The following is a 56,261-nucleotide window of genomic DNA, read 5'->3' on the forward strand; positions in this document are numbered from 1 at the left end:
TGATCAGCGGGTGGCCGCCGCCGGGGTGGCGGTTCGCGATGTGCGACGTGGGGCAGGGGGACGCGACGGTGCTCGCGGCGGGGGACGGCAGCGGTGTGGTGGTGGATGCCGGGCCCGATCCGACGCTCGTCGACCACTGCCTGCGCACGCTTGGCATCACCAGGGTGCCGTTGATCGTGCTGACCCATTTCCACGCCGATCACGTGGCCGGGCTGCCCGGGGTACTGCGCGGGCGCACGGTGGGGGCGATCGAGACGACGGGCTTCGAAGAGCCCGCGGACCAGGTCGAGTTCGTGCGGAAGGAGGCGGCGGCGCGGCACATTCCGCTCACCCACGCCCTGGCCGGGGAGCAGCGGCGCACCGGATCGCTGTCCTGGCAGGTGCTGTGGCCCCCGCCGCGCCCGGCACCGGATCCGGACGGGCCGAACGACGCCAGCGTCACCCTGCTGGTCAGGTCGGGCGGGCTGCGGCTCCTGCTGCTCGGGGATCTCGAACCCCCGGCCCAGCAGGCGCTGTTGAGGTCGCCGGAAGGAGCGCTGCTGGGTGGCGTGGATGTGCTCAAGGTGGCCCATCACGGGTCGGCGTATCAGGACCCGGAGCTGATACGCAGGGTGGCGCCGCGGATCGCGCTCATCAGCTGCGGGGAGGACAACATGTACGGGCATCCCGCCCCCAGCACGGTCGCGGCACTGCGGGCCGAGGGCGCGGTGGTGCTGCGGACGGACCGGGACGGGGCGCTCGCGGTCACGGGGATGGGCGGGGAGCTGCGGGTGGCGCGAGACTGAGGGCATGCATACCGAACAGGTCGACGCCTACCTCCGCCGTCTGGGAATCGAGGCCGGGGGACCGCCCGTCGCGCCCACCGTCGAGGTGTTGCGCGAGCTGCATCTGCGCCACCTGCGGACCGTGCCTTTCGAGAACCTGTCGATCCACCTCGGCGAGGAGATCGTGCTGGAGGAGAAGCGGCTGCTGGACAAGGTGGTGGGGGCGCGGCGGGGCGGGTTCTGCTACGAACTCAACGGCGCCTTCGGGGCTTTGCTCGGCGCGCTGGGCTTCGACGTCTCACTGCTCGCGGCGCGGGTGCACACCGGCGAGGGGCGGCTCGGGATTCCGTACGACCATCTCGCGCTGCGGGTGCGGACGGCGGACGGGGGCGAGTGGCTGGCGGACGTGGGCTTCGGGGCGCACAGCCACTATCCGGTGGCGTTCGGGGAGAGGGGGGAGCAGGAGGATCCGGGCGGTACGTTCCGGATCGTCGAGGTGGGGCCGGACCTGGACGTCGTCGTGAACGGCAGGCCGCAGTACCGGCTGGAGCTGCGGCCCCGCGAGCTCGGCGACTTCGTGGCCGGGGCGTGGTGGCACAGCACCTCGCCCGCGTCGCACTTCGTGCAGTCGCTGGTGTGTTCAAGGGTGACCGAGGAGGGGGGAAGGATCACGCTCAGTGGGCGCACCTTCAAGGTGACGGGAGCCGACGGAGCCCGGGAGGAGCGGGAGTTGGGCACGGACGAGGAGGTGCTCGGGGTGTACCGGGAGCGGTTCGGGATCGATCTGGATCGTGTGCCGACTGTGCGCAGTCCCCTCCGGTCTCCTCAGTCCCATCGGAACGGCTGATTGGGGCACTTGGGGCCAGACGTTGCTACTCGTGCGTAGACAGTCCGTGTTGCCTCGAAAGCCTCAACAGTGATCGAATGTGTCTTCGGTAACAGAGACACAACACGTGATGTCGAGGCGCACAGGGGTGGCGTGGATGTTCGGCCGCTGGCTGGGAAACCGAACGAACAGGGTGCAACGGACGAGTCCCCTGGCGGCGGTGCAGACCCCGCCGAGTGCCGGGGTGCTGAGCTGCCGGGTGCTGGATCCGGTCAACGGGCCGTTGACACATGCTCAGTTCGCGGTCAGCGACGCCATGGGGCGCAAGGTGGTCAGCGGCGGGACGGATCCCTTCGGGTCGTTCGTGACGACGGTGCCCGCGGGCGAGTACCGGCTCGCGGTGTCGGCCGAGGGGTACACGCCGTACCGGGCGAGCGCGACCGTCGGGGAGAACGCGCTCGCCTCGCTGGGCGACGTGACGCTCCAGGTCGCGCGGCCGCCGCAGCTGCCGGCGCCGGGTGACTGGCAGATCGAGCCGACCCACTCCTCGATCGCGTTCACCGCGCGGCACATCGGGCTGGCCCGGATCCACGGCCGGTTCAACTCCTTCGCGGGGGCCGTACGGATCACGGAGCCGGTGGAGCAGTCGGCGATGCATGTGGTGATCGACGCGGCGTCCATCGACACGAACGTCAGGATGCGGGACGACCATCTGCGGTCCGGGGAGTTCCTGGACGTGGCGCGCTTTCCGACGCTGGAGTTCTACAGCGAGCGTTTCGTGCACAGGGGCGGGAACCGGTGGGCGGTCACGGGGGCGTTGTCGCTGCACGGAGTGACCCGTACGGTCACGCTCGACACCGAGTACCTCGGACTCGGCAACGGCATGGAGGGCGAGGTGCGGGCGGCCTGCCGGGCCACGACGGAGTTGCACCGGGACGACTTCACGGTCAGCTGGCAGACGATGCTGGCCCGGGGGATCGCGGTGGTGGGGCCGAGCATTCGCATCGACCTCGATGTGCAGGTCGTGCGCAAGGGGTGACCTGCGGGAGCCCGCGGCGGGTGACCGACAATGGCTGCCGTGAGCGATGTGAGACATGTGCTGGTGCTGCCCGACCGTGATGCCGCCGAGGAGGTGGCCGAGGCGCTCGGGGAGCGGTTCGGACTGCCCGAGGAACCGCAGCTCGTACGGGACGCGCTGGCCGGTGAGGACGACGCGGAGGACGCGCAGTGGCTGGTCGTCCTGCGGGACGAGGAGGGGCGGCTGGATCCGGGGGAGCTGGACGAGTTCGTGGGGGCGTGGGACGGCTGGCGGGAGGAGCCGTAGGCCCACTGCCGGACCCCGTTGTCAGTGGTGCGTGCGATGCTTGTCGCGATGGCCAGGAAGACTGCTGATGACGACCCTCTCGCCCCGGTGACGCTTGCCGTGGGCCAGGAGGACCTCCTGCTCGACCGTGCCGTGCAGGAGGTGGTGGCCGCCGCCAGGGCCACCGACGCCGACACGGACGTACGCGACCTCACCTCGGACCAGCTGCAGCCCGGCACCCTCGCCGAGCTGACCAGCCCCTCGCTCTTCGCGGAGCGCAAAGTCGTGGTCGTACGCAATGCGCAGGACCTCTCGGCCGACACGGTCAAGGACGTGAAGGCGTATCTCGGGGCGCCCGCCGAGGAGATCACCCTCGTGCTGGTGCACGCGGGCGGAGCCAAGGGCAAGGGGCTTCTCGACGCCGCGCGCAAGGTCGGGGCGCGGGAGGTGGCCTGTCCGAAGATGACCAAGCCGGCGGACCGGCTGGCCTTCGTGCGGGCTGAGTTCAGAGCGGTCGGCAGGTCGGCCACGCCCGAGGCCTGTCAGGCGCTCGTCGACTCCATCGGGAGTGATCTCCGGGAGCTGGCGTCCGCCGTCTCCCAGCTGGTCGCCGACGTGGAAGGGACCATCGACGAGGCCGTCGTCGGGCGGTACTACACCGGGCGGGCCGAGGCGTCGAGTTTCACGGTCGCCGACCGGGCCGTGGAAGGGCGGGCGGCCGAGGCCCTGGAGGCGCTCAGGTGGTCCCTGGCCACCGGGGTGGCACCGGTGCTGATCACCAGTGCGCTGGCGCAGGGTGTGCGGGCGATCGGGAAGCTGTCGTCCGCGCGCGGCGGGCGCCCGGCCGATCTGGCGCGGGAGCTGGGCATGCCTCCGTGGAAGATCGACCGGGTGCGGCAGCAGATGCGGGGGTGGACGCCGGACGGAGTCGCGTTCGCGCTGCGCGCCGTCGCCGAGGCGGACGCCGGGGTGAAGGGCGGCGGGGACGATCCCGAGTACGCCCTGGAGAAGGCCGTGGTCGCGATCGCCCGCGCGGCGCGCAGCCGGCGTTAGGCCCCCGCCCCGCCCTGCCCCGCGGCGGTGCGGTTACGCCGCCTCCTGCCAGCTGATCGGGTGGGCGTACGGCGAACGACGCCAGGGCGCGACCGGTGTGACGGGGGACGGCAGCGCCTCGGGAGTGTTCAGGGCCAGCAGGACCACGGCGAGGGCGGCGAGTTCGGACTCGGTGGCCTCGCCGCGGACCACGCGGAACAGCGGTTCTGAGGAGGTGGGGGACGACGGGGCGTCCGACGGGGATGAGGGCATGGGGGCTCCTTCGGGAGGGGCTACTGCGGCTGGTTGCCGTGTTTGCGGGCCGGCAGGTCGGCGTGCTTGGTGCGGAGCATCGACAGGGCCGAGGCCAGTACCCCGCGGGTTTCGGCGGGGTCGATCACGTCGTCGACCAGGCCGCGTTCGGCCGCGTAGTACGGGTGCATCAGTTCCGACCTGTACTCCTTGATCTTCTGGGCGCGGACCGCCTCCGGGTCGTCCGAGGCGGCGATCTGCCTGCGGAAGATGACGTTGGCGGCGCCCTCCGCGCCCATCACCGCTATCTCGTTCGTCGGCCAGGCCAGCGTCAGGTCCGCGCCGATGGACTGGCTGTCCATGACGATGTAGGCGCCGCCGTACGCCTTGCGCAGGATCAGGGAGATGCGCGGCACGGTCGCGTTGCAGTAGGCGTAGAGGAGCTTCGCGCCGTGGCGGATGATGCCGCCGTGTTCCTGGTCGACGCCGGGCAGGAAGCCGGGGACGTCGACCAGGGTGACGAGCGGGATGTTGAAGGCGTCGCAGAACTGCACGAAGCGGGCCGCCTTCTCGCTCGCTCCGATGTCCAACACCCCGGCCAGGGACTGGGGTTGGTTCGCGATCAGGCCGATGACGTGGCCGTCCAGGCGGGCCAGGGCGCACAGGACGTTGGTCGACCAGCGTTCGTGGATCTCCAGGTACTCGCCGTTGTCGACGATCTCCTCGATCACCCGGCGCATGTCGTAGGGGCGGTTGCCGTCCGCCGGGACCAGGTCGAGCAGGGCCTCGGTGCGGCGCATCGCAGGGTCGTTAGCCGGTGCGACGGGCGGGGCCTCGCGGTTGTTCTGGGGCAACAGGCTGAGCAGGTAGCGGACTTCGGCGATGCAGGTCTCTTCGTCGTCGTAGGCGAAGTGGCACACGCCGCTCGTCTCGGCGTGGACGTCGGCGCCGCCCAGGCCGTTCTGGCTGATCTCCTCGCCGGTGACCGCCTTGACGACGTCCGGACCGGTGATGAACATCTGCGAGGTCTCACGGACCATGAACACGAAGTCGGTCAGGGCGGGGCTGTAGGCCGCACCGCCCGCGCACGGACCGAGCATCACGCTGATCTGCGGGATCACCCCGGACGCCTTCGTGTTGCGCTGGAAGATGCCGCCGTAACCGGCCAGCGCCGAGACGCCCTCCTGGATCCGCGCGCCCGCGCCGTCGTTCAGCGACACCAGCGGGGCACCGGCCGCGATGGCCATGTCCATGATCTTGTGGATCTTCGTGGCATGGGCCTCACCCAGCGCCCCGCCGAAGATCCGGAAGTCATGGGCGTACACGAAGACCGTACGGCCCTCCACCGTGCCCCAGCCGGTGATCACACCGTCCGTGTACGGCTTCTTCGCCTCCAGCCCGAACCCGACCGCACGATGCCGACGCAGCTGCTCGACCTCACGGAAAGAGCCCGCGTCCAGCAGCAGCTCGATGCGCTCCCGGCCGGTCAGCTTGCCCTTGGCATGCTGAGCCTCCGTCGCCCTCTCACTCGGGCCGGCCAACGCCTGCACACGGATCTCGTGCAGCTCGGCCGTGCGGCCGGCGGCGCTCACTGTGGTGCTCATGTCTCTCCTGTCCCTCCCGTCGAGGTCATCGCCCGGTCGCTCGTGCCCGGACCGCGTCCAGCAGCGTGGCCTGCTCCAGGCACTCCGCCGCGGTCCGCGGGTCGGTGCCGGCCGAGCGGACCGCCCGTACGAAGGCCCGTACGGTCGCGGCGACCTGGTCGTGCGGTGCGAGGGTCAGCTCGCGGGGGCCGTGCGCGTCCGTGACCCACACCGTCGGTTTGTGCTCGGCGGGCGGGGTGAACGCGGTCTCGACCCGGATCCGGCCCTTACTGCCCCAGAGTTCGTACGCCGACTGGTAGGCGTGCTCCATGCCGAAGGCGAGCTGACCGAGCACACCGGCCGGGGACCGTACGAGCACCGCGCCCGCCGTCTCCACCGCCGAGCCGTCCGAGTGCTCCAGGGCCGCGCCGGCCACCTCCAGGCCCGTGCCGAGGAAGTACAGAGCGGCCCGCAGCGGGTAGTACCCGATGTCGAGCAGGGCGCCGCCGCCCAGTTCGGGCCGGTGGCGGATGTTGCCCGCGGGCAGCGGCGGGACGGTGAACGCGGCGGTGAAGGCGCGCAGTTCGCCGATCGCGCCGCCCGTCACCAGCTCTCGTACGACCGTGTGCTGTGGGTGATGGACGAACATCACGTTCTCCATCAGGGCCAGGCCCGAGGCGCGGGCCAGGTCCAGGAGCCCGGCCGTGGTGGGCGCGTGGGCGGTCAGCGGTTTCTCCGCGAGGACGTGCTTGCCCGCGTCGAGGGCACGGCGGGTCCACTCGGCGTGCAGGGAGACCGGCAGCGGGACGTAGACGGCGTCCACGTCGTCGCGGCCGAGGACGGCGTCGTACGACGTGACGGCCGCGCAGCCGTACCGGCCCGCCACCTCCCGTGCCCGGGCGCCGCTCCGGCTCGCCACCGCGGTCAGCTCGACGTCCGGGTCCTTCGCCAGGGCGGGCAGGACACGGCGGCGGGCGATGTCCGCGGTGCCGAGGACGGCGACGCGCAGCGGACGTTCAGTCATGTGCACGGGTTCCCATGGAGTTGGCGAAGGGGTCGGTCAGGGGGTCGCAGGACCGCACACCCATCGCGTTGAGGCAGGCGAGCAGGGTCCTGGCCTGCACGTTGACGTAGTGGCCGTGCTTGACCAGCTCCGAGAGCTGGCCGACCGTCACCCACTGGAAGCCGGCCGGCGGCAGCAGCGGTGCCTGCGCCTCGTCCGCCTCGATGACCAGGTAGCGGTTCTCGGCGTAGAGGAAGCGGCCGCCCTCCTCGGAGTGGATGGCGTCGTAGCGGATGCGGTCGGGGTCGGCGGACAGGACCAGGTCGAGGTAGGGCGGGCGGACCGACAGCCCGGCGAAGTTGTCGGGCGAGGCCTGGACGGTGGGCGCCAGTTCCACGGTGTCCAGGAAGCCGCCCTCGACCTTGGCGTTGGCCAGGACGTGCAGGACGCCGCCGAAGGAGCGGGTGAGGAAGGCCGCGACGCCCCGGCTGGACGGTTCGATCAGCGGCTGGGTCCAGCCGGTGACCTCCCGGTTGCCGGCCTGCACCTCGACCGCGACGACGTCGAACCAGCGGCCGTCGTCCTTGCCGATGCGTGCCTCGTCGCGGGTCCAGCCGGGGACGTCGACGAGCGGGATGCGCTCGGCCCGGACGTCGTAGCGGGAGCGCTCGGCGGTGAACCAGGACAGCAGGTCCACGTCGGTGAGCAGCGCGCCGGCCTCCGGATCGCGGGAGCGGGCCAGGGCGCCCGTGAAGCCGTCGGAGTGCGGCAGGGGGGAGCCGTGGGCGGGCAGACAGGCCAGTACCGTGCGCGAGTCCATGTTGACCAGGTTGTCCTGGTGCAGGAGGTCGTTGAGCTGGCCGAGGGTGAGCCAGCAGAAGTCCTCGTCGAGCGGGACGTCCTCGTCCACCTCGACGATCATGTTGCGGTTGCTCTTGTGGAAGAACCACGACCCGTGCTCGGACTGCAGTACGTCGGCGAGGATCCGGCCCCGGTCCGGGCCGGTGAAGTACTGGATGTACTTGACGTCCGTGCCCTTGTGGACCTTGGTGTAGTTGCTGCGGGTGGCCTGGACGGTGGGGGAGAGCTGGAGCAGGTTGCGGTTGCCCGGCTCCATCTTGGCCTGCATCAGGAAGTGCAGGACGCCGTCGAACTCCTTGACCAGGATGCCGAGGATGCCGACCTCGGGCTGCTTGATGATCGGCTGGTACCACTCCTTGTGGAGGCCGTCGTCGGCGGTGACGTGCAGGCCCTCCACGCTGAAGAAGCGGCCGCTGGAGTGCACCAGGTTGCCGGTGCCGGGTTCGAAGGACCAGCCGCGCAGCTTGGAGAACGGGATGCGTTCGACGCTGAACCGGCCGGCCTTCCCGCGTGCGGTGAACCAGTCGTGGAACGCGTCGGTGGTCAGGCGTCCGGCCGTGGCCGCCGCGGACGTCGCGATCCGGTCGGCCACCGAGTCGGGTTCGCGGGGCTGGACGACGGGCTGCGGACGCGTCAACTCCGTGAGTGTCGACGACATGTACGGTCTCTCCTTGTCAAGGGCGGTGCATCTCAGGGGAGTCGGGGCCCACGAAAGCAGTGGGCGGCGCGGGTCACCGGCCGGCGATGAACTCGCGGACGGAGGCGACCATGTAGTCGGTCATCTCGTCGGTGAGGCCGGGGTAGACGCCGATCCAGAAGGTCTGCTCGGTGATGACGTCCGAGTTGGTGAGGTCGCCGACGACCCGGTGCGGTACGTCCTGGTAGGCGGGCTGGCGGGTGAGGTTGCCGGCGAACAGGTTGCGGGTGCCGATCTTGCGGGACTCCAGGAAGTCCACCAGCTCCTTGCGGGAGAAGGGCGCGTCGGGCGCGACCGTGATGACGAACCCGAACCAGCTCGGCTCGCTGTTCAGCGTCGCCTCCGGCAGGATCAGGTGCGGGGCGCCGTCCAGGCCCTCGCGCAGCCGGGTCCAGTTGTGGCGGCGGGCCGCGGTGAAGGCGTCGACCTTGGCGAGCTGGGTCAGACCCAGCGCGGCCTGCAGGTCGGTGGCCTTCAGGTTGTAACCGACGTGCGAGTAGATGTACTTGTGGTCGTAGCCGGCCGGGAGGGTGCCCAGCTGGTACTCGAACCGCTTGAAGCAGCGGTTGTTCTCGCCCGGCTCGCACCAGCAGTCGCGGCCCCAGTCGCGCATCGACTCGACGATCCGGGCGAGCGCCAGGTTCGAGGTGAGGACGCAGCCGCCCTCGCCCATCGTGAGGTGGTGCGCCGGGTAGAAGCTGACGGTCGTCAAGTCGCCGAAGGTGCCGGTCAGTCGACCGTCGTAGAGAGAACCGACCGCGTCGCAGTTGTCCTCGATGAGGAAGAGGTCGTTCTCCTCGGCGATCCGGGCCACCTCGGCGACCTCGAAGGGGTTGCCGAGTGCGTGGGCGATCATGATGGCGCGGGTCTTGGGGCCGACCGCCGCCTTGATGCGTTCGGCGGTGGTGTTGTACGTCTTCAGCTCGACGTCGACGAAGACGGGGACGAGGCCGTTCTGGATGATCGGGTTGACGGTGGTGGGGAAGCCCGCGGCGACGGTGACGACCTCGTCGCCGGGCTTGAGGCGGCGGTCCTCCAGGTGCGGTGAGGTGAGGGCCGACAGGGCGAGCAGGTTCGCCGAGGAGCCGGAGTTCACCAGGTGCGCCTTGCGCCGCTTCATGTAGCGGGCGAACCGTGTCTCGAAGCGGCGCGAGTGCGTGCCGGCCGCGATCTTCATGTCGATGGCCGCCTCGACCAGGGCGACCCGGTCCTCGGGGCCGAGCACCGCGCCGGACGGCCAGATCTCGTCGACGCCCGGACGGAACGCGCCGGACGACTCCTTCTCCAGGTGGTAGTCCCGCACCTGCTCCAGGATCCGTGCCTTGGTGTCACTCATCTTGACCTGCCTCCATGGTGAGCCTGTGTCTGAACTCCGGCCGGATCAGCGCCCGTCGTCTGGTGCGTGCGATCGCAAGGCGCCGGAAGGTCCTCGTAGCGGAGCTACCAGGGCCTTTCGGCAACGTGGCGAGCGTGCGTGCCAGGCGGCAGGCGCCCGGCCGGGGTTCAGACACAGGCTCTGCGTTCCGGCACGTGGCCGTCAGCGATGGGCCGATGCGGACATCGTGGGCGCCGCTGCTCGAACGGCACTGGACAACAGGTCGCGCAGCGACTCCTCCAGGGAGCGCCGGGGCCGCCAGCCGAGCAGGGTGCGGGCGAGGGAGACGTCCATGCGCTGCCACTCGGCCTCCGGGGGCCGGCCGCCCGCCACCGGCGCCTGCACGATCCCGGCGCCGCGCCCGTCGAGCGCGACCAGCCGCGCCACCAGGTCACGCACCGAAGTCGCCTCCCCGCCACCGATGTTGACGACCCGTCCGGTCACCTCGGACGCGGCGGCGGCCACCACCGCGTCGGCGAGGTCACGCACGTCCACGAAGTCGCGGTGGGCGAGCAGCGGCGCCAGGCGCAGTGGCTCGGCGGAGCGGGCGGCGAGATGCGCGGCGACCATGCCGAGCAGACTGACGGCGGAGGTGCCGGGTCCCGACACGTTGGACACGCGCAGGACGAGACCGTTCGTGCCGGAGTCGAGCAGGGCCCGCGCCCCGGCCAGCTTGGAGCGCCCGTACGGCGTGACGGGCGCCGTCGGGGTGGCCTCGGTGATGGCGGTGCGCGGCACCGGACCGTACTCGTGCACGGAGCCCAGCTGGATCAGCCGGGGCGGGCCGGCCGCGATCAGGCGGTGCACCAAGTCCCGGTTGCCCAGGTCCATTTCCGCCTGGGTGACACCCCAGACCGCACCGGCCGCGTTCACCACCACGTCCGCGCGGTGGCGGCCGACCAGCTCCGCGACGCGGGCGGGCTCGGCGGCCACGAGGTCGAGTTCGTGGATCTCGTACGGTGTGCGGGCGCCCCGCACGGTGCGGGCCACGCCCGCCACCCGCCAGCCCGCCGCCGCGAAGGCGCGGCACACATGGCCGCCCACGAATCCGGTGGCGCCCAGCACCAGTACCGTACGCCCGCCGTCCGGTCGTCTCTCGATCGCCGACACCCGTCCCCGCCTCCCAAGTCGTCTGTGGTGGGGGCACTTTGGCGGGTCGTACTAGGGCACGGCTGGATCCGCCGCCCCGGCGCTACCGGGAATCGAGTCGAGGTGCCTACCGTCACGGGGCATGAGGATCGAAGAGACCGCTGTGCCGGACGCGTACCGCATCATGCCGAGACTGCTGCCGGACGCGCGCGGCAGCTTCCACGAGTCGTTCCGCTACGACCTTCTCGCCGCCGAGACCGGCCACTCCTTCCTGCCCCGCCAGGTCAACTACTCGGCGTCCGCCCGCAACACAGTGCGCGGGCTGCACGGGGTGGCGATCCCGCCGGGGCAGGCCAAACTGGTCAGCTGTGTGCGCGGGGTGCTGCTCGACGTGGTGGTCGACGTGCGGATCGGTTCGCCCACCTTCGGGCGGCACGACTGCACCGTCCTCGACGCGCGGGGCGGCCGGGCGGTGTTCGTCGCGGAGGGGCTCGCGCACGGGTTCGTCGCGCTCACCGACGACACCTGCATCAGCTACCTGTGCTCCACCGAGTACGTGCCGGGCACCCAGCTCGATCTGCGGGCCTTCGACCCGGAGTTGGAGCTGCCGTGGGCCAGGTGGCTCACCGGGGAACCCCTGTTGTCGGAGAAGGACGCGAACGCGCCGACGGTGGCCGAGGCCGCCGAGCGGGGCCTGCTGCCGACGTACGAACAGTGCCGGGAGCTGTACGGAAAGCGCGCCCGGGCGGCGGCTTGAGGAACGCCGAGCGATGAGACCCGCCGTGCGTTGAGGCCCGCTCCGAGAATCCGGGGCGGGCCTCAACTTGTGGGCCTCGAACCTGTAGTTGTGGGCCTCGAACCTGTAGGCCTCAACTCATCTACGGGTCATGCCACTTGGGTGACGCTCTCCAGTCGGACGCCCAGTTCCGCCAGCGCCGCCGACGGTGGCTGTCCGGCGTCCCCGCGGGCGGCCACATAGCCGTCCGGGCGGACCAGGAGCCAGTCGCCCGTGCGCAGGCCGAGGTCGGCGGCGACGGAGGCGTCGGTGAGGTGCAGGCTGCGCAGCCGCCGGCCGGTCGTACGGCCGTAGGTGAGCACGAACCAGTCCGGGCCGCGGAGCTCGGTCAGTATCTGCTGCCAGGCCGGGGAGGCGGCGGCGCGGGTGGCGTCGACGCGGGCGAGGCGTTCACCGGGGCGGACGGCGGAGCGGGCACCGGGGGCGGGGGCCGCGAGGGTGAGGGGGCTCGTGCCGTAGCCGAGGCCGAGTGCCGACATGCCGCCCATGATCTTGCGCTGGATGCGGCCCTTGAGGGGCGGCACGTTGCGCAGGAAGGTGAAGGCGGTGCGCAGGAACGCGGCCGCCTTGCGGCTGCGCAGCTGGACCAGCAGGGTGGCCATCCTGGTGGTGCGCAGCAACTCGGCCCCGACCGGCACCCGTTCGGCGCTGTAGGAGTCGAGGAGCGAGTGAGCCGCCTCGCCGCGCAGGACCGCCGCCAGCTTCCAGGAGAGGTTCACCGCGTCCTGGACGCCGGTGTTCATGCCCTGCCCGGAGGCCGGGCTGTGGACGTGGGCGGCGTCGCCCGCCAGCAGCACCCGGCCCGCGCGCATCTGCGGGATCATGCGCTGCTGGATGGTGAACACCGAGATCCAGGTGGGGAGTTGGACGCGCGCCGGCTTTCCGGTGCCGGCGGTGATCTTCTCGGCGAAGCGGTCGGCGACCATCCGGTCGTCGCCGCCGTACGAGGTCTCCGCCGTGTCGAGCAGGCGCCACTTGCCCTCGTCGGGGAACGGCACCATCATCACCGTGCCGCGCGGGGTGCGCATCCAGTGGATGCTGTCCTTGGGCAGGTCGCAGTCGACGACCGCGTCCGCGATCAGCCAGGTCTCGCTCGACTCGCCCTCCAGTTTCAGGCCGAGCTGCTTGCGGACGGCGCTGTGTCCGCCGTCGGCGCCGACCAGCCAGTTGGCCGTGACGGTCTCGGCGCCGCCGGGGCCGGTGAGGTGGGCGCGTACGCCGTCCTCGCCGAGGTCCTCGAAGCGGTCGAGCCGTACGCCCCACTCGACGGTGACGCCGAGGCGGGCCGCGGCGTCGCGCAGCACCTCCTCGGTGATCACCTGGTCGACCATGAGCGTGAACGGGAAACGGGTGGGCAGCCGGCTGTAGTCCGTGTCGAAGCGGATCAGCCGTCGGCCGTTCTGGTGCAGCGTGAAGTGCTCGACGCGCTGACCGCGCGCCAACAGCTCGTCCAGGACGCCCATTTGGTCGTACGTCTCCAGCGTGCGGGCGTGGGTGGCCAGCGCCCTGCTGGTGGTGGCCGGGCCGTGGGCCGCGTCCACCAGCCGGACCCGGACGCCGTGCCGGGCCAGCTCGTGGGCGGCGCTCAGCCCGACCGGGCCGGCGCCGACCACGAGCACCTCGGGGGCGGATGCCGTCACTGCTGCCCCTCCCCGGCGCCGTGCTTGACCGCCTTCCACCAGCCCGGGTTGTCCCGGTACCAGGCGACGGTGGCGGCCAGACCCTCCTCGAAGGAGACGCGGGGCGCGTAGCCCAGCTCCTCGCGGATCTTGGACTCGTCGAGCGAGTAGCGCAGGTCGTGGCCCTTGCGGTCGGCGACCCGGACCACGCTGGACCAGTCGTTGCCGGTCGACTCCAGGAGCCGTTCGGTGATCTGGCGGTTGGTCTGCTCGTTGCCGCCGCCCACGTTGTAGACCTCGCCGGCCCGGCCGCGGGTCAGCACCAGCTGGATCGCGCGGCAGTGGTCGTCGACGTGCAGCCACTCCCGGATGTTGGCGCCCTCGCCGTACAGCGGGACCGTCTCGCCCTCCAGCAGTTTGGTAACGAAGCGCGGGATGAGCTTCTCGGGGTGCTGGTAGGGCCCGTAGTTGTTGGAGCAGCGGGTGATCGAGACGTTCAGGCCGTGGGTGCGCCAGTAGGCGCGGGCGATCAGGTCGGAGCCCGCCTTGGACGCGGCGTAGGGGGAGTTGGGCAGCAGCGGCCACTCCTCGGTCCAGGAGCCCTCGTCGATGGTGCCGTACACCTCGTCGGTGGAGACGTGCACGACCCGTTCGACGCCCGTGCGCAGGGCGGCCTCCATGACGTTCTGGGTGCCGCCGACGTTGGTGGCGACGAACTCCGCGGCGGACTCGAGTGAGCGGTCGACGTGCGACTCGGCCGCGAAGTGCACCACCGCGTGGTGGCCCTCGAACAGGTCGAGCAGCAGCGGCAGATCGCAGATGTCGCCCTCGACGAAGGTCAGCCGTGGGTGTGCGGCGGGCAGGTTGTCGCGGTTGCCGGCGTAGGTCAGCTTGTCGAGGACGGTGACCTCGGCGTTCTCGTAGCCCTCGTAACCACCGTCGAGGAGCGTGCGGACGTAGTGCGAGCCGATGAAGCCCGCGCCGCCGGTGACCAGGATCTTCTTGTTCATGCCGCGACCTCCACGCGGGTGTGGTCGCCGACCACCAGACGGTGGTGGCGCTCTTCCAGTTGGGCGCCGGAGACGGCGGCGGAGCGGCCGAGCAGCGAGCCGCGCAGGCCGCGCACGCCGGAGACCGTCGCGCCGTCCAGGGCGATGGAGCGGTCCAGATGGGCGTCGGTCAGGACGCAGTCCCGCCCGATCGAGGTGTAGGGGCCGACGTGGCTGTCCTCCAGCACGGTGCCCGCGCCGATCACCACCGGGCCCACCACGAACGAGCGGACGATGCGGGCGCCGGGCTCGACGACGACGCTGCCGATCAGCACCGAGTCCTCGTCGACCTCGCCCTCGATGCCGCGGGACACGGCGTCGAGGAGCATCCGGTTGCACTCGAGTACGTCCTCGACCTTGCCGGTGTCCTTCCAGTAGCCGGCGTACTCCTGGGCCCGCACGGTCTGCCCGTCGGTCACCAGCCATTGGATGGCGTCGGTGATCTCCAACTCGCCCCGGGCGCTGGGGGAGATGGAGTCGACGGCCTGGTGGATCGCCGGGGTGAAGAAGTACACGCCGATCAGCGCCAGGTTGGAGCGCGGCACCGGCGGCTTCTCCACCAGCCGCTCCACGACGCCGCGCGCGTCGACCTCGGCGACCCCAAACGCACGCGGGTCCTCCACCTGCGCGACCAGGACCTGGGCGGCCGGCTTCAGGGCGCGGAACTCCGCGGCGGCCTCCTTGATGCCCTCCGGCAGCATGTTGTCGCCGAGGTACATCACGAAGTCGTCGTCGCCGAGGAAACCGCGGGCCAGCTGCACGGTCTGGGCGAGGCCGGCCGGGCGCTCCTGCGGGATGTACGTGATCTCGACGCCCAGGCGGGAGCCGTCGCCGAGGGCCTCCGCGATCTCGGTGGCGTGGTTGCCGACGATGATGCCGATCTCGGTGACGCCGATGTCCCGGATGTTGTCCAGCACGTGTTCCAGGACCGGCTTGTTGGCGATCGGGATGAGCTGTTTGGGCATGGAGTAGCTGAACGGGCGCAGCCGGGATCCCGTCCCGCCGGCCAGCACAAGAGCCTTCATGGGAGCCTCTTCCGGGGTGTTCGGTGTGAAGGTCGTGGGGTTCGGTGTGACAGTCATGGGGTTCGGTGTGACAGTCGTGGGTCAGGCGGCCGCGGGTGCCAGACGGCGTGCGGGCTGCTGCCGGTGCAGGGTTTCGACGAGATCGGCGAACCGGTCGGTGGCGCCGTCCAGTTGGGCGGCCATGGCCTCGGCCTGCTCGGCCTGCTCGGCGTGCACGAAGAAGCTCTCGGCGACGGCGGCCGGCTGCATCGACATCAGCACCGGGCGCAGGCCGTAGTCGAGGGCGAGTACGTGGGCGAGGGAGCCGCCGGTGGCCAGCGGGAGCACGACCTTGCCGGCCAGGGCGAACTGGGGGAGCAGGTCGAGAAAGGCCTTCAGCAGGCCCGAGTACGCCGCCTTGTAGACGGGGGTCGCGAGGACCACGGCGTCGGCCTCCGTGAACTGCCGTACGGCGGTGGCGATGTCGGGATGCGTGGTGTCGGCGGCGAGCAGTTCGGCGGCCGGCAGGGCGCGCACGGCCAGCACGTCCACCAAGTGCCCTCGTTCGCCGAGCCGTTCGGCGGTGTGGGTGAGCACGCGGTGGGTGAACGAGACCGGCGACGGGCTGCCGGAGACGGCGAGGATCGTCGGCATGGGGCGACCTCCTGGGTCAGCGGGCGCCGACGGGCCGGGCGGCCCGTGCGGCCTCGCGTCGTACGGAATCGAGCAGTTCGAGGGAGTCGAGCACCTGGGCCGGATCGGGGACGAAGTCGACCAGGCAGGCGATCTCGTCCACGCCGGCGGCGCGCACCCGGCGGGCGGTCTGCGTGCACTCCTCGACCGAGCCGATCAGGGAGTTGCCGGACAGATAGCGGTTGACGCCGAGGTCGGCCAGCTTGCGCTGGGCGCGGGCCGCGGACAGGACGTCCCGGCCCTCCTTGTTGCCGCTCATCCGGCCGCCCGCCTGCACGGCGCCCGCCTCCAGGTCGATGGCGGACAGCAGGTAGTCGCGCAGGGCGCCGCCGCCGATCTCGCGGGCCCTGGCCGGGTCCTCGGCGACGTAGGTGTGCATCATCACCGTCACCGTGCCGGGGCCGTCCCAGCCCGCCTCGGCGCGGGCCGCGCGGTAGAGCGCGACCTTGCCGGCGAGCGAGTCCACGTCCTGGTTCTCCAGGTGGGTGAGGATGTTGCAGCCGATCCGGCCCGCCTCGACGAAGGTGCCCTCGCTGCGGGACGCGGTCACCCACACGGGCAGCTCGGGCTGCACGGGGCGCGGGTACAGCGGCAGCGTGGCCTCGGTGCCGAGGGGAGTGCGGCCGGTCCAGCGGCCGGTGCGCCAGGCCTCGCGGATGTCGGTCACGTCCCTGGCCATCTGCTCGCGGCGCGTCTCGTACTTGTCGGGTGCGATGACGAAGTCGTTGACGTTCCAGCCGGAGCCCACCGAGATCGCGACCCGGCCGCCGGAGATGCCGTCCACCGTCGCGAAGTCCTCGACGATCCGGGACGCCGGGTGCAGCGGGGTGACCACGCTGCCCGCCCGGATCTGGATCCGCCGGGTCGTGGCGGCGATCGCGGCCGAGGTGACGGCGGGGTTGGGGAAGGCGCCGCCGAAGCGGTGGAAGTGGCGCTCGGGCGTCGACACGAAGCCGAAGCCGAGCTCGTCGGCGCGGCGGGCCGCGTCGAGCATCAGCCGGTACGTCTCCTCGGACCGGTCGCCGACCGCGGCGAAGAAGAAGACACCGAAGGCCGGCGAGCGCCCGCCGCCGGGGCCGGCCGGGTTACCGGACTGCCGGGATTCCGCGTTCATCCTGTGCTGCCTCCTTCCCCGTCGGACGTCGTCGCGGCGGGGTCGTCGTCTTCGTGGGCCTGTCCATGGGTCGTGCGCCATAGGTCCACGGGTCCATGGGTCATGGGCTGTTGGGGGCTTGCTGTCCGCGGACACCATCGGGGCGTCCCCTCGCAGGGGACTTGAGCCTGGGCAGGCTGGAGGGTGGCACCGGGGTCTGTCCGGTGGGCGGGGGACGGGGTCGCGGCCGCTGACGGGGCGGCGGATCGGCGTGGCGCTGCGCGTCTGTGGCGCGTGCTTCTGGAGGGGCCTGCGGCTCCGGTCGGCCGCCGTGAGCAGCTCGGCCGGGACGGGTCCGGCGGGTCGGTGGCGGTGCAGGGCCTGTCCGGCGGCGGCCTGGTGGCGCGGGCCTTGGCTGTCCGGCGGACCGGCCTCCGGCGTCTCGGGCCCGGGCGGGCGTCTTCTCCGGCGTCCTGTCGCCCGTTCGGCTTGGTCAAGGTCAGGTCGCGCAATCCGGATGGCCGTGCCGAGGCCTGTCCGGCGCATCAGCCCGGCGTTGCGCGCCCCTGACACGGCTCCCCAACAGGAGGGGACCCCTGCCGCCCCGCTCGGCTCCCTCAGAGCTTCAAGAGCTTCAAGAGGCTCACGGGGCCTCAAGTGGCGACTCCCTGCAACCGACCTGGTCCCCCGGGCAGCCGCCCAGGGCAGCCCCCCAGCCCTGCTCCACCGGCGGTCAAGGGCACGGCGTCAGGCTCGGCGGGACCGACTTTGTTCCGACGGACCGATTGCCCAAGAGGTTGCTGGATGACGACTCAGACACTCGTGGCCGCCGACACCGTCGACGGCCTGCTCGCCGCGGCGGTCGCCGCCCGGCCCGACGCCCCCGCCGTGCGGGACGCCTCGGGCAGCTGGACGTACGCGGAACTCGACGCCTGGTCACGGGCGTACGCCGACTGGCTCACCGCCCGTGGCGTGCGCCGCGGCGACCGGGTGCTGGCCCGGGTCGGCAACGTCCGTGAGTTCACCGCCCTGCTCTTCGGCGCGCTGCGCCGCGGCATCGTCTTCGTGCCGGTCAACCCGGCGATGAAGCGCTTCCATCTCTCCACCGTCGTACCGGACTGTGATCCGGCTCTGCTGATCGCGCAGGGGGCCGAAGACGTCGGTGTCCTACGGGAGTTGACCGACCGGCCCGTGGTTCCGCTCGCCCACGCGCGTGCGGGCGCCGAGCAGCAGTTGCACGCCGGCGTTCACGAGGACACCCCCGTACGCCCCGACGACCTCGGCCTGCTGATCTACACCTCCGGCTCCACCTCGGCCCCCAAGGCCGTGGCCGGCCCGCACGCCCCGATCGTCTTCGCGGCCCGCGCCATCCAGGCCCGGCTGAACTACCGCGAGGACGACGTCGTCCTCGCCGCGGTGCCGCTCTCCTTCGACTACGGGCTCTACCAGATCTTCCTCTCGGTGATCGCCGGCGCCCAGCTCGTGCTGACCGAACCCGACCGCCACGTACGCCTGTTGGGCACCCTGCACGAGTACGGCGTGACCGTCGTGCCGCTCGTGCCCTCGCTCGGCGAGATGCTGCTGACGCTGGCCCGCCGCGACCGTCGCGAGCCGCCGCCGGTACGGCTGTTCACCAACACGGGGGCCGCCCTGACCGCGCCGGTCATCGCGCAGCTTCGTGCCGCCTTCCCGAACGCCCGGGTGTCCCCGATGTTCGGCACCACCGAGTGCAAGCGGATCACCGTCCTCGAACCCGACGGCGACCTCGCCAGGCCCGGCTCGGTCGGCCGTGCCCTGGACGGCACCGAGGTGCTGGTCCTCGACGACGACGGCCACCCGCTGCCGCCCGGCACCGTCGGCGAGATCGCCGTACGCGGCCCGCACATCATGGACGGCTACTGGCGCGCCCCCGAACAGACCGCCCTGCGCTTCCGCCCCGACCCGGAAACCGGCGAAGTCACCCTGCACACCGGCGACTACGGCCACCTCGACGCCGACGGCCACCTCTACTTCGAGGGCCGCCGGGACGACCTGTTCAAGCGCAAGGGCGTCCGCATGGGCACCCTCGAGATCGAGACGGCTGCCCTGGACATCCCGGGCGTCACGGCCGCAGCCGCCCTCGCCCCCGCCGACGGCCACGACCTCACGCTGTACGCCGTCGCCGAACCGGCCCCCGACGTGGTGCTCGCGCAGCTGGCCGAGCGCCTGGAGGCCGCCAAGGTCCCCGCCGTCTGCCATCTGGTCGACGAGCTGCCCCTCACCCCGAACGGCAAGACCGACAAGCAGCGGCTGCGCCGCGAGCAGAACGCCGACGCGTAAGGAGTACGCACCATGACGACGACCCCGGACCTCCGGCCCGACTCCGGCTTCGAGCAGCTGCTGTGCTCGGTCCTGCCGCGCCTGGCCGGTGCGGGTCCGCTGGATCCCGCCCTCGACCTCAAGGAGGCCGGCCTCGACTCGATGGCGACCATCGAGCTCCTGGTCCGCCTGGAGGACACCTACGACGTGGAGTTCCCGGAGGAGACCCTCACCGCCGCGACCTTCGCCACCCCGGCGGCTCTGTGGGGCGTGCTCAACGCCCAGCGTGCCGTCGCCCACTGAAGCCATCCCGCACCAGCACAACCAACCCCTCACAAAGGAGAACCACCATGACCCACCTCTTCATCGGCCTCGGCGTCACCGTCGCCCTCATCCTCGCCGCCAAGTTCGTCGGTGACGCCATGAAGCGGAACCGCGGCTGATCCGACCGAAGGAACTGAAAGGGCCCCGACCGGGAATCCGGTCGGGGCCCTTCGCGTCGTGCTTTTCAGGCGGCCGCCAGCCGCTCCAGGTCCTCCACGACCCGTGCCGGGCTCGGCATCCCGGCCATGTCGTCGCGCAGCTCACGGGCGCCCTTCGCGAACCGTTCCTCGTCCAGCACCTCCTGTACGGCGGCCCGGACGCGAGCCGGGTCGTTCTGCGGCTCCGCCTCGCCGAGCACCCGGGCCGCGCCGGCCGCCGCGAGCAGTTCGGCCGACGCGAACTGGTCGACCAGCTGCGGCAGGACGACCTGCGGCAGCCCGAAGTGGCAGCCCGTCATGGTGGTGTTGGCGCCGCCGTGGTGGATCAGCGCGTCGCAGTCGCGGAGGAACAGGTTGAGGGGCACGGGCTCCACCACCCGTACGTTGTCGGGGAGTTGACCGAAGCCCTCGTGGTACTCGGGAGCTGCGGTGACGACCGCCTGCACGTCCGTCAGCCCCTCGAACGACTCGATGATCGTGCGGAACAACCCCGTGCCGTTGAGCACCAGCGTCTGGTTGCCCAGGCACACCGCCACCCGGCGCACCCCCTTCGGCGCCGGCTCGCGCAGCCACTCGGGCACCGTGCCCACGCCGTTGTAGGGGACGTATCCGATGGGCGCGCCCGGGGGCGCCGTCGGGTGGCGCAGGGCGGGCGGGCACGGGTCGAGGAGCAGGTCGGGGTCGGGCAGGCCGTCGAGGCCGAGGCGGGCGCAGGTGCCGTACAGGAAGTTGCGGGCGGAGGCGCGGGAGGGGCCGCTGAGCGGGTCGACGCCCCAGCGGACCTGCACGGACGGCACCCCGAGGACCGCCGCGACGATCTGGCCCGAGAGCTCCAGCTGTTCGGAGACGACGAGGTCGGGGCGCCAGTCGCGGGCGAACTCCAGGTAGGGGCCGAGCAGGTAGCGGGCGTGGGTCTCCCACAGTTTCGTGGTGCCCGCCATCTTCTCCGGCGGGGTCGGGCCCATCAGCTCCAACGGCCTTACACCGGCCGGGAGATGGCGTCGCAGGACGTCCAGGCCGTGGAAGCGGTCGCCGATGTCGACGGCCGCGAGGCCGGCCGCGCGAGCCGCGTCGGTGACGTCAGGCTGCGCTGCGACCGTCACCTCGTGGCCCGCCCCCTTCAGCGCCCACGCCAGGGGCACCAACGGAGTGAAGTGGGTGGGGAACGGGGTGCTCAGCATCAGTACGCGCATCGGTTCCTGCCTCCTCGGCAGCTCGGTTGATCTCGTTGACGTTGACGTCGCCCATCAGCAGCGCGGTGATCAGGGCGAGCAGCAGCAGGCCGGCGGCGGTCAGCAGGACCGTGCCGGTGGCGTGCGCGAAGGCGTCCATCACCAGCTGCCGGCGGGCCGGCGGGAGCCCGGCGAGCCGGGCCGCGGCCGCGTCGGGATCCGTCACGCCCGACGCCCTGGCCGCCGAGGCGAACCGTGCGCTGAGGACCGCGCCGAGCACGGTGCCGCCGATGGTGGTGCCCAGCATGGTGGCGAATCGCGAGGTCGTGGTGACCACACCGAGCTGCTCGGGGGCGGCCGCCGACTGGGTCATGAACAGGGCGATCTGCGTGACCCCGCCGAGGCCCGCGCCGAGCAGCACCAGCAGCCCGTCGAGCTGCCACAGCGGGGCGTCGGCCACGGTCACGGCGAGCCCGGCGGTCGCGGCGACCGCGGTGGCCGTGGTGACGAGCAGCACCGGCTTGCACCGGCCGGTGCGGGTGATCCAGCGGCCCCAGCCGAAGAAGACCACGACCACGCCGACGGCGAGCGGGATCAGATGCAGGCCGACCGCGTCCAGGCCCACGCCCCGCACGATGTTCAGGTAGTTGATGAGGAACACCGGCAGCGACAGCAGCGCGAACCCGCCCACGAACTGCAGGATCGCCGCCGGCCGGAACACCCGGTCCTTGAACAGGGTGAGCGGCATCAGCGGATCGGTCGCCTTCAGCTGCCGTACGGCGAAGAAGACGAACATCATCACGCCGCCGTAGAAGTACGGCACCACAGGACCCGAGAACGAATGCGTCTCCCCGTACGTCTTCACACCGAGCAGCAGCGCACAGGTCGCGGAGGCGATGAGGACCGAGCCGAAGAGGTCGACCGGCTGCCGGGTGCCCTTCACCGGGAGCCGCAGCGCCCAGGTGACGCCGGCCAGGGCGAGCCCGGCGAGCGGCACGTTGAGCAGGAAGATCCACCGCCAGGACAGTTCCTGGCTGAGCGGGCCGCCGATCATGGGTCCCGCGACGATGCCCGCCGCGATGAGCGCACCGCCCGCGTTGGAGCGCCCGGCGCGGGACTTGGGCGGGTACAGCGTGGCGATCACGATCAGCGTCATGCTCATCAGACCGCCGCCGCCCAGGCCCTGCACGGCCCGGAACAGGATCAGCTGGGTGAGGGACTGCGCGGTCGCGCACAGCGCCGAGCCCGCGAGGAACGTGGCGAGCGCGGTGAGGTAGATCCGGCGGGGCCCGAAACTGTCGCTGAGCCTGCCGTACAGGGGCTGCGCGGCCGTCGCGGCGAGCATGTACGCCGTGATCAGCCACGGGAAGCGGTCGATGCCGTGCGCCGGGTCGAGGTCGCGCACGATCGGCAGCACGGCCGAGGAGACGATCGACCCGTCGAGCAGGGCCAGCGTCATGGTCGCCATCGCGCACACGATGAAGACGAGGACCTGGATGTCGGTCATGCCGTGGGGGTTGGGCTTCTTCTCCTCGGTGTTCTCCTTGGCGCCTGCCGGGACGGGTGTCTGCGCGGTCATGCCGACACCGCCCGTCGCGTCGTCAACTGCTCCAGTTGCACGGCGACTTCGGCCGGAGACGGCATGCGGGCGATCTCCGCCCGCACGGCGTCCGCGTCCGCCCGGCGGGCGGGATCGTCGAGCAGCGCCCGTACGGCCTTCGCCAGCTGCCCCGGGTCGTTCTGGAGTTCCGCCGAGTCCAGCGCCAGTCCGGCCCCCGCGTCCGCGATCCGGTCGCCCGCGACGAAGGCGTCGCCGAGCTGCGGGAGCACCAGCTGCGGGATGCCGAGCGCCGCGGCGCCCAGCGTGGAGTTGGCGCCACCGTGGTGGATCACCAGATCGCTGCCGGTGAACAGCAGCCCGGGCGCGGTCAGTTCGGTGTACGACATGCCCTCGGGCAGGGCGCCGATCGCCTCGCGGTGCCGGGGCGGCGCGGACACGACCGCCTCGACGCCGCCGATCCCGGACAGGACGTCCACGATCCGCCGCAGCAGACCCGTGCCGTCCAGGTCGAGGGTGTGCCCGCCGAGCGCGACGGCCACCCGTCGGCCGGGCGGGGCGCGGTACGTCCACGGCGTTCCCGGCTCGGTGTGCGGGACCGGGCGGATGGGGCGGGCGGCCGGCGCCTCCCGGTCGGCGAGGGACGGCGGCGCGGGGTCGAGCAGCAGGTCGGGCACCGGCACGGAGTCCAGGCCGAGCCGCTCGCACACCGGGCCCTGGTAGAGGCGTACGAAATTGAGCATGGCCGGGGCGGTCGGGTGGACACCCCAGCGGTGCTGCACGTTCGGGATGCCGAGGACCGCGCCGATGATCGAGCCCGCGAACTCCATGTGCTCGGAGAGCACCAGCTCGGCCCCCCACTCGCGGGCCAGCTCCAGATAGTCGGGCAGGAAGTACGGCACGTGGTTGCGCCACACCTGGGCGACGCCGCCGATCTGCTGGCGGTCCGGGCGCCCGAACACCTCGATGGGCCGCAGGCCCGCGGGGCGTCGGCCGCCGCGCAGGTCCTCGGAGTGGAAGGCCTCGCCGAAGGTGACCGCTGGCAGTCCGGCCGCCTCGGCGACCCGGGTGACGTCCGGCTGGCCGGTCACCAGGATCTCGTGCCCGGCGTCGGTCAGGGCCCGGATCAGGGGCAGCAGCGGCAGGAAGTGGGTGTCGACGGGGGTGCTGATGACTAGGACGCGCATCGCAGGTTCTCCAGGTCGCGGACGACGGCGGCGGGGCTCGGCATGGCGGCGACGGAGCGCGCCAGTTCGGCGGCGCCCTTCCGGTGGCGTTCGTCGCCGAGCAGGGTGTTCAGGGCGTCGGCGACGGTCGCCGGGTCGTTCTGTTCGGCGGCGGTGCCGAGCGAGACGGCGGCGTCGGTGGCGGCGAGCAGGTCGCCGCCCGCGAACTGGTCGGCCAGCTGCGGCAGTACGAGCTGCGGCACGCCGGCCCCGGTAGCCGTCATCAGGGTGTTGGCGCCGCCGTGGTGCACGATGGCCGCGCAGGTGTCCAGGAACCCGCTCAGCGGCACCGGGGCGATCAGCCGCACATTGGCCGGGGTCGGACTCAGCGCCTCCAGGTACTCGTCCTGGACCGTGAACACGCCTTCCAGATGCGGGAGTTCGGCGAAGGCCTCGATGACCGTGCGGAACAGCGGCAGGCCGCCGAGGGCGATCGTCTGCCGGCCCATGGACACCACGACCCTCGGTTTGTCCCCGGGCTTGCGCAGCCACGGGGGGACCGGTCCGGTGCCGTTGAACGGGACGTGGCGGATCGGGGTCGCCTTCGGGGTCCCCGGGTAGAGCAGCTCCGGGGGCGCGGGGTCGAGCACCACGTCCGGCAGCGGCAGCCCGCCCTCGATTCCGTTGCGGTCGCAGGTGCCCTGCAGGAAGTCGACCGCGGTCTCCCGCATCAGCGGGCTGAGCGGGTCGACGCCCCAGCGGTGCGAGACCACGGGGATCTTCAGGACCCCGCCGACCAGCAGCGCCGCGTAGTCCATCTGCTCCGAGACCACCAGGTCGGGCCGGAACTGCCGGGCCACCTCCAGATAGCGCGGGAACAGGTAACGGGCGTGCAGCACCCACACCTTGGAGCCGATGGCGATCATCTTCGGCGTGGTCGGACCGGCCACCTCGATGGGGCGCCTGTCCGGCGGCAGCGGTGGGCTCAGCAGGTCCTTGGCGTTGAACGCGCGCCCCACGGTGACGGTGCTCAGGCCGGCCGACCGGGCCGCCGGAACGATGTCCGGCTGGCCCGCGACCAGCACCTCGTGCCCGGCCCCGCGCAGCGCCCAGGCCAGCGGGACCATCGTGGTGAAGTGGGTGGACTCGGGGGTGGACAGGATCAGTACGCGCATGAGAGGTCCTCGGGGTGGGCGGGGACGGCGGCGGTGGCCGGGCCGCGCCGTACCGCTTCGGTGAAGGCGGTCACGACGGCGTCCGCGACCTCGGCGGGCAGCCGGTCGGTACGGACCGTGGCGGTGACCCGGGCGCCCGTGCCGTCCGGGCGGATGTCGAGCTCCAGCTCGGTGGACATGACGGGACTGTCGACGCGGAGCAACTCGGCCTCGCACAGAGGCAGTTCGAGCAGCGGGTCCGGGTCGTCCTGCATCAGGAAGGTGGGCATCGAGGGCAGCGCCTCGCTGCCGCCGGACCACACGAGGATGTGGTCGAGGGCCGCGCCGCCGATCTCCTGGGCGGCGAGCGAGGCGTCGGCGCTCACGACGGCACGGCGCAGCGGGTCGGCGTCCGCGTCCCCCTCCGCGCCCGGCGGCCGGAAGCGGAGGTAGATCAGGTCGACGCGGCAGGTGATCGCCGTGGCGAGTACGCCGCTGCCCCGGCGGGCCACCGGAACCTTGACCGTGATGTCGTCCTGGTCGCTCAACTCGCCCAGTACGACGCCGAACTGGGCCGCGAGCAGGGCGAAGCGTGTGGTGCCGAGGGCCCGTGCCCGGGCGTCCCAGTGGGCCAGCCGGTCCTGGGAAAGGAGCTGCGAGCGGGCGTACTTGGGGCCCGCGGACAGTGCGCTGCCGGTCCGGCCGGGCAGCCGCAGCGGCTCCGGCTCGTCCAACAGGTCCTCCCAGAAGGCCCGTTGGGCAGCGAGGTCGACCCGGGACAGGCCGCGTCGGTGGTCGGCGGCGACCTCCGCCAGGGTGGCGGCGGGGGAGGGGAAGCGGGGCACGCGGTCCTTGGCGCGGGCCGTGTACGCGTACGACAGGTCCGCGGCGAGCACCGTCTCCGACGCGCCGTCGAAGGCGGTGTGGTGGACGACCAGGCCGAAGAGCGTGCGCCCGGTGTCCCGGCTGCGCAGCGCGGCGCACCGCCACATCCGGCCCTCGCCCACGGCGAGCGGGGTGAAGGCCGCCGCCAGCCACTGCCCGACCGCCGCCGACTCGTCGTCCGCGTCCGGCAGATGGAGGAACTCCGCCGGCAGCGGCCGGTCCGGCAGCACGGCCAGCGCGGTCTGCTCGCGCAGGACATACCGGGCGTGCAGGGCCTGGTGGCGCAACTGGACGTCACCGACGGCCAGTTCGAGCGCGGCCCGGTCCACCGGGCCCGACAGCCACCAGGTCAGCCGGCACAGTCCGCTGAGTCCGGTGCTGTCGTGGGCGGCCGCCCACAGGAAGCCGGCCTGCTGCGGCGGCAGGACGACTTCGGCGGAGTCGGTCTCGGGCGAGGGGGGCTCGGCGGCGCCGGGCGTGGTGGCGTCCAGCCAGTCGGCCAGCCCCCGCACCGTCGGCGTCCGGAAGATCTGCGAGAGCTGCACGGCCGCGCCCAGCGCCTCGTCCAGGTGCTGGCACAGCCGGGCGGCCTCCAGCGAGCTGCCGCCGAGCTCGAAGAACGACGCGTCCGGCGGTACAGGGCCGGCGTCGAGCACGGTCCGGAAAGCCTCGGCGACCACTCCCGCCGTGCCCTCGAGCACGGGCGTGTCCTCGGCCGGCGGCGCGTCGGAGTGCGTCCGTTCCGGCCTGGCGCGCGCCGCGAGTTCCCGTCGGTCCAGCTTGCCGTTGGCCAGCAGCGGAAAGCGGTCCAGGCGGTGCACGTGGCGGGGGACCAGGTACTCCGGGAGCAGCGAGGTCAGCCGTTCGCGGAGCTCCTCGGGCCCGACGCCCGTCTCGTCGACCCGTGTGTAGAACAGGGCGAGCCCGTGGTACGAGCCGTCCGGCTTGGGCAGCGGGACGACCGCCGCGCCGGTCACCGTGGCCACCCGCTCCACGGTCCGCTCCACCTCGGCGGGCTCGATCCGATGCCCCCGGATCTTGATCTGCCGGTCGCCGCGGCCGGTGTAATGCAGGACGCCCTCGGCGGTGCGGTGGCCCAAGTCGCCCGTACGGTAGAGGCGTTGGCTTGAGACGGTCACGAAGACCGACTCCGTCAGGTCCGGGTTGCCGAGGTAGCCGCGGGCCAACCCGGGGCCGCCCAGGCAGAGTTCGCCCGTCTCGCCGGGGGCGCAGACCCGGTCGCCGTCGAGGACCAGGATCTCGGTGTGGGCGAGTGCGCGGCCCAGCGGGATCCCCGCCGGGTCGTCGCAGTCCTCGGGGCGGATGTCGTGCGCGGTGACGATCGCGCCGCACTCGACGGGGCCGTACACATTGAGCAGCCGGATGGAGGGATGCTCGGCGAGGAAGCGGCGGATGCGGGTGGGGGCGGCGCGTTCGCCGCCGACGGCCAGCCACTTCATGCCGGCGAAGGCGCCCACGTCGGTGGTGACCAGCATGTTGAAGAGCTGGGTCGTCATGAACGCCGCGTTCACGCCGTCCTCGGCGACCAGCGCGCGCAGGGTGCGCGGCACGAGCACCGGCTCGTCGAGCAGCACCGTAGTGCCGCCGGTGAGCAGCATGCTCCAGCAGTCCAGGGTGAAGCCGTCCCAGGTCGGCGGCGCGGTCTGCGGCATCACGGTGCCGGGGCCGAGCTCGGCGAAGGTCTCCGCGTCGAAGAGACGTACGGCGTTCTCGTGGGTGGAGACCACACCCTTCGGGGTGCCGCTGGTGCCCGAGGTGAAGAACACCGCGCACGGGTCGCCGCCGGTCACCGTCACCGGCGTCGGACGCAGCCCGCGCGCGGCGGTGACCGTCAGGTCCTCGGCGGGCGGCGCCCACGCGGGCACCGACCAGGGGCCCGCCTGCGCGGTGACCAGCAGCGGCGCGTCGAGCTGACCGATCTGCGTCTCCAGACGATCGAGGGGCCAGCGGGTGTCCAGGACCGAGTAGGCGGCCCCGCACTTGAACAGCGCGACCAGCACCGCGATCAGCCGGGTGCCGCGCTCCATCAGCACCGGCACGAGGTCGCCCGGCCGTACCCCCTGCTCCTGCAGGAGGGCCGCCAACGTGTCGGAGGCCGCGTCCAGTTCGCGGTACGAGACCCGGACCGGGCCGTGGACCAGGGCGGTTGCCTCCGGGAAGCGGCGGGCCGCGTCCTGGAAGAGGGCGTGCATGGTCTCGCCCCGCGCGAAGCGGGGTGCCTCGCTCTGCGCGGCGGGCGCAAGGAGTTCTACGGTCATCGTCTTCCTGCCTCCGCGGGGGTGGGAACGTCGGTGTGACCGGCTCTCGCGCACTCTTCGAGAAAGCCCACGAGCCGGTCGGGCGTGGGCATCGCGTCGATCTCCTCCCGCAGCTCCCGGGAGCGCCGGCGGTAGGAGGGGCGGGCCAGCAGGTCCTGTACGGCCGCGCCGACCGCGCCCTCGGCGGCGTCGGCGGGCAGCGCGGTGCCGGCGCCGGAGGCGCGCACCAGGTGGGCCCAGTGCTCCTGGAAGGCGTTCTGTGGGAGCAGTAGCTGGGGCAGGCCGTGGGTGACGGCGATCAGGCCGCTGCCGACCCCGCCGTGGTGTACCAGCGCGTCGCAGTGCGCGAGCAGTACGTCGAGCGGGAAGGACTCCACTGCCCGTACGCCGTCGGGGAGTTGGGGCAGGTTTTCGGCCTGGGCGGCGGTGACCGCGAGGACCACGTCGGCGCCCAGCTCGCGCAGGCTCGCCACGACGTGGTCGCGGACCTCGTCGAGGGCCGTGGTGGTGACCCCGCCGGTGACGCACACCAGCGGGCGGTTGCCGTCGCGCCCGGTGCGCAGCCAGGCCGGCAGGGCGGCCGGTCCCGCGAAGGGGACGTATCGCATGTCGGCCCTGCGCACCCCGTGCGGCGGGCGCAGGCCCGGCGGACACGGGTCGATCCACACCGACGGGCCGACCACCGGGTCGAGGCCGAACCGCTCGAAGAGCCGTGCGTACGACGGCCTGAGCTCGGCCTCGCTCTCGCAGTGCACGCCGAGCGAGACGCCCCAGGTGTGGCCGACGGCCGGGACCTTGAGGGCGGCGGCGGCCACCGGGCCGGCCGCGGCGGCGGTGTCGTGGACGACGACGTCCGGTCGCCAGAAGCGGGCGAAGCCGACCAGGTCGTCGGTGAGGGTGTCGGCGACCGCGATCATCTTCTCGACGAGGGCCTCGGCGACATCGGCGTCCAGGGCGCCCGTCGCGGCTCCGGCGGCCTGCAACCGGCCCGGCCCGAGCGGCAGTTGGCGGGCCGCCACGGCACCGGCCGCGTTCTCGTCCCCGACGGGTACGGCGACCAGGCCGGCCCGGGTGACCGGCGCCACGCACTGCGGACGCACCGCCACCCGCACCTCGTGCCCCGCGAGCCGGGCGGCCCAGGCCAGCGGGATGATCCAGGGGATGTGGGCCGGGCCGTGGCCCACGAACAACACGCGCATCCAGATGCCTCACTCCGTCGCGTCCGGTCAGTGGCAGGGAAAGGGTGGGGTGGGCCACTCGAATGCGGCTCGCGTTGCGGGGGAACGCCGACGTGCCCGCAAGGGGTTTCAAACCCCTTGCGGGCACGGTGAGTTGAGGATTGTCAGGCGCGTCGGCCGCCCCTGCGGTAGGCGAACGCGGCGAAGCCCGCCAGGAGCGCCGTCCAGGCCGCGAGCACACCCACCCCGGCAAGGGTGGGCGCCGCGCTGTCGGCGGCGTTCCAGGACAGCTGGGCGTACCGGAAGACCGGGGTGGCCCTCGACAACTCCTGCGCCCAGGAAGGGAAGTTGTCGATCGGCAGGAGCAGCCCGCCGAGCAGGGTCAGCGACAGGTAGGCCACGGTGCCGGCGATCTGCGCGAGCTGGGCCTTGAAGAGGTAGCCGATGCCGATGCCGAGCATCGCGAGCGGGGCGATGCCCACCCACAGCAGGAAGAACACCGCGAGCCAGGTGCCGAGCCCCAGGTGGACGCCCCGGTAGAAGACGCCGATCAGCGAGATCACGGTGATCGGCAGGATCGCCAGGCAGGTGGCGACCGCACCGCGGGCCACCACCACCTGCACCGGGGACAGCGGGGTGAGCCGCAGTTGGCGCAGCCAGCCGAGCGCCCGGTCCTCGGCGATCCCGGTGCCGTTGGTGATCACCACGCCGAGCGCGCCGAAGGCCGCCGCGCCGACCATGGACTGGGCCAGGGACTTCTGGTCGGGGCCGCCGCCCGCGAAGGTCACGTACATGCCGACCGGCATGACGAGGCTCATCATCAGGTAGCCGCCGTTGCGGACGAGCCGCAGGATCTCGAGACGGATGTATCCGAGCATCAGGTGGTCCGTCCTTCCGGGGCGGTCTCGCGGTGGCGCGTGCGGTGGGTCAGCGCGATGAAGGCCTCCTCCAGGCCGACGCCCGACACCTCCAGATCGGTGAAGGCGTCCGCGCGCGCCAGGGCGTGCACGGTGCTGTCGGAGTCGCTGGTGCGCAGGTGCACCCGGCCGCCGTGGAACTCCACCGAGCCGACACCGGGCAGGAGTTCGTAGCCGTCCTGCCGGTTGTCGCGCGGCACGAAGCTGACCGTGCGGCCCTCGACCATGGACTTGATCTGCGAGGTCGTGCCGTCGGCCACCACCTGACCGGCGGCGATCACCACGACCCGGTCGGCGCTGTCGTCGGCCTCTTCGAGGTAGTGGGTGGAGAACAGCACCGTGTTGCCGCGCTGGGCGTAGCGCTGCATCGCGGCCCACAGTTCGCGCCGCGACTCCACGTCGAGGGCGGCCGTGGGCTCGTCGAGGACCACCAGATCAGGGTCGCCGGCCAGGGCCAGCGCGAACCGCACCCGCTGCGCCTGGCCGCCGGAGAGACGGTCCACCTTCCGGTCGGCGATCTTGGTGAGTTCGGCGAGCTCCAGGACCTCCTGCAGCGGCAGCGGCTTGCGGTAGGTCTGCCGAACGAAGTCGACCAGCTCGCGCACCGACACCCGGGGAATCATCTTCCCCTCCTGCAGCATGGCGCCCAAGTGCCCGGCGCGCATGGCGAGTTCGGGCTTCTTGCCGAATACCTCGATGGTGCCCTCGTCCGGCGGGAACAGGCCGAGGAGCATGTTGATGGTGGTGGACTTGCCGGCACCGTTGGGGCCGAGCAGCGCGACGGTCTCGCCGCGCCGGATCGTCAGATCGATCCCGTCGACGGCGCGGACGCTGCCGTACTCCTTGACGACGCCCTTGAAGACGACCGCGGGCGGCCCCTGCTGTTCTGCCATGGGGGGTGGCACCTGTTCCCTTTCCTGTACGTGCTGTGTGAGCGGACGCATGTCAGATCAGCCCCTCCAAGGTGCGGACCAGTTCGGCGGGGCCGGGGAGGCCCGCCATCTCCGCGCCGACCGCACGCGCGGCCTTGCGGTAGTGCTCTTCGGTGAGCAGCCCGGCCAGGGCCCGGCGGACCTCGCCGGCGTCGTGCTGCTCCTGTTCGGTGGCGAGGTTGCGTCCGGCGCCGGACTCCTCGACGAGCCGTCCCGTGGTCTGCAGGAACGGCTTGTCGCCGGGGATCACCAGTTGCGGTACGCCGGAGGCGAAGGACGTCATGCTGGTGCCGCTGCCGCCGTGGTGGACGGTGAACGCGGTGTGCCGCATCAGCGGGCCGATCGGGAAGCGGTCCACCACCTGCACCGTGTCCGGTACATCGCCGAGCAGCGGGTGGTACTGGGCGTCGATCGGGAACAGCACGTCCACGCCCAGCTCGGCGCAGCCGGACAGCACATGCCCGAAGCCCGGCGGGAGTTCACCGGTCTCGGCCAGGACCCGCCCGTGCCACATGCCGAGGCAGAGCAGGGCCCGGGGCCGCTGGGGCCGCCGCACGGCCCAGTCGGGCAGCTCGGCGGTGCCGCAGTAGGGGACGTAACGGGTCAGCAGGCCCGGGGTGTTGTCCCCGCCGGGCAGCAGGGAGGCGGGGCTCGGGTCGACGATCAGGGCCGGGTCCGGGAAGCCGTCGGCCCCGAACTCGGCGCACATCTCGTGGAGTTGGACCTTCGCCTTGCGCAGCAGCGGGCTGGTGAAGTCGTCGGGACCCCAGCGGTGCACGACCCCGGGCACGTCGAGCGCTGCGGCCGCGATCAGCCCGCCGAACTCCACCGGGTCGGTCACCACCAGGTCGGCCGCCCAGTCCCGGCCGAGGGCGACGAGTTCGTCGACGTAGCCTCCCAGCCGGGTCCGCCAGCGCTCGCCGGCCTCATCCCACTCGGCGTCCGCGCGCCGGTCCATCCCGGCCCGGTCGGGCATCCGCACGGCCCCGGGCCGCGTCAGCCGCTGCCGCACCTCGCCGCCGCCGACCGGCCGCGTGTCGAGCCCGGCCGCCGCCGCGAACTTCACGAGCTCACCGTCCCCGGCGACCAGCACCTCGTGCCCCGCGGCCCGCAACGCCCAGGTCAACGGCACGATCGGCACCAGGTGACTCGGCACCAGCGCCGTGATCAGTACGCGCACGGTTCCTCCTCGGTGGGGATGGCCTGGACTCCGGAGACGGTCGTCGCCGCCACCAGCTCCTCCAGGTCGGTGACCAGTTGTTCCACCGGCGGGCAGGCGAGGATCTCCCGCTGTACCGCGGCCGCCCTGCGCCGGTGGGCGGGGTCGGTGAGGAGGGCGGTGATCGCCTTGCTCACCGCCTGGGTGTCCGCGAGCGGGCCGGGGAGGTCGACGGCGCTGCCGAGGGCGGCGCAGCGGGCCGCCGAGTGGGGCTGGTCGTCGTACATGGCAGTGATGAGCATCGGTGTGCCCGAGCGCAGTCCCTCGCGGACCGAGCTGTGGCCGCCGTGGGTGACGAAGACGTCGGCCACCTCCAGGAGCACGTCCTGGGGGATCCACTCGGTGACCAGGCGGACATGGTCCGGTACCGGGCCGAAGGCCTCCGGGTCGCGGCCCACGCCGATCGACACGACGGCCGTGCAGTCGATGCCGGACAGGGCCTCGATCACCGCGCCGAGCACGGCGTCCGACTTCCAGGGCAGCGACGGCGCGATGGTGCCGATCGACGTGTAGACGACCGGCTTGTCCTCGGGCAGGTCGGCGAGCCACGGCAGGACCGGGTCGTCGGTGCGGAACGGGGCGGTCTGGCGGTAGTGGCGCAGGGTGCGCGCGTCGAGGCCGGTGCCGGTCCAGCTCGCCGGCAGCCAGCTCACCAGCAGATGGCGGTAGGCGGTGTTGTCGTCCGGGTCGGCGGGCAGGCCGAGTTCGGCGCGCAGGGCGTTCAGCGGGCCGTGCGTGACGGACGGCGGCAGCAGATGGGTGGAGCCGCCGGCCACCGCGACATGCGGGATGCCGAGCGCCTCCGCGGCGAGGTAGCCGCCCATCTCCTCGCCCTCGCGGACGATCAGGTCCGGCCGCCACTCGCGCCCGACGGCGATGATGTCGCGGGCCGCCCGCAGCGCCGGCGCGCCCAGGATGCAGTCGACGAGGCCGTCCTCGTACGCCTCCTGGTCGCCGCTGAACAGTCCGGGCGCGATCGCGGCGACGCAGTCGGGGTCGAGGGCCCAGTCGAAGCCGGCGGGGAAGAAGTCGAGGCCGTAGCTCTCGCTCTCGCCGCGCATCGACTCGTCGTCGGCGACGGCCACGGTGTGCCCGGCCCGGACAGCCGCCTGGGCCAGGGGGATCAGCAGCCGCAGATGCGACTTGCCCGCATGGGCGGTGAACAGGATGCGCACGGCGGAACTCCGAGGAATCGGTGGGGGGTTGCGGGTTCGGGCGGCAGGCGGAGTCCGCCCGCTCTCCGGTCGTGCACCACAGCGTGCAGACACCGTCTCGGACAGCGCTCGCGGTCCACTCGCGCACCACTCGAGGCCCGCTCGATCCCGCCCCCCGCCGCCTGCTCCGCCGGTTCCCCTCCCGGACTCCAGTGCGGTTCGAGAGACGCCGTCGACCTTGGGCGCATGCCGAAACGTCCGAGTGCCGACCCGGAGGAGTAGCTGGATGCGCTGGAGAGATGTCTATGTCGCCGGACTCGGCAGCTGGCTGCCCGACCCGGTCCCGGTCGCCGAGTGCGTCGCGGCCGGGGAGTGCGGCCAGGAGTGGATCGACGACTTCGGGTACGAGTCCGTCCGCATCGCCCGCGACAACACCGGGGCCTCAGACGGGAGTTGGACGGCCCCGCCGGACATGGCCGTCGCCGCCGGCCGCACCGCACACGAGCGCTCCCGGCTGCAGAAGTCCGCGTACTCCCTGCTGCTGCACGGCAGCACCTGGTTCCAGGGCCTGGACATCTGGCCGGCCGCCTCCTACGTGGCCAAGCGCACCGTGGGCACCGCCGTGCCGGGCCTCGACGTGCAGCAGCGCTGCAACATCGGCATCAGCGGCCTCGAACTGGCCGCCGCCCATCTCACGGCAGGCCTCGGCACCGGCAGCGCGGTCATGCTCACCACCGCCGACCGCTTCGGCGGCCCCGGCGCGAACCGCTGGCAGCTGCGGCACGGCAACGCCTACGCCGACGGCGCCACCGCCACCGTCCTCTCCACCGAGGGCGGCTTCGCCCGCCTCGTGGCCACCGCGACCGTCGCCGACAACTCCCTCGAACCGATGGCCCGCGGCGACGAGGAGTTCGCTCCCGTCTCGCGCGCCGCCGAACGGCAGATCGACCTCACCGCCCGCGGCGACGCCCATCGCGCCGTCAGTGACGAGACCTTCACCAACATCCGCTTCGGCAAGGTCATGCAGGAGGCCAAGCAGGCCGTCCTGGACGACGCCGGGATCGAGACCGACGACCTCGCGTACGTCGTCATCCCGTCCACCGGACGGATCCAGGGGCCCTTCCAGATCCACCACCTGCTCGGCGTCGACGAGGAACGCACCACCTGGGAGTTCGCCCGCCGCAGCGGCCACATCGGCGCCGGCGACTGGGCCGCCGGCCTCGAACACCTGCTGCTCACGGGCGCGTTGAACCCCGGCGACCACGTGATGCTCTACGGCGGCGGCGCGGGCTACACCATCACCACCGCCGTCCTGGAGATCCTCGCCGTCCCCGACTGGGCCGCCCCGTCGCGCCCGTGAACCACCCATCCACCCCAAGGAGTTGGCACACCCCATGGAGATCGTCGGCAGGGGATTCCTGGCCGGGCACCTGGCGGGCATCAGCGACCACCACCCCGACGTGGTGGCGCTCGCCGCCGGTGTCTCGGCCGCCGGTGACATCCCGCCCGAGCAGTACACGAGGGAGTCGGCCCGGCTCTACGAGACGCTGCGGTACTGCGAACGGCACGGCAAGCGGCTGGTGTTCTTCTCCACCGCGTCCGCCGGAATGTACTCCGTGCCCGACGCCTCACCCGGCCGCGAGGACGGGCCGGTCTATCCGGCCACTCCCTACGGCCGGCACAAACTCTCCCTCGAAGCGGTCGTCAAGTCCTCCGACGTGGAGTACCTGATCCTGCGCCTGTCCCACGTGGTCGGCTTCCACCAGCCGCCGCACCAGCTGCTGCCCGCCCTCGTACGGCAGTTGACGAGCGGTCACCTCCAGGTGCACCGCGGCGCCCAGCGCGACCTCATCGACGTCGAGGACGTCGTCAAGATCGTCCACACCCTGCTGGTCGACGGCCGTACCCGCGACGTCGTCAACGTCGCCTCCGGCCACGCTCCGCGCATCGAGGACGTCGTCGCGCACATGGAGGGCCTGCTCGGCACCGACGCCGAGAAGACCTACGTCCAGGCCTCCGGCGCCCAGCCCGTCTCCATCGCCAAGCTCTGCCGGCTCGTACCGACCGTGTACGGGCTCGGCTTCGGCCCCGACTACTACCGGGCCGTGCTCGACAAGTACGTGCACGCCTACGTGCAGCAGCCCGTCTGACGCTCCGTCAACCAGCTTCTCAGCTCCATCGATTCGCTCGATCCGCTGTCGATGCACACACCGAAAGGCACAGACACATGACCGACAACGCACCTGTCGTGGCCGTCGCCCACTTCGTGCTCAAGGACAAGCACAAGGCGAAGGGCGCCGAGTTCGAGAAGGCCTACCAGACCTACAAGGAGGCCGTCTCCCAGCGTGACGGTCTGCTGCGCACCGCCCTGCTGCGCGGCATCTCCGCGCCCGACTCCTTCGTCATCCTCACCTGGTGGCGGGACGCCGAGACGCACCGCACGGTCGTCGGCGACTGGCAGTTCTTCACCGCCGTCAGCAGCCGTTTCGTCTACCTCGCCGGCATCACGAGCGTGCACGGCCCGGTCTCGGCCGGCGAGAGCGGCGCGGACGGCGTGGGCCAGGGCGGGGCGCCGGCGGCCGACGCCGCGGTCGCGCTGACCACGTTCACCCTGCGCGAGGGCGCCGACCAGGAGGCCTTCGAGTCGGCCTTCCTCGGCCACGTCTCCTTCGTGAAGGGCAACGAGGGCTTCCTGACCCACCAGCTGGTCCACTCCGACCGTGAGTCCGGCTCCTACGTCAACATCGGCTGGTGGAGCGGGCCGCAGGCGTACGCGCCGGTCCTGAAGAGCCCCGAGATGGCCGCCGACGCCCGGCGCATGGCCGAGCACGCGGAGGTCCAGGGCGGCCTGTACAGCGTGGTCGTCGACACGGCCCGCGCCGAGGCGCTGGCCGCCTGAGACGCACGAAGGGGGCCGGGTCCCGACGGACCCGGCCCCCTTTCGTGTGCCCGGCTGCAACTGCCCCGGCTACAGGGCGAACAGCTCCTCCGCGACCCGGATCGACGGGTTGCCGTACGCGATGGTGCGCAGGATCTTCCGGTAGAGCGGGGTGCGCTGGACGACCGCGGCGAGCCGGGGCCGCACCTTGGTGGCGAACACGCCCGTCGAGAGCATCGCCTTGCTCTGGATGCCCTGCAGCCGCATCATCGCCGCGATGTCGGGCGCCCGCAGCTCCTCGAAGCGGGACAGGACGCCGGCCCCGGTGTCCCCGCCGCGCACCGCCTCGACCAGGACCGGGTGCAGCACCACGGCGTCCTGCACGGCCAGGTTGATGCCCTGCGCGCCGATCGGGCTGTGGGTGTGCGCCGCGTCCCCGATCAGCACCAGGCCGTCCACCGCCCAGCGTTCGGCCCGCCCGGAGAACACGTCGAGCAGGCTGAGGTCCCGCATCGAGGTGATCTGTTCGTCGATGAGAGCGGCGTACGCCGGGACGGCCTTGGCGAGCTGTGCCTTGATGTGTCCGAGGCCGCCGCGGGCGACCTCCTGGTACCCCTTGTGCGGCAGCGTCCAGCCCACCTGCACGTTGTCCGGCCACGACCCGTACACTAGGACCGGGCTGCTGCCCGCGTCCCGGAAGACCCGCACGTCGTGGCCGCCCGGGCGCTGCTCGCCGCGCAGCTTGAACCACAGCACGTCCTGGTCGAACGCCTCGCTGCGGCCCGCCTCGATCCCGGCCAGTCGCCGCACCTTGGAGAACCGCCCGTCGGCGCCGACCACGACCTTCGCGTGGAAGGCGTACCCGTCGCTGCTCACCCCCCGCACGCGCTCCTCCTCGTCGCGGATCAGCCCGCCGACCCGGCAGCCGTCCACGTAGCGGAAACCGGTGAACCGGGCGCAGTGCAGCAGGAGTTCGGTCAGCAGGTGGGACTGGGGGATGGACAGGAGGTGGTTGTACGGGGCGGGCAGCGAGCGGTAGTCGATGTCGAGCAGCAGCCGGTCCTGCTCCATCAGCTGGAACCGGGAGTGCTCGTGGCAGCCGCGCGCCCGAGCCTTCTCCAGCACGCCCAACTCGTCCAGGATCTTCATCGCGCCGGGCTGCAGGATCTCGCCGCGGAACTCCCGCTGGTGCGAGCGCGAACGCTCCACCACGCTCACCGACAGCCCCGACCTGAGCAGCAGCAGCGCCAGGGTGAGCCCCGCGGGCCCGGCCCCGACGATGCAGACGTCCGCCTCGACCTCCTCGATGTCCTCGGCCCCGCTCATCGCACACCCGCCACGGCCAGCGCGTCCCGAACCCCGGCCTGGGCGAGCCGGCGTACCCGCTCGTGCTCGTGCGTCGCCACGGCCAGCACATCGGCCGTCACCCGCACCCCGCCGGCCTCCTCGCCCAGCCGCCACCGCCGCCGGTACAGGTCCGCGGGCCCGGGCGGGGACAGCAGTTTCTGTACGAGGACGTGGTCGCCGTGTGCGATCTGCACCGTCGGCCCCTCGGACGTCTCACCGAACCAGGCGTCGCCGTCCCCGGCGGGCAGCGCGGCCAGCAGCCGGGCGCGCAGCCCGGCGAGCGAGCCGCCGCTCACCAGCACCTCCGACTTGGCGCGGATCACATCCGTGGTGAGCGAAGTGGCGCTCTCCGTCTGCGACTTGAGCGTACGCATCTGCAGTGCACCGTGCCGGTCCAGCTCCCGGGCCGTCTCGTCCGGGTCGGCGTCGGTGGTGAACCAGTGCCCGGACTCCACCCGGCAGCCGCCGTCGGGCCGGGGCACGAAGTCCCAGGTCCCGCCGAGCTGTTCGATCGGGCCGACCGAACCGCGCTGCTCGAACTCCATGCGCAGTGCCACCGGGTCCAGGGTGCGCTTCGACGTCCAGACCCGCAGGCCGCTGCCGTCGGGGCGCACCGCCCAGAACTTCACCTCGTCGTCCGCGCCCTCGCGGGCCAGCACCTCGGTGTGCGCGATCCAGGGGTAGAGCACCGGCCAGCCCGCGACACCGGTCAGCGCCCGGTGGACGGCCTCGGCCGGTGCGTCGATGTCGACGGTGGCGCGGGTGCGGTGGACCTGCCGTTCGCGGCCGGCGACCACAGTCTCTACAGCCATGACGGGACCTCTCAACTCACGGTCTTGGTAAGGGATTTGGCGCGCAGCATCCGGCTGAGGGTGAGCGCGGGGTCGCGGACCACGACCGGGGCGAGGGCCGCGTCGACGCGGTGCAGCAGCTCCGGGTCGAGGGCCGTGTCCAGGGCCGCGAGGTTGCGGCCGATCTGTTCGGGCGCGGACGCCCCGATGACGGCGGTGGCGACGGACTCGCCGCGCAGCACCCAGGCGAGGGCCAGTTGGGGAAGCGTGAGACCGGCCGCCTCGGCGAGTTCGCGGGCTCGGGAGACCGCGGTCAGCACCTGGTCCGACATGAAGTCGAACCGCCGGATGGAGACGTCGCCGCCCCGTGCGGCCACCGCGCGTGAACCGGCCGGCGGCGGCTGCCCCGGCCGGTACTTGCCGGTCAGGACACCACCGGCCAGCGGCGACCACACCATCTGCCCGATGCCGAGCGCGGTGCACGCGGGCACCACCTCGGCCTCGACGACCCGCCACAGCAGCGAGTACTGCGGCTGGTTGGCGACCAGCGGCACCCCCAGCTCGCGGGCGAGTGCGGCCGCGCGCCCGATCTCGTCGGCGGCCCACTCGGACACGCCGACGTGGCGGACCTTGCCCGCGCGCACGGCGTCGGCGAAGGCCCGCATGGTGTCCTCCAGCGGGGTCGAGTCGTCGTAGAGATGGGCCTGGTACAGGTCGATGTGCCCGGTGCCGAGCCGCCGCAGCGACGCGTCCAGGCCGGCGGCGATCCGGCCGGGGGAGAGCGCGCCGGGTCCGGGCCCGCCGCCCCGGCCCACCTTGGTGCAGACGACGACGGAGTCCCGGTCCACGCCGCGCAGCGCACGGCCCAGCAGCTCCTCCGCCCGGCCGTCCGCGTAGGCGTCGGCGGTGTCGAAGGTGGTGATGCCCGCGTCCAGCGCGGCGCGCACGCAGGCCAGGGCGTTCGGATCGGCGAGCTGGTTGCCCGCGGTCAGCGAGTTCCCGAACGCGATCCGGCTGACCACCGGCCCGTCCGCGCCGAGTCGGCGGTACTGCATACGGTCCTCCTGTTCAGGCCCCGGCCGGGGCGAGCTCGGCGCGGTTGCCTGCGATCGGGCGGGCGGGCACGGCGCGCTCCACGAAGGCGGCGCGGGCCGCGGCAGCCTGGTCGGCGGACCGCCAGCGGGTCAGGGCGGTGAAGCCGCCGGGGCGGGCGAACAGCGACTTGGCGACGTCGGCGGAGACGAAACCGTCGGCCTCGGCGTAACCGCGGTAGGCGCCCGGGTCGTTGTCGGCGAAGTACTCGACGGCCAGGTGGTCGCCCTCGCCGGCGGGTGCGCCGTCCAGCCGCAGCACGCCCATCGACGGGTCGGCGACCACGTCGACGATGCGGTGGAACTCCTCGGCGTGCTCCTTGAACGTGTCGCTCGCGAGCACCGCCTGGAAGTCCTCGGGCCGCTCCCACCAACCGAAGTTGACGTACACCTCGGGCTGTTCGGTGGCGCGCACCGCCTGGTGGGCGACGAACCCGGGACGGCTCCGCATCCACTCCACGTGGGTCAGGAAGCGCTCCTCGAAGTCCTCGGCGTCGGCCGGGTTCTTGAGCGTGAAGGTGTTGATGACGGTGAAGCTCATGTCCCCTCCGGGGTTCAGGCGGGCTGGTGGCTCTTCAACTGCTCGGCCAGCAGGCGCCGTTGGATCTTTCCGTTGCCGGAGCGCGGGACGGCCTCGAGCGTCATCGCGTCCCGGATGTGCTGGTAGTACGGCAGTTCGTCGTTGACGGCGGCGATCACGTCCCGCAGCGCCGACGGGTCGTCCAGGACGACCAGCGCTCCCGCGACCGCGCCGTGCGCGACGTCCGGCAGCTCGACCACGACGGCATCCGTGACGCCCGGCTGCCGCAGCAGGACCCGCTCCACGTCCGACGGCGCGACCAGGAAGTTGTCGCACTTGAAGACGTCCTTGAGCCGGTCCACCAGGAACAGCCGCCCGTCCTCGTCGACACGCCCCACGTCCCCGGTGCTCAGCCAGCCGTCCGGCTCGAGCCCCGTTCCGTCGGGCCCGCCGAGGTAGCCCTGCATGACCTGCGGGCCGCGCAGCTGCACCTCGCCCACCCCGCCGGCGGGCAGCACGGCCCGGCTGTCGATGTCCACGACCCGGCACTCGGTCCCCGCGACGGGCCGCCCGACCGAGCCGTGCACCGGCCGCTCGGGGTCGTCGCTGTGCGTCAGCGGAGAGGTCTCGGCGAGCCCGTACCCCTGGAACACGGGCAGGGAGAACCGCTTCGAGAGCCTGCGCGCCGCCGCCACCGGCAGCCCCGAGCCACCGGACGCGATCCGCTTCAGGGTGCGTACGGAGATGCTGTCCAGGTCCGGATCGCCCGCGAGCCGGGCCAGCCGCACCGGAAGGCTGTAGAGGATCGTCGCGCCGTGCCGGTTGGCGGTCATCAGCGCCGCGTACGGCTCGGGCGCGGCGCACAACACCTGCGTGGCGCCCGCCGCCATCGCCGAGTTGAGGTGCATCGGGTGGTACGTCGGCAGGTGGTTGAGGGCGACCGTGTCGCCGTCGACGCGGTGCGCGTCGGCGATCTGGGCGGCGTTGACGACGACGTTGCGGTGACTGAGCCGCACCGCCTTCGGCCGGCCGGTCGTACCGCTGGTGAACTGCAGTACGGCGGTGTCGCCGGGCCCGGTGCCGGGGTCGGCCGGGGCGCCGGCGCCCTCGGGCAGCGCGCCGATCCGGACCACCTCGCGCAGTGCGGGCAACCGGTCGCGCACGCCCGCCAGCCGGGCCTGGAGCCCCTCGTCCACCACGACGAGCGTGGCCCCGCTCAGCGTGAGGACGTGCAGCAGATCCTCCTCGCGCAGCAGCGGGTTGACCACGGCGACGGTCCGCCCGGCGCGCGCGGCGGCGTAGTAGGCGACGGCGAAGTCCGGGTGCAGCACGGACGCCACCGCCACCACCTCGCCCGCCCCGGTCAGACCCCGCAGCGCGGCCGCGACGGAGTCGACCCGCCGGTCCAGCCCGGCGTAGTCCAGCTCACCGGTGTCGGTGACGATCGCCCGCCGCTGCGGGTGGGCGGCCGCGGCCCGCGCGAGCAACTGGTCGATCCGGTCCGGCAGTTCGTACGGCAGCTCAGTCACGGAGCGCCTCCGCGTGGGCCTTCGCCAGCTTCAGGGTGTTGGTGCTGTTGGTGCTGAGCGCCCGGTGGACGTACTCCCGGGCGTCGGCGACCGTCTTGCCGGCGCCCAGGATCGGCTCCACGGCGGACGGCTTCAGCGTGACGGTGTGCCGGGAGGTGACCGCGACGCCGCCCTCGACCGGCCGGATCGTCCAGCAGCCGGTGTGGGCGGTCATCAGGCCCGGCACGGTGGTCTGCTTGTAGACGATGCGGTCGGGGCCGAACACGACCCGCACGGACTCGGTGGTGTGCGTGGAGCCGTCGCGGGCGCTGGTGTCCATCGCCATGACCTGCACGCCCGGCTCGTCCTCGGTCAGGTCCAGACGGGCCACGTGCGGCAGCCGCTCGGGCCACAGGTCGGCGCGGTTGAGGAAGTCGAAGACGTCGGCGCCGTCGGCGGCCATCTCCACGGTGTCGTCGAAGCTGAAGACGAGATCCGCCAACTCCCCGTGCCGCTCGGCGAGTTCCTTGATGTTGCCCAGCTCGGCCGCGCTGTTGCGGTCCACCGCCGCGGTGATCCACTCGACGCCGGCCGGGTCGTCGTCGACGGCGGCGAAGTCGTGGTGGAGTTCCAGCAGCGAGGAGTTCTCGTCGACGGGGGAGACCACCCAGGTGCCGCCCATCGCGGCCACCGGCGGCGCGGAGACCTCCTGGCGGAAGTCGACGCGCAGCCCGGCCGGGTCCAGGGTGCGGCGCGAGATCCAGTTCTTGACCGCGCCGTTCGCGAACGCCCAGATGCGGATCCGCTCGCTGCCCTCCTCCCGCTCCAGGTGCTCGACGTGCACATTGGGGGCGAAGTACTGGGGCCACTTGGTGACGTCGGCGACGATCCCGTACACGACCTCGGCGGGCGCGGCGACGGCGATGCTGTGCAGGGTGCGGTGCGGTGTGGTCACGGACACGGATGAACTTCCTTTGCACGAAGAGGAGTGGGGCGCTGTCGGCGGCTCTCAGAAGTTGCCGAGGCCGCCGCAGACGTTCAGGGCCTGCGAGGTGATCGAGGCGGCGGTGTCGGAGGCCAGGTAGCCGACCAGGCCGGCCACCTCCTCGGGCGTGGAGTAGCGGCCGAGCGGGATCTTGGCCTGGAACTTCTCGAGGATCTGCTCCTCGGAGGTGTCGTAGGCGGCGGCGTACCCGGCCCGCACGCGCTGGGCCATCGGCGTCTCGACGTAGCCGGGGCAGACGGCGTTGACGGTGATGCCGGTCGGGGCGAGTTCGTTGCCGAGTGCCTTGGTGAAGCCGACGACGCCGTGCTTGGAGGCCGAGTAGGGGGCGCCGAGCACCACGCCCTGCTTGCCCGCGGTGGAGGCGACGTTGACGATCCGGCCCCAGCCGCGCTCGCGCATGCCGCCCTGGTTCAGGACCTCGCGGGTGGCGAGGAACACCGAGGTGAGGTTGGTGGCGATGACGTCGTCCCACAGCTCGTCCGCGATGTCGGCGGTGACCCCGCCGCCGCTGCGGCCGGCGTTGTTGACCAGCACGTCGACCCGCCCGTAGGCGGCCACGGCGGCACCCACCAGCGCCCTGACCGACGCCGGGTCGCGCACGTCGGCGACGGTGCCGTCGGCCTCGTGACCCTCCTCGCGCAGCTGCTTCACGGTCAGCCGCACGGGCTCCTCGGTGCGGGCACAGATGAAGACGGCGTACCCGGCCTCGGCGAGGGTGCGGGCGGACGCCAGGCCGATGCCGCTGGTGGCGCCGGTGATCAGTGCGGCTTTCCGGCCCGCGGACTGCTCTGCCATGGGGTTTCTCCTCGGGTGTTCGGTGTCGGTGCGCCCCAAAATGCCGAGCCGTACTCGAACCGGTGTCGAGCACCGCTGGATGGCCGCCGCTCCAGAAACCCCCGACCGGACTTCGAGCCGTGACGGCGACCGTGGGGGCAACAGCAGGACCACCGCAGGAGAGGACCCGCATGACCGTCACCGAGCTGCCGCAGTCCGCAACGGCCGGGCTGTACCAGGAGATCCAGCAGTTCTACGCCCAGCAGATGCACCTGCTCGACGACGGCCGGGTCGAGGAGTGGGCCGAGACCTTCACCGAGGACGGCGTCTTCGCGGCGAACGCGCAGCCCGTGCCGGCCGTCGGCCGCGCCGCCATCACCGAGGCCGCCGCCAAGGCCACCGAGGCCTACGCACAGGCCGGTGTCCAGCGCCGGCACTGGCTCGGCATGGTCTCGGTCGAGTCCGCCACCGAGCAGGCCGTGACGGCCCGCTGCTACGCCCTGGTCATCGAGACCCCGCGCGGCGGCCGCCCCGAGATCAAGGCCAGCACCCTGTGCGAGGACCGCATCGTCCGCGTCGACGGCACCTGGCAGATCCAGGACCGCCGGATCACCCGCGACGACCTGATCTGACCACCCCCCCAACAGGGCCGACACCGGTCGGCCCTCCCCCGGACAGTGCCCGCACGCGAATCCCCCGGCGTGCGGGCACTGTCGTATGCGCGGGAGGAGTTCCGTCCGGGCAACGGCGAGGGCCCTAGTGCCGGGACGGCTCTTGCACGCGGGCAAGGCACCGAATCCCGCAGGGGCATGCCGAAGGCCGGCCGGGTGGAGCCACGGCCTGTCGCGGCCCGTCGCCGGAGGCGGACGCCGGGCCTCGGCGGCCGAGTACGCCGAGGGCCGCCGCACCCCGTAAGGGATGGGGCGGCCCGCGTGCGGGGGAGCCGTTGCCGGGGTCGGAGGCCTATGCGGCCTTGGCCACCGTGACCAGCTGCTCGTTGATGAACTCCAGCAGCAGTCGCGGCGTCGTCGCCTCGGCCACCGTGTCGTCGGAGAGCTGGATGCGGTGGTCGCGCTCGATGACGCCGGTCACCTGGAGGACGGCCAGCGAGTCGTAGCCGAGCTCGTCGAAGGGGACGTCGAGGACGTCACCGTCGAGGTCGACGCCCTCGTCGACGCCGGCGCACTCGCGCAGCAGGGTGGTCAGTTCTTTCAGTTCCATCGAAGTCACCTCTCTGGTAGGGGAATTCAGTCGTCGGCCGTCACCACGGCCGCGGCGTTGAAGCCGCCCCGGCCGCGCGCCAGCACGAGCGCCGTGCGGACCGGGCCGCGCCGGGCCGCGGTGACCAGGTCGAGGCCGTACGTGTCGACCGGCGCCGTGACGTTCACGGTCGGCGGGATCACCGCGTCCCGTACGGACAGCAGCGCGGCGGCGAGGTCGAGCGAGGCGCCGCCTCCCAGCAGCCGCCCCGTCATGGTCTTGGGGGCGGTCACCGGCACCCCGCGCGCGCCGAACAGCGCGGTGAGGGCGTCCGCCTCCTGCCGGTCGAGCTCGGGCACCCCGGCCGCGTCGGCGAACACGACGTCGATGGCGGAGGGCGCCAACGAGGCTTCGTCCAGGGCGAGTTCGGCGGCCCGGCGCAGTCCCGGCGCACCGCCCCTGCCCGGCCCCGGGTCGAAGGTCGCCGCGTACCCGGCGAGCCGCCCGTACACCCGCGCCCCACGCGCCCGAGCCGCCTCCGCGTCCTCCAGTACGAGGATCGCGCCGCCCTCACCGACGACGTACCCGGACGCCTCGGCGTCGAAGGGCACATACGCCCGCCCGGGGTCCGCGACCGTGCTCATCCGGCCGCCGGCGAGCTGCGCGGTCCACCCCCACGGGCAGATCGCGCCGTCCACCCCGCCCGTGACGATCAGCCTGCTGCCCTTGCGCAGCTGGCGGCGCGCCTGGGCGACCGCGTCGATCCCGCCGGCCTGCTCGGTGACCAGGACACCGCTGGGTCCGCGCAGCCCGTGCCGGATGGAGATCTGGCCGGTGTTGACCGCGTAGAACCAGGCGTACGACTGGTACGCGCTGACGTACTGACCGCCCTTGCTCCACAGCTCCTGCAACTCGCGCTGCCCGTACTCGAACCCACCCGCCGAGGCGGCGGTGACCACCCCGGCGGAGTACGGCGGCAGTTCGGCCGTGTCGACGCCGCTGTCCTCGACGGCCTCCTTGGCCGCGGTGAGCGCGAGACGGGTCATGTGGTCGGTGGCCGGGAGCAGCCGGCTCGGGACGTGCGCGGCGGGATCGAAGTCCGGTACCTCACCCGCCAGTCGGGCCGGGTAGCCCGAGGCGTCGAAGCGGGAGACCGGGCCGATGCCGCTCTCGCCGGCCAGGGTCGCCCGCCACCAGGCCTCGGTGCCGAGGCCGTTGGGGGCGGCGACGCCGATGCCGGTGAAGACGGCCGTCGCGGTGCGGGTGGCCAGTGCGGTGGTCATGCGGCCGTACCTTCCTGCGCGCGGCCCGGTCGGCCGGGCCTGGTGAGCACGATCGCGCTCTGGAAGCCGCCGAACCCGCTGCCCACGCTGAGCACCGTGTCGATCGCCTTCGCGCGCGCCGTGACCGGCGTGTAGTCGAGGTCGCACTTGGGGTCGGCCTCGTGCAGATTGGCGGTGGGCGGGACCATGCCGTGCTCGATGGCGAGCGCCGACGCGGCGATCTCCAGCGAGCCGATGGCGCCCAGCGAGTGCCCGATCATCGACTTGATCGAGGAGACGGGCGTGTCGTACGCGTGCTCCCCGAGGCTGCGCTTGAACGCGGCGGTCTCGTGCCGGTCGTTCTGCAGCGTGCCCGAGCCGTGCGCGTTGATGTAGTCGACGTCGGTGCCCGGAATGCCGGCCTCGGCGAGCGCGACCGTGATCGCCTCCGCCATCTCGGCGCCGTCGGCCCTCAGTCCGGTCATGTGGTACGCGTTGGAGCGCGAGGCGAACCCGGCGATCTCGGCGTAGATGTGCGCACCGCGGGCGACGGCCTGCTCGTACTCCTCCAGGACGAAGACGGCCGAACCCTCGCCCAGGACAAAGCCGTTGCGGGACTTGTCGAAGGGGCGGGAGGCGGTCTCCGGCTCGTCGTTGCGGTTGGAGGTCGCCTTGATGGCGTCGAAACAGGCCACGGAGATCGGCGAGATGGGAGCCTCGGTGGCCCCGGCGACCATCACGTCGGCGCTGCCCTCCCGGATCAGCTCGACGGCGTGCCCGACCGAGTCAAGGCCGGACGTGCAGCCGGTGGACACCACGGCCGTGGGGCCCTGCGCACCGAACTCCCAGGCCACCTCGGCCGCGAAGGAACTCGGCACGAAGTAGTCGTACAGATGCGGTACGGCCCGCTCGTGGTCGACCAGCCAGGCGGCGCCGTTGTCGCTGACGGCCGCGTACTCGTAGTCCAGGCCGGTGGTGGCGCCGACCGCGCTGCCGATGGTGACACCGGTGCGGAACGGGTCGGCGGACTCCAGGTCGAGGCCGCTGTCCGTGACCGCCTCACGGGCGGCGACCAGCGCGAACTGGGCGGCCCGGTCCAGGCGCCCGCCCTGCTCCTCGGTCAGCCCCTCGGCCACCGGGTCGAAGTCGACCTCGGCGGCGATCCGCGACCGGAACGCCGAGGCGTCGAAGAGCGTGACCGCCCGGGTCGCGGTGCGGCCCTCGGTCAGCAGGGACCAGTACTCCTTGGTGCCGACGCCGCCGGGGGCGACCACACCGATTCCGGTAATGACGACGCGTCGGCTCATCGGGCCTCCTCGGTTCGCGGGTCGCGGGGGATCGCCCCGGGAGAATGCAGCACGGCTGCGTCACCTCTCTGATCGGTCAGCTGTTGCGACGAGTCTCGACGGGGTGTCTTGATCCGCACTCGACTCGTCTTGGAACGGCTCCCGCAGCTCCTCGGCCACCTCACGCAGCAGCCGCGGCACGGACCGCTCCCGTACGAAGAAGTGGCCGCCCGGCAGGGTCTGCAGCCGGAACTCGGCGTCCGTGTAGTCCGCCCACTCGGCCATGTCCGCCAGCGGGGAGATCGGGTCGTCCCGCCCGGCGAGCGCGATCAGCGGGGTGCGCAGCCGGGTCCCCGCGCCCGTCCGGCACAGCGACTCGCCGAGCCGCAGGTCGTCGCGGAGCGCCGGCACCACCCGCCGCCGCCACAGGGACACGTCCCGCCCCGCGGCCTCCGCCGGCACCGCGTCCAAGTCGACGAGCAGTTCGAGGAGTTGATGGTCCGACAGGCCGATGCTGCGCAGCAGCAGATTGCGCAGATGCGGCGGCGGCACGGCCCCGATCACCACCCGCGCCGGCGGATGCAGCCCGTCCTCCTCCAGGGCGAGGGTCAGCGCGTGCGCGACGAGCCCGCCCAGGCTGTGCCCGTAGAGCAGATACGGGCGGTCCAGCAGCGGCAGGATCAACTCCCGTAGCTCGCCCATGAGTTCGGCGGCGTCGGTGATGCGCGCCTCCCGGGACCGCGGCCCCCGTCCCGGCAGCAGGACCGGCACCACCTCGGCCGCGTCGCCGAGGTCCCGCTGCCAGCGGGCGAAGGAGGAGATGCCGGCGCCCGCGTGGTGGAAGCAGAACAGCCAGGGTGCCGCCATCTCCGTACTCGTACGGAGTCTCATTCCTCGATCAGGGCCACGGCCCGGGTCCAGCCCGCTCCCGCACCGGCGATCTTCACGGGGAAGCAGGACACCTGGAAGCCGTGCGCGGGCAGGGTGTCGAGCTGCGCGAGCCGCTCCACCTGGCAGTACTCCCGGCGCCGTCCGGCGAAGTGGGCCGGCCACAGCACCGAGCGGTCACCGGTCTCCTGGTAGGCGCGGATCATGTGCCCGAAGGGGGCGTCCAGACTCCAGGCGTCGGTGCCGATGACGCGGACCCCGAGGTCGAGGAGGTGGTCGGTGGCCGGGCCGTCGAGCCCGGCGAAGTCGGTGAAGTACCGCGGTGTACCGGCGTGTTGGGAGGCGCCGGTGTGCAGCAGCACGATGTCGAGCGGCCGCGGCTCGTACCCGGCGTTGGCGATCGCCTTCTCGATCCGCTCCACCCCGATGACACCGGTGCCGACGTCGGAGACGTCCAGCACCACCGCCGGGCGCAGGAACCAGTCGAGCGGCATCTCGTCGATGTTGCGCGGCCGGCCGTAGTCGCCGACCGAGCCGTAGTGCGAGGGCGCGTCCACATGGGTGCCGGTGTGGCTGGTCAGGGTGAGCGTGTCCAGTGAGAGCAGTTCACCGCCGGGCAGGTCGGCGGGGTCGAAGTCGAGGCCGAAGTGTTCCTTCATCTCCGCCGCCATGTGCCGGGCACCCTCGGCGGGCGTCATGATCTCGTGGACGATCGGGTCCGGTTCCCACCCGGCCGCGTCCACGGCGGACGACAGGTCGATGACTCGCAAGGTGATCCCCCCAGGTTCGACAGAAGAGTTGCGGGGCACCGTGCGACCGCCCGCTAGAGCCCCGATCGAGCACCGCACGCGCCGGACCCCGCCCCCCTCGGCAGGGGCGGGGTCCGGCGCGTGCGTGGACGTACGGGTTCAGGCTGCGAACAGGTCGAGCGTCCGGCGCCCCGTGGAGGTCGCCGAGTCCAGGGAAGGGTCCCCGGCGAGCACCGCGTGGTGCAGGTGCTGCAGCCGCACCGAAGGGTCGAGGCCCAGCTCCTCGGCGAGGCCGCGGCGCAGGTTCTGGTAGACGTCCAGCGCCTGCCACTGCCGCCCCGAGCGGTACAGCGCCACCATGCACTGGGCGTGCAGCCCCTCGTGCAGCGGGTGACGGGCCGTCAAAGAGGTGAGTTCGGCGAGCAGTTGCATGTGCCGGCCGAGCCGCAGGTCGCAGTCGATGCGCTGCTCGAGCACCTCCAGACGGCTCTCCTCGAGACGCACCAGCTCGATCTCCAGGAGCGGGCCGAGGCGTACGTCCACCAGGGCCGGTCCGCGCCACATGCCGAGCGCGTCCCGGTACAGGGCGGCCGCCGTGGTGTCGTCGCCGCGGTCGGCCTCGGCCCGGGCGGTCGCCACCAGCCGGTCGTACTCGTGCACGTCCACCGAGCCGGGCTGCACCTCCAGCAGGTACCCGCCGTGCCGTGTGGCGAGCACGTCCCGGGCGCCGTACGGGCTGTCGGGTCCGAGCGCCTTCCCGATCAGGCGGCGCAGCTGGAGGATGTAGGTCTGCAGCGTGGTCAGCGCGCTGCGGGGCATGTCGCCGCCCCAGATCTCCTCCATCAGCGTCGGTACGGGCACGACCTGGTTCGCGTACACGGACAGCAGGGCCAGGATCTGCCGGGGCTTGCCGGCGCTGGGGACGATCGATGAGCCACCCGTTTCGGCCATGAGTGGGCCGAGCACCTTGATCTCCATCGTGGGTTCCTCCGGGGTTGGATCCGCCGGACCTCCCCGTCGTATCGGGCCCGGCTGCAACACCCTCAGAAGCTCTCATCGGGCGGTGTTTCCGGCCAGTGCCGTCCTCCTGAACCGGGCATGCGGCTGTCCCGGCGACGGGTGTGAAAGTTTCATGTGCATCCCGTGACCGTGGCACTGGGGAGGGGCGGGTTCCGGCGGCAGGGTTCTCCATGTCGGCACGACCGAACAGCGAGTGCCACGGGGGACCCCCCATCAACGTCAGCCCACTGACCAAGGGATGGATTGCCATGCAGCTGAACACTTTTGTCGCGACGGTTGGCCAGGACGACCTGGTGATCGAGGAGTTCGGGCGGAACGCCACCGCTCAGCAGGCTCCGCTGATGACGCACATCTGCGGTGTGACGCAGCTGCCGGCCTCCGCCGACGTCGTGGCCCACCGCGCCTGATGGGCGCTGCCGAGAGCGCCGCCCCGCTGCTGGGGTTCAAGCCGCACCTGCGGGTCGAGCAGGTGCCCGGTGAAGCGGTGTACCTGATCTCCGACCAGCGGGTGACCGCCCTGCACGGCGAGCAGATCGCCCGCCTGGCCCCGCTCCTGGACGGCACCCGGCCCCTGGACCGGATCGCTCGCGACGCCGCGGACACCCTCCCGGCCGTCCAGACCGCCCACCTGGTGGACCGCCTCGACGGTGCCGGCCTGCTGGCCGCCCGCGACCACGCGGCGGCACCGGAGGAGGAGGCCGAGCAGGCCTACTGGGAGGCAGCCGGCCTCAACGGTTCCGCGGCGGCGGAGGGCCGCGGAACCGGCACGGTACGCGCCCTCTCGGTAGGCAACACCGACGCCCGCGAACTGGCCGCCGCGTTGCGGGCAGTGGGCTTGACGGTGCTGGATCCCGACGCGGAGACGCGAGGGGTCGGGGCGGATGGCCTGCAGGGGTGTTGTGCGGGGAAGCGGGGCGCGCGTACGGACGGTGCGCGGTCCGGTGGTTCGCAGACGCGGGCCGCCGGCGCGGACGGTGCCGAGGCGCGTGGCGCGCAGACACCGGCCGTGCGGCCGGGCGGTGTGCAGGCGTGCGGCGCGGAGACGTGTGCCGCGTCGACGGCGGACCCGCAGGCCCCCGGCGGCGCCCTCACCATCGTCGCCTGTGACGACTACCTCGATCCCGCCCTCGCCGTCGTCGACGCCGAGCACCGGGCCGCCGGGCGGCGTTGGCTGCCGGTGCGGACCGAGGGGACCGAGCAGTGGGTGGGGCCGTTCCTCGGGGACCCGGACGGGCCGTGCTGGGCCTGTCTGGCCGAACGGCTGTGGCGTACACGGCCGGTGGAGGCGCACGTCCAGCGCATGCTGGGCCGCTCCGGCCCCGTGCCGCGCCCCTCCTGCGCGCTGCGCGCCGCCCGCCTCGCCGCCCTCCAGACGGCCGCCCTGGAGGCCACCAAGTGGCTCTCCGGCTTCCGTCACCCGAGCCAGCTCGCCCTGCGCACGCTCGACGGCCTCGCGCTCACCGCCGGACTGCACCCCGTACGCCGCCGCCCCCAGTGCCCCACCTGCGGCGAACCCGGCATGACGGCCGCCCAGGTGCAGGCCCCCGTGGAGCTGCGCTCCCGCATCAAGCACGACACCGAGGGCGGCGGCCACCGCAGCCTCACCCCACGCCAGTTGCTGGAGCGCTTCGGCCACCACATCGACCCGGTGACCGGCCTGGTCCGGGAGATCCGCCGCGACGCCCGCGGCCCCGAGTTCTTCCACTCCTACTGCGCCGGCACCAACCCGGCGGCCGGCCACGGCCTCGGCGCCCTGCGGGCCGGCCTGCGCAGCAGCTGCGGCGGCAAGGGCACCACCGCCCTGCAGGCCGAGGTCGGCGCGTTCGCCGAGGCCCTCGAACGGCACTGCGGCCACTACGAGGGCGGCGAGTCGGTCGTGACCGGCAGCTACCGCGAACTCGCCCCGGCCGCCGTGCACCCGGACGCCGTGCAGCTCTACGACCCGCGCCAGTTCACTGGCCGGGCCGCCTGGAACGCCGGCCACAGCTCCTTCCAGTACGTCGGCGACCCCTTCGACGAGGACGCCGAGACCGGCTGGACCCCCCTGTGGTCGCTGACCGAGAACCGCCAGAAGCTGCTGCCCACCTCGCTCCTGTACTACGGCGTCCCGCAGCCCCCCGGCCACGTGTGCTGCCTCGCCAACTCCAACGGCACGGCGGCCGGCGGCACCCTGGAGGACGCCGTGCTGCAGGGCTTCCTCGAACTCGTCGAACGTGACGCGCTCGCCCTGTGGTGGTACAACCGCACCCACCACCCCGCCGTCGACCTGGACGCCTTCGACGACCCCTGGACCACCGAACTGCGCCGCGTGCACGCCTCGTTGGACCGCGAGGTGTGGGTCCTCGACCTCACCGCCGACCTCGGCATCCCCGTACTGGCGGCGGTCTCCCGGCGCACCGACCGGGCCCCCGGCGAGAGCGAGGAGATCATGTTCGGCTTCGGCGCCCACTTCGACGTACGCGTCGCCCTGCGCCGCGCCCTGACCGAGCTCAACCAGATGATGCCGCACGTCGTCGAGGGCGTCGCCGACCGCGGCTCCGCCGCCGACGACCCGGACGTCGGCCACTGGCTGCGCACGGCCACCACGGCCGCCCACCCCTACCTGCTCCCCGACGGCTCGACCCCCACCGGGCCGCACACCCACCCGTACACACCCCGCGACGACCTGCGCGACGACATCGAGGCGGCCGTCGACCTGCTGCGCGCACACGGCATGGAGCTGCTCGTCCTCGACCAGAGCAGACCCGACGTCGGCCTCCCGGTGGTCCGCGTCGTGGTGCCGGGCCTGCGCCCGCACTGGGCACGCTTCGCCCCGGGCCGGCTGTTCGACGTACCGGTGAAACTGGGCAGACTCGCCAGACCGACCCCGTACGACGACCTCAACCCCGTACCGCTGTTCCTGTAGCGGCAGTTGTCTCCACCCGCTCCCCCCACACCCATCCCCGGAAGGACCCTCATGCGCATCGACCGGCTCGCGGCCCCCGAACTCTCGGAGCTGTGGTCGCTGCGCGAGGACGTCACGGTCCGGTTCGACGGCGACGGCGCCCTGCTGCGCACGCCGTGGGGCCGACGCTTCGTCCCGCGGCCCACCCCCGCCGTCCGAGAGGCACTGCGCCGGATGCTGCTCGGCCCCGTCTCCCTCGCCAACGTGGTCCCCGGCTTCCCCGGCTACGAGGTGCCCGAGGAGCACTGGGACGACGCGTCCCGGGAACTCCTCGCCTTCCTCGGCGCACACCAGGACGTCGTCGTACGGCACCTGGCGGCCGGCGCGGCCCTCTGCCTGAGTGTGGTGCCCGTGGCACCCGAGGCCGGCTTCCACCCGACGCCCGCCGAACCGGGCCCCGGAGCACACCTGCGCAACGACGTCGTCATACGGCGCGACGGGCGCACCACGGTCCTGCACTCCCGGCGCCTGCAGCACCGCCTCGAACTGCACGGCCCCGAGGCCGACCGCCTCCTGGACCGGCTGCGCGGCCGCGACGGCGGCGCCGCCCGGGCACACCCCCCGCCCGCCGTCGCACGCGCCGCACGCTGCTACGCGGCCGCCGCCGGACTGCTCGCCGAAGGCGCCGCACCCGGTGGCGGAGCTACGAGGACTGCACAAGTGCTACTGATCAGGGACGATGATTCTTTATGATTCCGGGCCGGGAACGTGCTTTGACCGAGCACCGTGAACCATGGGGGAATTTTGAGCACAATCACAGTCGGCCGTGCGGGCGGGGAACCCGTCCCGGCCGGCAGTCAGGAACTACCACCGCGCAAAGCGGTGGCCATCACGGCGGTCGTCCTCGTCGGCTTCTTCGTCATCGACGGCTCGTACGTCTGGGCCGAACACCCGCCCGCCTGGGAGCTCGCCGGCGCGCTGCTCGGCTTCGCCGCGATCCTGGTGCTGCAACTCGGGCACTCCTTCCCGCGGCTCTTTCCGGCCATGACCCGGCTCAGATACGCGTCCTGGGGCCTGCAGGGCCTGCTCGCCTATCTGCCGCTCACGGTGTTCGGGGTGGCGTGGGGCGGGATGACCGCCTTCCTCACGGCCTCCGCGGTGCTGGTGTTCCCCGCGGTGACCGGCTGGCTGCTGTTCGCGCTGGGCGCGGTCGGGGAGTCGGCGGTCTTCTACCACTTCAGGACCGACTGGGCCGGCTTCGCGTACGCCGCCGTCGAGGCCGTGCTGATCCCGCTGATCGTGATCGGCCTGTCCCGGATGTCCGACATGATCGTGCAGCTGCACCGCTCGCGCGCCGAACTGTCCCGGCTCGCGGTGGCCGGTGAGCGGCTGCGCTTCGCCCGCGACCTGCACGACGTGCTCGGCTTCAGCCTCTCGGCGGTCTCCCTCAAGTGTGAACTGGCCTACCGCCTCATCGCTGACGCGCCGTCCAAGGCGGAGCGGGAGCTCACCGAGATACTCGACACCTCCCGCAAGGCCCTCGCCGACGTCCGCTCGGTCAGCCGGGGCTACCGCGAGATGTCGCTGTCCGGCGAAGCCGACGCGGCCGTCTCCATGCTGGCCGCGGCCGGCATCCGCACCCATCTGCACTACGACTGCGGGCAGTTGCCGGGCCCCGTGGACAGCGCCCTCGCCGCCGCGCTGCGCGAGGGACTGACCAACATGCTCCGGCACAGCAAGGCCGAGCAGTGCGTCATCAGGGCCGAGCAGGAGGGCTGCTCCGTGCGGCTCAGCCTCGCCAACGACGGGGTCGGCCGCACGGCACGCGCCGCGCGCTCGGTCCCCGACGGCGGACTCGTCGCACTGCAGCGCCGGATCTCGGTGCTCGGCGGTTCGCTCGCGCACGCCCCCGGCGACGACGGCTGGTTCCGCCTCGACGCCGTGCTGCCGCTGAGCGAGCCGGCCGCGCCGGAGCGGCGCTCCCGCCTGGCCCGGCACGACGTGCAGGAACCCGACGCCCCGCCGGCCGCGACACGCGAGGCCGGCCACGCGGACATGGTGCCCCTGGCCGCCGCCGCGATCACCCTCGCGGTCCTCGCCGGCTACTTCCTCGTCCTCACGGTGGTCACGCTCTCCTACGAGGCGGGCGCCCCCGAGATGGTGGGCGCGGAGCTCTGCCTCCTGGCCCTGCTCGGCCTCCAGCTGGCCCAGTCGTTCCACTGGCGGCTGCCCTGGTCCGCCCGGTGGACCGGACTGCCGCAGTACGTCGCGCTGGGTCTGCAGACGGTCTTCCAGTTCGTGCCGTTCCTGCTGTTCGGCCAGTACTGGGTGGGCGTGCCCGGCTTCCTCGCCGGCTCCGCCCTGCTGGTGCTGCCCACGGCCGCCGCCTGGCCGGTCTGCGCCGGCGTCATCATCAGCAGCAACGTCGCGCTGTACGCCGTGGGCACCGCCGTACAGGACGTCGTCTACGAGTCCGCGTACGACGTGATCTGCGCCCTCGTGGTCTTCGGACTGTCCCGCATGGCCCAGCTCGCCTCCGAACTGCACTGGTCCCGCGCCGAGATCGCCCGCCTCGCCGTGATCAACGAACGGCTCCGCTTCGCCCGCGACCTGCACGACCTGCTGGGCTTCAGCCTCTCCGCGATCACCCTCAAGTGCGAACTGGTGCGCAGGCTCGCGCCGGTGAAGCCGGTACGGGCCCAGGCCGAACTGACCGAGGTGCTGCAGATAGCCCGGCAGGCGCTGGCCGACGTGCGGATCGTGGCGGGCGGCAACCACCGCATGAGCCTGAGCAGGGAGGCCGAGAACGCTACCGCCATGCTGGGCGGTGTCGGCATCCGGGCGCAGGTCCGCCTCGACTGCGGCGAACTCCCCTGCGACGTGGACACGGTCCTGGCGACCCTGCTCCGCGAGGGCCTGACCAACGTGCTGCGGCACAGCCAGGCCAGACAGTGCCGGATCACCGCCGAGCGGGTGGCGGGCGCGGTACGGCTCTCCCTGGTCAACGACGGGGTGGACGGCCCCGGAAAGCCCGTGCTCGACTCCCGCGGGGGCGGCAGCGGCATCGGCAACCTGTCGACGCGCGTGACGGCGGTCGGCGGCCACCTCACGGCGGGAGCCCGCACCGACGGCTGGTTCGAACTGGCGGCAGAGGTCACGCTGGAGCCGGTGGGTTAGACACGAGGAGGGCGCCGGTCGACCCCGGCGCCCTCCGCGGGGCCCCGTTCCGAGGGCGCTCCAGTGCCGGGCGCCTACAGCGCCTGCAGCCAGCCCGCCTCGCGGGCTATGCGGATCGCGTCCAGCCTGTTGCGGGCGTTGAGCTTGCTGACGGCCGACGTCAGATAGTTGCGCACCGTGCCGGAGGAGAGGTGGAGCCGGGAGGCGATGTGCGACGGCTCGTGGCCCTCCGCCGCCAGTTGCAGCACCTCCCGCTCCCGGTCGGTGAGCGGCGACGGCCCGGAGTCCAGGGTGGCGAGGGCGAGTTCGGGGTCGATGACGCGCTCACCCGCGGCGACCTTGCGGATCGCCTCGCACAGCGCGTCCGGGTCGGAGTCCTTCGGCAGGAAGCCGGAGACATGGGCGGCCAGCGCCCGCCGCAGGTTCCCGGGCCGGCCGAGGCTGGTG

General features: G+C 72.5%; 51 protein-coding genes (2 of these 51 running past the window's edge). 16 read left to right on the plus strand and 35 right to left on the minus strand.

Annotation, left to right across the window (positions count from 1 at the left end):
- The 5 genes from OG303_RS32410 to holA all read left to right on the plus strand — a co-directional run.
- Positions 1–785, plus strand: the final stretch of a protein-coding gene (locus OG303_RS32410; protein WP_405872852.1) for a ComEC/Rec2 family competence protein. The gene continues 1,900 nt to the left of window position 1, outside the view; the window shows 785 of its 2,685 coding nt (coding positions 1,901–2,685); its start codon lies off the left edge, out of view; it ends in the stop codon at positions 783–785.
- Positions 786–789: 4 nt separating this feature from the next.
- Positions 790–1,611 carry an arylamine N-acetyltransferase gene (locus OG303_RS32415; protein WP_405872853.1) on the plus strand — a complete coding sequence of 274 codons (822 nt, stop codon included), beginning with the start codon at positions 790–792 and terminating at the stop codon, positions 1,609–1,611.
- A gap of 136 nt (positions 1,612–1,747) precedes the next feature.
- On the plus strand, positions 1,748–2,629 hold the full coding sequence (locus OG303_RS32420) for a YceI family protein (RefSeq protein ID WP_405877606.1): 882 nt from the start codon (positions 1,748–1,750) through the stop codon (positions 2,627–2,629).
- A gap of 39 nt (positions 2,630–2,668) precedes the next feature.
- Entirely contained in the window at positions 2,669–2,914 is a 246-nt protein-coding gene (locus tag OG303_RS32425) for a hypothetical protein (RefSeq protein WP_405872854.1), read from the plus strand.
- 48 nt (positions 2,915–2,962) lie between these two features.
- A complete protein-coding gene (holA, locus tag OG303_RS32430) occupies positions 2,963–3,946 on the plus strand; it encodes a DNA polymerase III subunit delta (RefSeq protein ID WP_405872856.1) in 984 nt (327 codons plus the stop codon).
- A 33-nt stretch (positions 3,947–3,979) separates the two neighbouring features.
- Here the strand turns inward: holA and OG303_RS32435 are convergent, their stop codons facing one another.
- The 6 genes from OG303_RS32435 to OG303_RS32460 all read right to left on the minus strand — a co-directional run bounded on the left by OG303_RS32435 (position 3,980) and on the right by OG303_RS32460 (position 10,806).
- Entirely contained in the window at positions 3,980–4,198 is a 219-nt protein-coding gene (locus OG303_RS32435) for an acyl-CoA carboxylase epsilon subunit (protein ID WP_405872858.1), read from the minus strand.
- Positions 4,199–4,218: 20 nt separating this feature from the next.
- On the minus strand, positions 4,219–5,781 hold the full coding sequence (locus OG303_RS32440; protein ID WP_405872859.1) for an acyl-CoA carboxylase subunit beta: 1,563 nt from the start codon (positions 5,779–5,781) through the stop codon (positions 4,219–4,221).
- Positions 5,782–5,806: 25 nt separating this feature from the next.
- Positions 5,807–6,784 (minus strand): Gfo/Idh/MocA family protein, encoded by a 978-nt coding sequence (locus tag OG303_RS32445; RefSeq protein WP_405872861.1) that lies wholly within the window; start codon positions 6,782–6,784, stop codon positions 5,807–5,809.
- On the minus strand, positions 6,777–8,282 hold the full coding sequence (locus OG303_RS32450) for an NDP-hexose 2,3-dehydratase family protein (RefSeq protein WP_405872862.1): 1,506 nt from the start codon (positions 8,280–8,282) through the stop codon (positions 6,777–6,779). Before OG303_RS32450 ends, OG303_RS32445 begins: the two co-directional genes overlap by 8 nt.
- A gap of 73 nt (positions 8,283–8,355) precedes the next feature.
- On the minus strand, positions 8,356–9,657 hold the full coding sequence (gene rfbH / locus OG303_RS32455; RefSeq protein WP_405872863.1) for a lipopolysaccharide biosynthesis protein RfbH: 1,302 nt from the start codon (positions 9,655–9,657) through the stop codon (positions 8,356–8,358).
- A gap of 201 nt (positions 9,658–9,858) precedes the next feature.
- Entirely contained in the window at positions 9,859–10,806 is a 948-nt protein-coding gene (locus OG303_RS32460) for an NAD-dependent epimerase/dehydratase family protein (RefSeq protein ID WP_405872864.1), read from the minus strand.
- A gap of 121 nt (positions 10,807–10,927) precedes the next feature.
- Between OG303_RS32460 and OG303_RS32465 the strand changes: the two genes are divergently transcribed.
- On the plus strand, positions 10,928–11,542 hold the full coding sequence (locus OG303_RS32465) for a dTDP-4-dehydrorhamnose 3,5-epimerase family protein (RefSeq protein WP_405872865.1): 615 nt from the start codon (positions 10,928–10,930) through the stop codon (positions 11,540–11,542).
- Between the two features lie 128 nt (positions 11,543–11,670).
- Here the strand turns inward: OG303_RS32465 and OG303_RS32470 are convergent, their stop codons facing one another.
- From OG303_RS32470 to OG303_RS32490, 5 genes are all read right to left on the minus strand, one after another.
- Positions 11,671–13,221 (minus strand): FAD-dependent oxidoreductase, encoded by a 1,551-nt coding sequence (locus OG303_RS32470; RefSeq protein ID WP_405872867.1) that lies wholly within the window; start codon positions 13,219–13,221, stop codon positions 11,671–11,673.
- Entirely contained in the window at positions 13,218–14,210 is a 993-nt protein-coding gene (rfbB, locus tag OG303_RS32475; protein WP_405872868.1) for a dTDP-glucose 4,6-dehydratase, read from the minus strand. The genes OG303_RS32470 and rfbB overlap by 4 nt, the downstream gene beginning before the upstream one ends.
- The gene (locus tag OG303_RS32480) at positions 14,207–15,274 is read right to left on the minus strand and encodes a glucose-1-phosphate thymidylyltransferase (protein WP_405872869.1); all 1,068 of its coding nucleotides are present in this window, start codon (positions 15,272–15,274) and stop codon (positions 14,207–14,209) included. Before OG303_RS32480 ends, rfbB begins: the two co-directional genes overlap by 4 nt.
- An 81-nt stretch (positions 15,275–15,355) precedes the next feature.
- Entirely contained in the window at positions 15,356–15,907 is a 552-nt protein-coding gene (gene ssuE, locus OG303_RS32485; RefSeq protein WP_405872870.1) for an NADPH-dependent FMN reductase, read from the minus strand.
- A gap of 16 nt (positions 15,908–15,923) precedes the next feature.
- On the minus strand, positions 15,924–17,060 hold the full coding sequence (locus tag OG303_RS32490) for a MupA/Atu3671 family FMN-dependent luciferase-like monooxygenase (RefSeq protein ID WP_405872871.1): 1,137 nt from the start codon (positions 17,058–17,060) through the stop codon (positions 15,924–15,926).
- Positions 17,061–17,843: 783 nt separating this feature from the next.
- Here OG303_RS32490 and OG303_RS32495 point away from each other — a divergent pair.
- Together OG303_RS32495 and OG303_RS32500 are read left to right on the plus strand one after the other, a co-directional pair.
- Positions 17,844–19,358 (plus strand): class I adenylate-forming enzyme family protein, encoded by a 1,515-nt coding sequence (locus OG303_RS32495; protein WP_405872872.1) that lies wholly within the window; start codon positions 17,844–17,846, stop codon positions 19,356–19,358.
- A gap of 12 nt (positions 19,359–19,370) precedes the next feature.
- The gene (locus tag OG303_RS32500; protein WP_405872873.1) at positions 19,371–19,640 is read left to right on the plus strand and encodes a phosphopantetheine-binding protein; all 270 of its coding nucleotides are present in this window, start codon (positions 19,371–19,373) and stop codon (positions 19,638–19,640) included.
- A 205-nt stretch (positions 19,641–19,845) separates the two neighbouring features.
- Here OG303_RS32500 and OG303_RS32505 read toward each other — a convergent pair whose 3' ends face one another.
- The 10 genes from OG303_RS32505 to OG303_RS32550 form a co-directional block, all read right to left on the minus strand.
- Positions 19,846–21,012, minus strand: coding sequence for a nucleotide disphospho-sugar-binding domain-containing protein (locus OG303_RS32505; RefSeq protein ID WP_405872874.1), 1,167 nt, complete (start codon positions 21,010–21,012; stop codon positions 19,846–19,848).
- On the minus strand, positions 20,900–22,570 hold the full coding sequence (locus tag OG303_RS32510) for an MFS transporter (RefSeq protein WP_405872875.1): 1,671 nt from the start codon (positions 22,568–22,570) through the stop codon (positions 20,900–20,902). Before OG303_RS32510 ends, OG303_RS32505 begins: the two co-directional genes overlap by 113 nt.
- On the minus strand, positions 22,567–23,736 hold the full coding sequence (locus tag OG303_RS32515; protein WP_405872877.1) for a nucleotide disphospho-sugar-binding domain-containing protein: 1,170 nt from the start codon (positions 23,734–23,736) through the stop codon (positions 22,567–22,569). The genes OG303_RS32510 and OG303_RS32515 overlap by 4 nt, the downstream gene beginning before the upstream one ends.
- Positions 23,724–24,890 carry a nucleotide disphospho-sugar-binding domain-containing protein gene (locus tag OG303_RS32520; RefSeq protein WP_405872881.1) on the minus strand — a complete coding sequence of 389 codons (1,167 nt, stop codon included), beginning with the start codon at positions 24,888–24,890 and terminating at the stop codon, positions 23,724–23,726. The genes OG303_RS32515 and OG303_RS32520 overlap by 13 nt, the downstream gene beginning before the upstream one ends.
- Positions 24,878–28,033, minus strand: a complete 3,156-nt coding sequence (locus OG303_RS32525; protein WP_405872882.1) for an amino acid adenylation domain-containing protein — start codon at positions 28,031–28,033, stop codon at positions 24,878–24,880. Before OG303_RS32525 ends, OG303_RS32520 begins: the two co-directional genes overlap by 13 nt.
- A complete protein-coding gene (locus tag OG303_RS32530) occupies positions 28,030–29,232 on the minus strand; it encodes a nucleotide disphospho-sugar-binding domain-containing protein (protein WP_405872884.1) in 1,203 nt (400 codons plus the stop codon). The genes OG303_RS32525 and OG303_RS32530 overlap by 4 nt, the downstream gene beginning before the upstream one ends.
- A gap of 143 nt (positions 29,233–29,375) precedes the next feature.
- A complete protein-coding gene (locus OG303_RS32535; RefSeq protein WP_405872885.1) occupies positions 29,376–30,089 on the minus strand; it encodes an ABC transporter permease in 714 nt (237 codons plus the stop codon).
- Positions 30,089–31,021 (minus strand): ABC transporter ATP-binding protein, encoded by a 933-nt coding sequence (locus tag OG303_RS32540; protein WP_405872886.1) that lies wholly within the window; start codon positions 31,019–31,021, stop codon positions 30,089–30,091. The genes OG303_RS32535 and OG303_RS32540 overlap by 1 nt, the downstream gene beginning before the upstream one ends.
- Positions 31,022–31,073: 52 nt before the next feature.
- Entirely contained in the window at positions 31,074–32,240 is a 1,167-nt protein-coding gene (locus tag OG303_RS32545; protein ID WP_405872887.1) for a nucleotide disphospho-sugar-binding domain-containing protein, read from the minus strand.
- On the minus strand, positions 32,228–33,454 hold the full coding sequence (locus tag OG303_RS32550; RefSeq protein WP_405872888.1) for a glycosyltransferase: 1,227 nt from the start codon (positions 33,452–33,454) through the stop codon (positions 32,228–32,230). Before OG303_RS32550 ends, OG303_RS32545 begins: the two co-directional genes overlap by 13 nt.
- Positions 33,455–33,719: 265 nt before the next feature.
- On the opposite strand from OG303_RS32550, the gene OG303_RS32555 reads away from it, so the two are divergent.
- The 3 genes from OG303_RS32555 (at position 33,720) to OG303_RS32565 (ending at position 36,332) form a co-directional block, all read left to right on the plus strand.
- On the plus strand, positions 33,720–34,793 hold the full coding sequence (locus OG303_RS32555) for a ketoacyl-ACP synthase III family protein (RefSeq protein ID WP_405872889.1): 1,074 nt from the start codon (positions 33,720–33,722) through the stop codon (positions 34,791–34,793).
- A gap of 34 nt (positions 34,794–34,827) precedes the next feature.
- Entirely contained in the window at positions 34,828–35,583 is a 756-nt protein-coding gene (locus tag OG303_RS32560; RefSeq protein WP_405872890.1) for an NAD-dependent epimerase/dehydratase family protein, read from the plus strand.
- Between the two features lie 77 nt (positions 35,584–35,660).
- Positions 35,661–36,332, plus strand: coding sequence for an antibiotic biosynthesis monooxygenase (locus OG303_RS32565; RefSeq protein ID WP_405872891.1), 672 nt, complete (start codon positions 35,661–35,663; stop codon positions 36,330–36,332).
- A 69-nt stretch (positions 36,333–36,401) separates the two neighbouring features.
- Here OG303_RS32565 and OG303_RS32570 read toward each other — a convergent pair whose 3' ends face one another.
- From OG303_RS32570 to OG303_RS32600, 7 genes are read right to left on the minus strand one after another with little or no spacing between them, the layout of a single operon-like run.
- Complete coding sequence (locus OG303_RS32570; protein ID WP_405872892.1) at positions 36,402–37,637, minus strand: FAD-dependent monooxygenase; 1,236 nt, start codon at positions 37,635–37,637, stop codon at positions 36,402–36,404.
- The gene (locus OG303_RS32575; protein ID WP_405872893.1) at positions 37,634–38,470 is read right to left on the minus strand and encodes an SRPBCC family protein; all 837 of its coding nucleotides are present in this window, start codon (positions 38,468–38,470) and stop codon (positions 37,634–37,636) included. Before OG303_RS32575 ends, OG303_RS32570 begins: the two co-directional genes overlap by 4 nt.
- An 11-nt stretch (positions 38,471–38,481) precedes the next feature.
- Positions 38,482–39,504 (minus strand): aldo/keto reductase, encoded by a 1,023-nt coding sequence (locus OG303_RS32580; protein ID WP_405872895.1) that lies wholly within the window; start codon positions 39,502–39,504, stop codon positions 38,482–38,484.
- 13 nt (positions 39,505–39,517) lie between these two features.
- Positions 39,518–40,081: an antibiotic biosynthesis monooxygenase family protein gene (locus OG303_RS32585; protein WP_405872896.1), complete on the minus strand. Its 564-nt coding sequence runs from the start codon at positions 40,079–40,081 to the stop codon at positions 39,518–39,520.
- Positions 40,082–40,095: 14 nt separating this feature from the next.
- Complete coding sequence (locus tag OG303_RS32590) at positions 40,096–41,589, minus strand: class I adenylate-forming enzyme family protein (protein WP_405872897.1); 1,494 nt, start codon at positions 41,587–41,589, stop codon at positions 40,096–40,098.
- Complete coding sequence (locus tag OG303_RS32595) at positions 41,582–42,529, minus strand: aromatase/cyclase (RefSeq protein WP_405872899.1); 948 nt, start codon at positions 42,527–42,529, stop codon at positions 41,582–41,584. The genes OG303_RS32590 and OG303_RS32595 overlap by 8 nt, the downstream gene beginning before the upstream one ends.
- Before the next feature lie 48 nt (positions 42,530–42,577).
- Complete coding sequence (locus tag OG303_RS32600; RefSeq protein WP_405872901.1) at positions 42,578–43,369, minus strand: SDR family NAD(P)-dependent oxidoreductase; 792 nt, start codon at positions 43,367–43,369, stop codon at positions 42,578–42,580.
- 170 nt (positions 43,370–43,539) lie between these two features.
- On the opposite strand from OG303_RS32600, the gene OG303_RS32605 reads away from it, so the two are divergent.
- The gene (locus OG303_RS32605) at positions 43,540–43,980 is read left to right on the plus strand and encodes a nuclear transport factor 2 family protein (RefSeq protein ID WP_405872902.1); all 441 of its coding nucleotides are present in this window, start codon (positions 43,540–43,542) and stop codon (positions 43,978–43,980) included.
- A gap of 331 nt (positions 43,981–44,311) precedes the next feature.
- Here OG303_RS32605 and OG303_RS32610 read toward each other — a convergent pair whose 3' ends face one another.
- The 6 genes from OG303_RS32610 to OG303_RS32635 all read right to left on the minus strand — a co-directional run bounded on the left by OG303_RS32610 (position 44,312) and on the right by OG303_RS32635 (position 49,711).
- A complete protein-coding gene (locus OG303_RS32610; protein WP_405872904.1) occupies positions 44,312–44,569 on the minus strand; it encodes an acyl carrier protein in 258 nt (85 codons plus the stop codon).
- A gap of 26 nt (positions 44,570–44,595) precedes the next feature.
- Positions 44,596–45,831 (minus strand): ketosynthase chain-length factor, encoded by a 1,236-nt coding sequence (locus tag OG303_RS32615; RefSeq protein WP_405872905.1) that lies wholly within the window; start codon positions 45,829–45,831, stop codon positions 44,596–44,598.
- The gene (locus OG303_RS32620; RefSeq protein ID WP_405872906.1) at positions 45,828–47,117 is read right to left on the minus strand and encodes a beta-ketoacyl-[acyl-carrier-protein] synthase family protein; all 1,290 of its coding nucleotides are present in this window, start codon (positions 47,115–47,117) and stop codon (positions 45,828–45,830) included. Before OG303_RS32620 ends, OG303_RS32615 begins: the two co-directional genes overlap by 4 nt.
- A 60-nt stretch (positions 47,118–47,177) precedes the next feature.
- Positions 47,178–47,963, minus strand: a complete 786-nt coding sequence (locus OG303_RS32625; RefSeq protein WP_405872907.1) for a thioesterase II family protein — start codon at positions 47,961–47,963, stop codon at positions 47,178–47,180.
- A gap of 20 nt (positions 47,964–47,983) precedes the next feature.
- Positions 47,984–48,754 carry a cyclase family protein gene (locus tag OG303_RS32630; protein WP_405872908.1) on the minus strand — a complete coding sequence of 257 codons (771 nt, stop codon included), beginning with the start codon at positions 48,752–48,754 and terminating at the stop codon, positions 47,984–47,986.
- A gap of 138 nt (positions 48,755–48,892) precedes the next feature.
- A complete protein-coding gene (locus OG303_RS32635; RefSeq protein ID WP_405872909.1) occupies positions 48,893–49,711 on the minus strand; it encodes a BTAD domain-containing putative transcriptional regulator in 819 nt (272 codons plus the stop codon).
- A 290-nt stretch (positions 49,712–50,001) separates the two neighbouring features.
- Between OG303_RS32635 and OG303_RS32640 the strand changes: the two genes are divergently transcribed.
- The 4 genes from OG303_RS32640 to OG303_RS32655 are packed head-to-tail and all read left to right on the plus strand — an operon-like array spanning position 50,002 to position 55,814.
- Positions 50,002–50,160, plus strand: coding sequence for a hypothetical protein (locus tag OG303_RS32640; RefSeq protein WP_405872910.1), 159 nt, complete (start codon positions 50,002–50,004; stop codon positions 50,158–50,160).
- Complete coding sequence (locus tag OG303_RS32645) at positions 50,160–52,658, plus strand: TOMM precursor leader peptide-binding protein (RefSeq protein WP_405872912.1); 2,499 nt, start codon at positions 50,160–50,162, stop codon at positions 52,656–52,658. The genes OG303_RS32640 and OG303_RS32645 overlap by 1 nt, the downstream gene beginning before the upstream one ends.
- A gap of 51 nt (positions 52,659–52,709) precedes the next feature.
- Positions 52,710–53,390 carry a hypothetical protein gene (locus OG303_RS32650; protein WP_405872913.1) on the plus strand — a complete coding sequence of 227 codons (681 nt, stop codon included), beginning with the start codon at positions 52,710–52,712 and terminating at the stop codon, positions 53,388–53,390.
- A gap of 51 nt (positions 53,391–53,441) precedes the next feature.
- Complete coding sequence (locus tag OG303_RS32655; protein ID WP_405872914.1) at positions 53,442–55,814, plus strand: sensor histidine kinase; 2,373 nt, start codon at positions 53,442–53,444, stop codon at positions 55,812–55,814.
- A gap of 74 nt (positions 55,815–55,888) precedes the next feature.
- Here OG303_RS32655 and OG303_RS32660 read toward each other — a convergent pair whose 3' ends face one another.
- A protein-coding gene (locus OG303_RS32660) for a DNA-binding response regulator (protein ID WP_405872915.1) crosses the window boundary here: on the minus strand, positions 55,889–56,261 show its 3' portion. 242 nt of this gene lie beyond the right edge of the window; only the last 373 of its 615 coding nucleotides appear in the window; the start codon falls outside the window, past its right edge; it ends in the stop codon at positions 55,889–55,891.

This window comes from Streptomyces sp. NBC_00005 (assembly GCF_045160215.1).
Lineage (GTDB): Bacteria > Actinomycetota > Actinomycetes > Streptomycetales > Streptomycetaceae > Streptomyces.

Excerpts from the sequence above, each read along its gene's own strand:
- holA (WP_405872856.1), top strand. The coding sequence starts at position 2,963 with ATGGCCAGGAAGACTGCTGATGACGACCCTCTCGCCCCGGTGACGCTT.
- OG303_RS32565 (WP_405872891.1), top strand. The coding sequence starts at position 35,661 with ATGACCGACAACGCACCTGTCGTGGCCGTCGCCCACTTCGTGCTCAAG.
- OG303_RS32500 (WP_405872873.1), top strand. The coding sequence starts at position 19,371 with ATGACGACGACCCCGGACCTCCGGCCCGACTCCGGCTTCGAGCAGCTG.
- OG303_RS32575 (WP_405872893.1), bottom strand. The coding sequence starts at position 38,470 with ATGGCTGTAGAGACTGTGGTCGCCGGCCGCGAACGGCAGGTCCACCGC.
- OG303_RS32450 (WP_405872862.1), bottom strand. The coding sequence starts at position 8,282 with ATGTCGTCGACACTCACGGAGTTGACGCGTCCGCAGCCCGTCGTCCAG.
- OG303_RS32610 (WP_405872904.1), bottom strand. The coding sequence starts at position 44,569 with ATGGAACTGAAAGAACTGACCACCCTGCTGCGCGAGTGCGCCGGCGTC.
- OG303_RS32620 (WP_405872906.1), bottom strand. The coding sequence starts at position 47,117 with ATGAGCCGACGCGTCGTCATTACCGGAATCGGTGTGGTCGCCCCCGGC.
- OG303_RS32635 (WP_405872909.1), bottom strand. The coding sequence starts at position 49,711 with ATGGAGATCAAGGTGCTCGGCCCACTCATGGCCGAAACGGGTGGCTCA.
- OG303_RS32415 (WP_405872853.1), top strand. The coding sequence starts at position 790 with ATGCATACCGAACAGGTCGACGCCTACCTCCGCCGTCTGGGAATCGAG.
- OG303_RS32510 (WP_405872875.1), bottom strand. The coding sequence starts at position 22,570 with ATGACCGCGCAGACACCCGTCCCGGCAGGCGCCAAGGAGAACACCGAG.
- OG303_RS32605 (WP_405872902.1), top strand. The coding sequence starts at position 43,540 with ATGACCGTCACCGAGCTGCCGCAGTCCGCAACGGCCGGGCTGTACCAG.
- OG303_RS32625 (WP_405872907.1), bottom strand. The coding sequence starts at position 47,963 with ATGGCGGCACCCTGGCTGTTCTGCTTCCACCACGCGGGCGCCGGCATC.
- OG303_RS32580 (WP_405872895.1), bottom strand. The coding sequence starts at position 39,504 with ATGCAGTACCGCCGACTCGGCGCGGACGGGCCGGTGGTCAGCCGGATC.
- OG303_RS32480 (WP_405872869.1), bottom strand. The coding sequence starts at position 15,274 with ATGAAGGCTCTTGTGCTGGCCGGCGGGACGGGATCCCGGCTGCGCCCG.
- OG303_RS32420 (WP_405877606.1), top strand. The coding sequence starts at position 1,748 with ATGTTCGGCCGCTGGCTGGGAAACCGAACGAACAGGGTGCAACGGACG.
- OG303_RS32540 (WP_405872886.1), bottom strand. The coding sequence starts at position 31,021 with ATGGCAGAACAGCAGGGGCCGCCCGCGGTCGTCTTCAAGGGCGTCGTC.
- OG303_RS32465 (WP_405872865.1), top strand. The coding sequence starts at position 10,928 with ATGAGGATCGAAGAGACCGCTGTGCCGGACGCGTACCGCATCATGCCG.
- OG303_RS32505 (WP_405872874.1), bottom strand. The coding sequence starts at position 21,012 with ATGCGCGTACTGATGCTGAGCACCCCGTTCCCCACCCACTTCACTCCG.
- OG303_RS32530 (WP_405872884.1), bottom strand. The coding sequence starts at position 29,232 with ATGCGCGTGTTGTTCGTGGGCCACGGCCCGGCCCACATCCCCTGGATC.
- OG303_RS32560 (WP_405872890.1), top strand. The coding sequence starts at position 34,828 with ATGGAGATCGTCGGCAGGGGATTCCTGGCCGGGCACCTGGCGGGCATC.
- OG303_RS32515 (WP_405872877.1), bottom strand. The coding sequence starts at position 23,736 with ATGCGCGTCCTAGTCATCAGCACCCCCGTCGACACCCACTTCCTGCCG.
- OG303_RS32435 (WP_405872858.1), bottom strand. The coding sequence starts at position 4,198 with ATGCCCTCATCCCCGTCGGACGCCCCGTCGTCCCCCACCTCCTCAGAA.
- OG303_RS32615 (WP_405872905.1), bottom strand. The coding sequence starts at position 45,831 with ATGACCACCGCACTGGCCACCCGCACCGCGACGGCCGTCTTCACCGGC.
- OG303_RS32585 (WP_405872896.1), bottom strand. The coding sequence starts at position 40,081 with ATGAGCTTCACCGTCATCAACACCTTCACGCTCAAGAACCCGGCCGAC.
- OG303_RS32640 (WP_405872910.1), top strand. The coding sequence starts at position 50,002 with ATGCAGCTGAACACTTTTGTCGCGACGGTTGGCCAGGACGACCTGGTG.
- OG303_RS32650 (WP_405872913.1), top strand. The coding sequence starts at position 52,710 with ATGCGCATCGACCGGCTCGCGGCCCCCGAACTCTCGGAGCTGTGGTCG.
- OG303_RS32600 (WP_405872901.1), bottom strand. The coding sequence starts at position 43,369 with ATGGCAGAGCAGTCCGCGGGCCGGAAAGCCGCACTGATCACCGGCGCC.
- OG303_RS32535 (WP_405872885.1), bottom strand. The coding sequence starts at position 30,089 with ATGCTCGGATACATCCGTCTCGAGATCCTGCGGCTCGTCCGCAACGGC.
- ssuE (WP_405872870.1), bottom strand. The coding sequence starts at position 15,907 with ATGCCGACGATCCTCGCCGTCTCCGGCAGCCCGTCGCCGGTCTCGTTC.
- OG303_RS32570 (WP_405872892.1), bottom strand. The coding sequence starts at position 37,637 with ATGAGCGGGGCCGAGGACATCGAGGAGGTCGAGGCGGACGTCTGCATC.
- OG303_RS32525 (WP_405872882.1), bottom strand. The coding sequence starts at position 28,033 with ATGACCGTAGAACTCCTTGCGCCCGCCGCGCAGAGCGAGGCACCCCGC.
- rfbB (WP_405872868.1), bottom strand. The coding sequence starts at position 14,210 with ATGAACAAGAAGATCCTGGTCACCGGCGGCGCGGGCTTCATCGGCTCG.
- OG303_RS32445 (WP_405872861.1), bottom strand. The coding sequence starts at position 6,784 with ATGACTGAACGTCCGCTGCGCGTCGCCGTCCTCGGCACCGCGGACATC.
- OG303_RS32645 (WP_405872912.1), top strand. The coding sequence starts at position 50,160 with ATGGGCGCTGCCGAGAGCGCCGCCCCGCTGCTGGGGTTCAAGCCGCAC.
- OG303_RS32495 (WP_405872872.1), top strand. The coding sequence starts at position 17,844 with ATGACGACTCAGACACTCGTGGCCGCCGACACCGTCGACGGCCTGCTC.
- OG303_RS32440 (WP_405872859.1), bottom strand. The coding sequence starts at position 5,781 with ATGAGCACCACAGTGAGCGCCGCCGGCCGCACGGCCGAGCTGCACGAG.
- OG303_RS32555 (WP_405872889.1), top strand. The coding sequence starts at position 33,720 with ATGCGCTGGAGAGATGTCTATGTCGCCGGACTCGGCAGCTGGCTGCCC.
- OG303_RS32520 (WP_405872881.1), bottom strand. The coding sequence starts at position 24,890 with ATGCGCGTACTGATCCTGTCCACCCCCGAGTCCACCCACTTCACCACG.
- rfbH (WP_405872863.1), bottom strand. The coding sequence starts at position 9,657 with ATGAGTGACACCAAGGCACGGATCCTGGAGCAGGTGCGGGACTACCAC.
- OG303_RS32490 (WP_405872871.1), bottom strand. The coding sequence starts at position 17,060 with ATGAACGCGGAATCCCGGCAGTCCGGTAACCCGGCCGGCCCCGGCGGC.